Genomic DNA, 56570 nt, shown 5'->3' on the forward strand with positions numbered 1-56570 from the left:
TTCATCTTCCAGACCAGCCCGACTACCCCGGCCACCGCCAGCATGACGTAGCAGGACTGCGCCAGCATCGCCGCCGGTACATGGATGTAGATGATCCGGAAACTATCGCCTTGCTGGTAATCCTGCGGCGCGAAGGCCAGGCCCCAGACCACGCCCGTGCCGATCAACAGCACTGCGGCGATGGCGAGCCAGGGCAGCATGCGACCGCTGATGCCGTAGAACCATTTGGGGGAACCGAGCTTGTGAAACCATGTCCAGCTTATTGCGCTGCTTTTCATCACGGTACATCCAGGGTCTTTGCTGGGCAGGGGCCCAGACCTCGTTATTCGCCGACGCTGATTTTCAGGCCGGCGGCTATTGCGAAAGGTGCAAGGGTGATTGCCAGGGCGGCCAGACTACCGAGCCAGAGCAGGTATCCGGTTGCAGGCATAGCTTGCACTGCTGCTTGTAAGGCGCCACTGCCCAGGATCAACACCGGGATATATAGCGGCAGAATCAGTAGCGCCAGAAGCAGCCCACCTCGTTTCAATCCGACCGTCAGGGCCGCACCCACGGCACCCAACAGGCTCAGCACCGGAGTGCCGAGCAAGAGTGATGCCAGCAAGACCGGCAGACATTCCACGGGCAATCCGAGCATTACCGCCAGAAGCGGCGACAACAATACCAGTGCCAGCCCGGAAAACATCCAGTGTGCCAGCACCTTGGCCAGTACCAGTAGGGGCAACGGGTGCGGCGAAAGGACCCACTGTTCCAGCGATCCGTCCTCGAAATCACTGCGAAACAGCCCGTCCAGCGAGAGCAGGACGGCTAAAAGCGCAGCCACCCAGACTAACCCTGGAGACAAGTTTTGCAACAATTGTGTCTCAGGTCCGACCGCAAGTGGAAACAATGCGATGACTATCGCGAAAAAAACCAGCGGGTTGGCCAACTCCGCCGGACGGCGGCAGAGCAGTCGGGCTTCGCGACGCAACAACAGGACAAATACACTCATGCGGCCCACTGCCCCAGGTTGATATCACGATAACCGGACGGCGTACGTTCCAGCGTGTGGTGGGTGGTCAACACGACCATGCCGCCGTTCTCGCAGTGCCGCGCCAAATGCGCTTCGAGCTGCGCGACGCCTTGTTTGTCGAGGGCGGTGAAGGGTTCGTCGAGGATCCACAGCGGCGGGCTGTCCAGGTACAGCCGGGCCAGCGCCACGCGGCGCTGCTGACCGGCGGACAAGGTGTGACAGGCGACGTCTTCGAAACCGCGCAGGCCCACCGCTTCCAGCGCCTGCCAGATGGCGTCGCGACTGGCGGGGCGATGCAGGGCACAGAGCCAGGTGAGGTTTTCTTCCGGGGTAAGCAGGTCCTTGATCCCGGCCGCGTGGCCGATCCACACCAGGGAACGGGCGAGTTCGGTGCCCTGCCCGGCCAGCGGCTTGCCGTTGAGCAGCACCTCACCGTGGGTCGGTTGCATCAGGCCGGCCAGCAGGCGCAGCAGGCTGGTCTTGCCGCTACCGTTGGGACCGCTGATCTGCAGCATGTCGCCGGCCGACACCTGCAATTCGAGGTGTTCGAAGAGCATCCGCCAGTCGCGCTCGCAGGCCAGGCCCACGGCTTGGAGTTGAGGAGTCACAGATTCGCCTTATGGTTTCGCAGACTGTCTCAAGTCGGTACAGGCCTGGCCGTTATAGTGACAACGAAAACCTGGCCGACCGGTCTGGTCGCGAGCGCCGCCGGATCCTGCGCTCGCGGAAGAAATCGGCCGGCATTATACATGCCATGTCCTACTGTAAAGAGGGCTATTTGAACAGGTCGCAACGCGAATGACAGGCGAAATAAACAGCCTTGGCCCACAGGTTCCCGCCAATGCGCAGGTGCGTGCTGCGGCAATGACCGGCGAGTTGGTAAAGCTGGTGCAAGCCCAGCCCGACCTGGTGCCCGCCGGCGAAACGACCAAGGGCGAAGTGCTGTCGCTGCGTCAGGTGGGCCAGGAGTTTCAGTTGCTCCTGCGCTTGTTGCAGGCCAACGGCCAGCAAGTGACGGTGCAGACCACCGCCAACCAGCCGCTGGCCCAGGGCACTCAGTTACTGATCAGCCAGCCGACGTCGAACCAGTTGAGCCTGACGCTGCAACAAGCCATCGCCAGCAATGTCGCCACCCTCACCCGCCTCGACAGCCGTGAATTCCCGGAAGGCACGCTGGTGCAGGGCAAGGTGCTGACCACCCAGTTGCAGCCGCAGGCAGGCAACCTGCCAGCGGTCTACCGTTCACTGGTCAGCCTGCTCAACACTGCCCAGGCGGGTGCGACCCTCGCCATCGACTCCCCTCGCCCGCTGCCGCTGGGCAGCCTGCTCAGCGCGCGGGTGCAGGGCGACCAGGCGCTGAGCTTCGTGCCCCTGAGCGGGCGACAAGATCAGATGGCCATCGCCCAGAACCTCAGCACCCAGCAAAACCGCCAGGCCTCGCTACAGGGCATGCTCGCGGCCATGCAGCGCATCGCCAGCGACGACGGCCAGCCGGAACAGGTGCGCGCAGCGGTGGACAAATTGCTCGCCAGCCTGCCGGATATCCGCCAGTTCAGCGACACCCGCCAGGTGGCTCAGGCACTCAGTAACAGCGGCTCGCTCCTGGAAGCGCGGCTGTTCAACGGCGCCACCGGGCAACTGGCACCCGACCTCAAGGCGCAGATGGTGCGACTGGTGGCACAACTGCTGCCCAACGTCCCGGGCGGCACCCTGTTCAGCCCGAGCACTGCGGCGATCGTGGCCCAGGCCCTGCCGGGCATGGTGCGCAGCGCCCTCGGCGCCCTCGGCCAGGTAGCGCCGAAACCGCACCCTGGCAGTTTCCCGCTGCCCACCCGGCTATTACAGAACCTCGAAGAAGAAGGCGACTTGCAACACTTGTTGCGCCTCGCCGCTGCGGCCATTTCGCGCGTGCAGAGCCACCAACTGGCAAGCCTGGAGCAAACCGGAACCACCCCCGACGGCAACCTGCAAACCACTTGGCAACTGGAAATCCCTCTGCGCACCGGGCCGGAATTCATGCCCATGCAGGTCAAGGTGCAGCGCGAAGAAACCAAGGAGCAACAAGCCGACCCCGAGCGCGAACGGCGTGATCCGCTGGAAATGCTCTGGCGTGTCGAACTGGCGTTCGACCTGCACCCACTGGGGCCTTTGCAAGTCCAGGCGCAGATCACCCAGGGCAACCTGTCCAGCCAGCTCTGGGCAGAACTGCCGGCCACCGCGCAACTGATCGAAAGCCAATTGGGCGACCTCCGGGCACGACTGGTGGCGCGTGGCGTCAACGTCAGCGAATTGCACTGCCACCAGGGCGTACCGCCGCTGGGGCCGCGCACGCATCTGGAACAACGCTGGGTGGATGAAAACGCATGAGCAAGAAGACACCCCGCCAGGCCATTGCCCTGAACTACGACGGCGCCCGCGCCCCGACCCTGACGGCCAAGGGCGACGACGAACTGGCGGAAGCGATCCTGGCGATCGCCCGCGAGCATGAAGTGCCGATCTACGAAAATGCCGAACTGGTGAGGTTGCTGGCGCGCATGGAACTGGGCGACAGCATTCCGGAAGCGCTGTACCTGACCATTGCCGAGATCATCGCCTTTGCCTGGCAGTTGAAAGGCAAGATGCCGGTGGGGTTCAACGATGAGGGGCCGGGGGAGCGGGATATCACACCGGATTTGAAGCGGTTGCCGGCTCCCGAATGATCATCGCTGCGGTTCGGCGCCCCGACAAGCCAGCTCCCACAGGTTTTGTGCCAGCCCCACGATCCCTGTGGGAGCCGGCTTGCCGGCGATGAGGCCGCAAAACGCGACAAAAAACCTTCAGCCCTTGTGCAGCTTGCTCATCAACTCCGCCTCGGCCTGGGTCAAACCGCAGGTCTGGGTCAGTTCGTCGACACTGGCGCCCATGCCCACCAGCCGCGCCGCCTGAGCAAACGACAGGCTGTTGGGGTCACGCTGCTCCAGTTGCAACATTTTCTCCGGCAGGGGCGCGACCGCCGCACGCAGTTCGTGCAACGCCTCGCCCATCGCCACCGAGCTGTTCTGGTAGTCGTCCAGGCGCTTGCCCAGGTCCTTGATGCGCTGGTCACGCAACGCATCGCCCTGAGCCTGCTGCGTGGCCATTTCACGCTGGCGCTTGCTGTAGCCGATGAACAGCCACACGCTCAACGCCCAGAGCATCGCCAGGAATACAACCGCAACCTCCAGGATCAACTCAGATGTTCTCCAGCTCGGACCACTCTTCCTCGGTCATCATCTTGTCCAGCTCGACCAGGATCAGCAGTTCGCCGTTTTTGTTGCAAACGCCCTGGATGAACTTGGCCGATTCTTCGTTACCGACGTTCGGCGCAGTTTCCACTTCGGACTGACGCAGGTAGACCACTTCGGCCACGCTATCGACGAGGATGCCGACCACTTGCTTGTCCGCCTCGATGATGACGATACGGGTGTTGTCAGTGACGTCGCTGGGCGCCAGGCCGAAACGCTGACGGGTGTCGATCACGGTGACCACGTTGCCGCGCAGGTTGATGATGCCCAGCACGTAGCTCGGCGCACCCGGAACCGGCGCGATCTCGGTGTAGCGCAGCACTTCCTGGACCTGCATCACGTTGATGCCGTAGGACTCGTTGTCCAGGCGGAAGGTTACCCACTGCAGGATCGGATCTTCGGAACCCTGTCCAGACGTCTTTTTCATTCCCCTAACCCTCAAAAACCGCCGTCGGCGGAGTGCTCAGTGCGATCGCGCCGGTGCGCGACCGATCATTTATGGTTTAACTGCATTTTCTTGACCGCACCGCTGGCGATCAGCTCGGCCAGCTCGGCGACGTCAAGCAATGCGCACATGTGTTCGATCACCGTGCCGGCCAGCCACGGCCGCTGGCCGCGCTGGGTACGCCACTTGATCTCGCTCGGATCCAGACGCAACGAGCGGCTGACCTGATGCACCGCCAACCCCCACTCATAGCCCTGCACCGAAATCACGTACTGCAGACCGTCGCGGAAATCGTCGCGATAGCGCTCCGGCATGACCCAGCGCGCGGTATCCAGCACCTTGAGGTTGCCCGCCTGGCTCGGCAGGATGCCCAGGAACCAGTCTGGCTGGCCGAACAGCGGCGTCAGCTCGTGACCGTGCAGCGAATAGATCGACCCGAGGCACACCAACGGCACCGCCAGGGTCAACCCGGCGACATCGAACAGCAGGCACTCGAACGGCTCGGCGGCCCAGGACGGACGACCATCCACTGTCTTCGGCGGCTGCGGCACATCCGGAGCCAGGTGGACGTCCACCAGCGGCTCGATCCGCGCAGGCGCTTCGACAACCGGCTCGATGACCGGCGCAACGATCTTTTCGACCACCGGCTCTACGACCGGTGCAACCTTCAGGACCGGCGGTGCGACCACGATCCTGACCGGTGCCGGCTCGGCGAAGGTGGTCGGTACGGCGGTGGTTTCGCGGCGCGCATCGCGGGCCTGCTCTTCCAGCACCGCCGCCTGGAACTCATCCAGCACCTCGGTGGAAACCGGTGGCACCGGCGGCTCGGCCACCACCGGGATTACCGGCGGCAGCGTTGGTACAACCACAGGTTCCGCGTAAGGCAGCTCTTCAGTGGCTTCATGCAGCAAGCCGTCGAGGTACGACTGCAAGGCCATTTGTGGCCGGGTGGCGAGGTTTTGCGGACGGTTCATCAAGCCACCTGCGCCACAGACTTCTGCGTCAGCAGGTGCTTGAGCAAGGCGCGGTAAGCCACCACGCCGCGGCTCTTGGCATCGTATTGCGACGGTGTCACCCCAGCCCGGCTGGCATCACGCAGGCGGGTATCAACCGGGATGTAACCTTGCCAAATGTCCTCCGGATAGCCATCACGCAGCACTTTGAGGGTGCCCATGGACGCCTGGGTGCGACGGTCGAACAGGGTTGGCACGATGTGGAATGGCAGCGCCTGGCGGCGCGAACGGTTGACCATCGCAAGGGTGCTGACCATCCGCTCGAGGCCTTTCACAGCCAGGTACTCGGTCTGCACAGGGATCACCAGCTGCTGGCTCGCCGCCAGCGCATTGACCATCAGCACGCCGAGCAGCGGTGGGCTGTCGATCAGGGCGTAATCGAAATCCTGCCAGAGTTGCGCCAGACTCTTGGCGATTACCAGGCCCAGGCCATTCTGCCCGGGCGACTGGCGCTCCAGCACCGCCAGCGCAGTACTGGACGGCAACAGCGAAATCTTTTCGTGGCTGGTGGGCAGCAGCAATTGCCCCGGCAAGCCGTCAGGCACCGTGCCCTTGTGCTGGAACAAGTCGAAGTTGCTGTGCTCCAGGGTGTCGGGGTTGTGCCCGAAATAGCTGGTCATCGACCCATGCGGGTCGAGGTCGACCACGACCACGCGCCGCCCGGCATCGGCCAGCAAACCTGCCAGGGCGATGGACGTGGTGGTCTTGCCGACGCCACCTTTTTGATTGGCTACTGCCCAGACTCTCATGCGCTGCTTCCTCCCGGTCCGACCGTAGCCAGCCGGGATCGATTAAAAGGTCGACGACGGAGAATTGACGGGATTGCTCCCGGCCGTCGGTGATATCACGGGCGGTGCAGTTTGTGTGCCAGCGCGCTTGAGCGCGGCATCCGGACTCGCATTGGCGGTGCCGGTTCCGGTCAGGCTGCGGCGCACTTCCAGATTGCGCGAGATCACCAGCACGACGCGGCGGTTCTTCGCCCGCCCTTGCTGGGTGGTGTTGCTGGCGATCGGCTGGAACTCGCCATAGCCGACGGACGCCATGCGCGCCGGATTGACTCCTTCCATGGCCAGCAGACGGACAATACTCGCCGCCCGCGCCGACGACAGCTCCCAGTTGGTCGGGTACTGCGCGGTACGGATCGGCTGGTCATCGGTGAAGCCTTCAACGTGCACCGGGTTGGCAAACGGCTTGAGGATGTTCGCCACCTTCTCGATGATATTGAACGCCACATCGCTGGGCATGGCGTCGCCGCTACCGAACAGCAGCGAGGAGTTCAGCTCGATTTCGATCCACAGTTCGTTACCGCGCACGGTCATCTGGTCGGACTTGACCAGGTCACCGAAGGCCTGCATCACCTCGTCGGTGATGGTCTTCAGCGGATCTGCGCTGGTCTGGCTGAGACCGGCATCGACCTGCTCGCTGTCCTTGATCAACGGCTGGGCCGGACGCACGCTCAGTGGCCGCTCCTCACCGATGGGAATCACCTTGGTGCTGCGCTCGGCATCGTTGAACACGCCGATAAGCGCCTGAGACATGATTTTGTACTTGCCCTCGTTGATCGAGGAAATCGAGTACATGACCACGAAAAACGCGAACAGCAAGGTGATGAAGTCCGCGTAGGACACCAGCCAGCGTTCGTGATTCTCGTGTTCCTCGACTTTGCGGCGACGGGCCATGGTTACTCCATGAAGCCCTGAAGCTTCAGTTCGATCGAGCGCGGGTTCTCGCCTTCGGCGATCGACAGCAGGCCCTCCAGGAGCATCTCCCGATAGCGCGATTGCCGCATGACTTGCGCCTTGAGCTTGTTGGCCACGGGCAGGAGAATCAGGTTGGCACTGGCCACGCCATAGATGGTGGCGACGAACGCCACGGCGATGCCGTTACCCAGTTGCGACGGGTCGGCCAGGTTGCCCATGACATGAATCAGGCCCATGACCGCACCGATGATGCCGATGGTCGGCGCGTAGCCGCCCATGCTTTCAAACACCTTGGCAGCCTGGATGTCGCGGCTTTCCTGGGTAAGGAAATCCACCTCGAGAATGCTGCGGATAGCTTCCGGCTCGGCGCCGTCCACCAGCAGTTGCAGGCCCTTGCGCGCATACGGATCGGGTTCGGCATCCGCCACGCCTTCCAGGCCGAGCAGGCCTTCCTTGCGCGCGGTGAGGCTCCAGTTGACGACACGGTCGATACCGCCAGCCAGGTCGACTCGCGGCGGGAACAGGATCCAGCCGAAAATCTGCAGGGCGCGCTTGAACGAACTCAACGGCGACTGCAACAGCGCCGCCGCCAGGGTGCCGCCCAGCACGATCAGCGCTGCAGGGCCGTTGAGTAGCGCACCGACATGACCGCCTTCGAGCAGGTTGCCGCCAACGATTGCGACGAAGGCGAGGATGATTCCGAGAAGGCTGAGAACATCCATCAGACGCAGGCCTCGACCAGGTGACGACCGATGTCGTCAAGACCGTAGACCGCGTCAGCCAGGTTGGCTTTGACGATCGCCATCGGCATGCCGTAGATCACGCAGCTCGCTTCATCCTGAGCCCAGACCTGGCTGCCGCCCTGCTTGAGCAGGCGCGCGCCTTCGCGGCCATCGGCGCCCATACCGGTCAACACCACCGCCAGCACCTTGTCACCATAGGACTTGGCAGCCGAACCGAAGGTGATATCTACGCACGGCTTGTAGTTCAGGCGCTCGTCGCCCGGAAGAATTTTCACCATGCCACGACCGTCGACCATCATCTGCTTGCCGCCAGGCGCCAACAGGGCGAGGCCAGGGCGCAGCATATCGCCGTCCTCGGCTTCCTTGACGTTGATCTTGCACAGCTTGTCCAGGCGCTCGGCGAACGCCTTGGTGAAGGCCGCCGGCATGTGCTGGATCAGCACGATCGGCGCCGGGAAATTGGCTGGCAGCTGAGTCAGCACCCGCTGCAGCGCGACCGGGCCACCGGTGGAGGTGCCGATAGCCAGCAGTTTGTAGGCTTTGCGCTTGGGCGCTGGCGAATTGCTTGCCGCCGGCGCCTGGGCCGGCTGACGGGTCGGCAGCGGCGCACTGGCGCGGGCGGCACCGAGGGACGACACCGGGCTGGATGAGGTGGTGGTCACCGCCGGCAGCGTGCTGGCGTAGCTGCTGAAACGACGGTTGCTGCGGGAGATGGTGTGAACCTTCTCGCACAGCATCTGCTTGACCTTGTCCGGGTTGCGCGAGATGTCTTCGAAGTTCTTCGGCAGGTAATCGACGGCGCCGGCATCCAGCGCATCGAGGGTTACCCGGGCGCCTTCGTGGGTCAGCGAGGAGAACATCAGCACCGGGGTCGGGCAGCGCTGCATGATGTGACGAACTGCGGTGATGCCATCCATGGTGGGCATCTCGTAGTCCATGGTGATGACATCGGGTTTGAGCGACAGTGCCTGGTCGATCGCTTCCTTGCCATTGGTGGCGGTGCCGACGACCTGGATGGTCGGGTCCGCCGAGAGAATTTCCGAGACACGGCGGCGGAAGAAACCGGAATCATCCACCACCAGGACCTTGACTGCCATAAACACTCCATTAGGCAGCGCGACCGCGAGGCCGCGCCACCGGGATCAAATTCGCCGTGCGGCGTAACGCTTGAGCATGCTCGGGACGTCGAGGATCAGCGCAATGCGCCCGTCACCGGTAATGGTCGCGCCCGACATGCCCGGGGTGCCCTGGAGCATCTTGCCCAGCGGCTTGATGACCACTTCTTCCTGGCCAACCAGTTGATCGACGACGAAGCCGATCCGCTGAGTGCCCACCGAAAGGATCACCACATGGCCTTCATGCTGCTCTTCATGAGCGGCGGAACTGACCAGCCAGCGTTTGAGGTAGAACAATGGCAACGCTTTGTCGCGGACGATCACCACTTCCTGGCCGTCGACCACGTTGGTGCGCGACAGGTCGAGGTGGAAGATCTCGTTGACGTTGACCAGCGGGAAGGCGAAGGCCTGGTTGCCCAGCATCACCATCAGGGTCGGCATGATCGCCAGGGTCAGCGGCACCTTGATGACGATCTTCGAACCCTGGCCCTTGGCCGAGTAGATGCTGATCGAGCCGTTGAGCTGGGCAATCTTGGTCTTCACCACGTCCATGCCAACGCCGCGGCCAGACACGTCGGAAATCTCGGTCTTGGTCGAGAAGCCCGGAGCGAAGATCAGGTTGTAGCAGTCCGACTCGCTCAGGCGGTCGGCCGCGTCCTTGTCCATCAGGCCTTTTTCCACGGCCTTGGCGCGCAGCACGCCAGGGTCCATGCCCTTGCCGTCGTCGGAGATCGAGAGAAGGATGTGGTCACCTTCCTGCTCAGCCGACAGCACCACCTTGCCACCGCGGGACTTGCCCGAGGCTTCGCGCTCTTCCGGCGTTTCGACACCATGGTCGACGGCGTTGCGCACCAAGTGGACCAGCGGGTCGGCCAGGGCCTCGACAAGGTTCTTGTCGAGGTCGGTCTCTTCGCCGACCAGCTCCAGGGTAATGTCTTTCTTCAACTGCCGCGCAAGGTCGCGAACCAGGCGCGGGAAGCGCCCGAAGACCTTCTTGATCGGCTGCATGCGGGTCTTCATGACCGCGGTCTGCAGGTCGGCGGTGACCACATCGAGGTTCGACACGGCCTTGGACATGGCCTCGTCGCCGCTATTCAGGCCCAGGCGGACCAAGCGGTTACGCACCAGTACCAGTTCGCCCACCATGTTCATGATTTCGTCCAGCCGCGCGGTATCGACCCGCACGGTGGTTTCCGTCTCGTTGGCCGGATGTTTGTCGGCGGCAGCAGCAGCGGCAGCCGGAGCGGCCTGACGTGCCGGCGCAGGCGCGGCAGGTTTGGCAGCAGCGGCAGGCGCGGCGGCGGCAGGTTTGGCTGCCGGCTTGGCGGCGACTGCAACGGCCGGCGCGGCGGCGCTGACGCTGTCAGGCACGAACTTGCCTTTGCCGTGCAACTCATCGAGCAGTGCTTCGAATTCGTGCTCGGTGATGTGATCGCCCGAGCCACCGGCAGCCACGGCGGGCTCGCTGACTTCTGGCGCGGCGGCCACGGCACCTGGCAATGCATCTACGGCGAAGGAGCCCTTGCCATGGAGTTGGTCGAGCAGCGCTTCGAATTCGGCATCGGTGATTTCGTCGCTGGCGGCACCCGCCACTTCGGCGACCGGCGCGGACGCGGCAGCGCTTGGCAGGCTGTCGGCAGCGAACTGGCCTTTGCCGTGCAATTGATCGAGCAGGGATTCGAACTCGGCGTCGGTGATTTCGTCGCTGGCAGCAGCAGCCGATTCGGCCTCCTCCTTGACCGCACCCAACGAGTCGAGCAGTTGCTCGAACTCACTGTCGGTGATGTCGCCGGAAACGGCGGCCACTTCAGGCACCGCTTCGGCCACAGGTTCAGCCTCTGCCGGAGCAGCGGCACCGCCCGGCTCGGCCAGACGCGCCAAGGCGCCCAGCAGCTCAGGCGTGGCCGGGGTGATGTCGGTACGCTCGCGAACCTGACCGAACATGCTGTTGACGGTATCCAGTGCCTCCAGGACCACGTCCATCAGTTCGGAATCGACCCGACGCTCTCCCTTGCGCAGGATGTCGAATACGTTTTCGGCGATGTGGCAGCACTCCACCAGCTCATGGAGCTGGAGGAAGCCGGCGCCCCCTTTTACAGTGTGAAAACCGCGAAAGATCGCATTGAGCAGGTCGGAATCATCCGGGCGGCTTTCCAGCTCGACCAGTTGCTCGGACAGTTGCTCAAGAATTTCGCCGGCCTCTACCAGGAAATCCTGAAGGATTTCTTCATCGGCGCCGAAGCTCATCAAACGTGCTCCCTAAAAACCCAGGCTGGACAGCAGATCATCGACATCGTCTTGACCGGACACGACATCTTCACGTTTATCGGCATGAATTTGCGGTCCTTCACCCCGGGTCGGATGTTTATCTTGGTCTTGCTCGGCACGAAGCTGCTGGTGGTCATGTTCGATACCGGCGAAGCGGTCGACCTGACTGGCCATCAGTACGAGCTTGAGCAGATTGCTTTCGACTTCGGTGACCAACGAGGTCACCCGTTTGATCACCTGGCCGGTCAGGTCCTGATAGTCCTGTGCCAGGAGAATATCGTTGAGGTACCCGGTTACGGTGTGGGTACCCTCGGCGCTGCGCGCCAGAAACCTGTCGACACGCTGGACCAGCTCACGGAACTCCGGCGCTGCGACTTCCCGGCGCATGAAGCGCTGCCAGTCGTCGTGCAGTTCACGGGCTTCGTTGGTGAGATCGTGGAGCACGGGTGTACCCTGCTCGACCAGGTCCATCGTGCGATTCGCCGCCGCCTCGGTCAGCTTGACCACATAGGACAAGCGCTCGGTGGCGTCGGTGATTTGCGAAACTTCCTCGGCCTGCGGCATGTGCGGATCGATCTGAAAACTGACGATCGCACTGTGCAGCTCTCGCGTGAGCTTGCCGACTTCCTGATACAGGCCGCGGTCACGGGTCTGGTTCAGCTGATGGATCAGTTGCACCGCGTCGCCGAAATTGCCTCGTTCGAGGCTTTTCACCAGCTCCTGGGCGTGTTTCTTCAGCGTCGACTCAAAGTCGTCCAAAGATGATTGTTTATGCTCCATAGCGCCCCCGTGCGTACATCAGCTATTGACGCGCTCGAAGATCTTCTCGATTTTTTCTTTCAGCACCTGGGCAGTGAAAGGCTTGACCACATAGCCGTTAACGCCGGCCTGGGCAGCTTCGATGATCTGTTCGCGCTTGGCTTCGGCGGTCACCATCAGCACAGGCAAGTGTTTCAGACGTTCGTCCGCGCGGACTTTGCGCAGCAGGTCAATACCGGACATGCCAGGCATGTTCCAGTCGGTCACCAGGAAGTCGAAGTTGTTGCTTTCGAGCATGGGCAGCGCGGTGTTGCCGTCGTCGGCCTCGTGCGTGTTGGTGAAGCCCAGGTCACGCAACAGGTTCTTGATGATCCGCCGCATCGTCGAAAAATCGTCAACGATGAGGATTTTCATATCTTTGTTCAATTAGACCTCCAAGCAGTCTTTAACGCGCTCAGCGCTGAACGCGCGTTCAATCAATTCCGGCACCACGGTATTACGACTGCATCGAAGCTGTGCTCAACGCGCCCGCCATTCCCCCAGCCGGCTGCGCAGACGCGCCGCACACTGGCTATGCAACTGGCTGACGCGTGACTCGCTGACCCCCAGGACCTCACCGATTTCCTTGAGGTTCAGCTCTTCGTCGTAGTACAGCGCCAACACCAGCCGTTCACGTTCAGGCAGGTTGGCGATTGCATCGGCCAAGGCTGCCTGAAAGCGCTCGTCTTCCAGATCGCGCGAAGGCTCGAGCTGGGCACTGGCACCGTCCTCGTGCAGGCCTTCATGTTCGCCGTCCTGCAACAGGTCGTCGAAACTGAACAGGCGGCTGCCCAAGGTATCGTTCAAAATCCCGTAGTAATCATCGAGACTCAATTGAAGTTCGGCAGCAACCTCGTGATCTTTAGCGTCACGACCGGTTTTTGCCTCAATTGCACGAATCGCGTCGCTTACCATGCGGGTATTGCGGTGCACCGAACGCGGCGCCCAGTCACCCTTGCGTACTTCATCGAGCATGGCGCCGCGGATGCGGATGCCAGCGTAGGTCTCGAAACTGGCGCCCTTGCTCGAGTCGTACTTGTTGGAGACTTCGAGCAGGCCGATCATCCCGGCCTGAATCAGGTCTTCCACCTGCACGCTGGCCGGCAACCGCGCCAGCAGGTGGTAGGCGATACGCTTGACCAACGGCGCATAACGCTCGATCAGCTCGTACTGGGCGTCACGCGAGGCCTTGCTGTACATCCGATAACCGCTCGCGCTCATAGCACAGGACCCGCGCTGGTAGGCTGCACCAGACGCTCAACGAAAAACTCCAGATGCCCGCGCGGATTGGCTGGCAGCGGCCAGCTATCGACCTTCTGGGCGATCGCCTTGAACGCCAGCGCGCACTTGGAACGCGGAAAGGCTTCATAGACCGCTCGCTGCTTCTGCACAGCCTTGCGCACGCACTCGTCGTAGGGAACTGCCCCGACGTATTGTAGGGCCACATCCAGGAAGCGATCCGTGACCTTGGTCAACTTGGCGAACAGATTGCGCCCTTCCTGCGGACTCTGCGCCATGTTTGCCAGGACGCGGAAACGGTTCATGCCGTAATCACGGTTGAGCAGCTTGATCAGGGCGTAGGCGTCAGTGATCGAAGTCGGCTCGTCACAGACCACCAGGAGTACTTCCTGGGCTGCGCGGACAAAACTCACGACCGACTCGCCAATCCCCGCGGCGGTGTCGATCACCAGCACGTCGAGGTTGTCACCGATCTCGCTGAATGCCTGGATCAGGCCCGCGTGCTGGGCAGGCCCCAGGTGCACCATGCTCTGGGTGCCGGAAGCGGCCGGCACGATGCGCACGCCGCCAGGCCCCTGCAGGAGCACATCGCGCAGCTCGCAACGACCTTCGATGACATCAGCCAGGGTGCGTTTGGGGGTGAGCCCGAGCAGTACGTCGACATTGGCCAGGCCAAGGTCGGCGTCCAACAGCATGACGCGACGGCCGAGTTCAGCCAGCGCCAGCGACAGATTCACTGACACGTTGGTCTTGCCGACGCCACCTTTGCCGCCGGTCACGGCGATCACCTGTACGGGATGCATGCTACCCATATTTGTTCTTTACCTTGTCTTGCTTAGACCGAGGCCACATGACTGGCTGCCCCTGGAACAACTGAAAAATGCCCGGCAGACCCTGTGATGTAGGTACTTTGCAACTGAAACATATCCACCTCAGCCGACGCGTTTGCCGTCACTGTGGTACAGGTCGGCGAACATATCGGCCATGGCCTCTTCGCTCGGCTCGTCCTGCATCTGCACACTGACCGCACGGCTCACCAACTGGTGACGGCGCGGCAGGTGCAAGTCGTCAGGAATGCGCGGGCCATCGGTGAGATAGGCCACTGGCAATTCGTGACTGATGGCCAGGCTCAGGACTTCGCCCAAGCTGGCGGTTTCATCGAGTTTGGTCAGGATGCAACCGGCCAGGCCGCAGCGTTTGTAGCTGTGGTAGGCGGCGGTCAGCACCTGCTTCTGGCTGGTCGTTGCCAGCACCAGATAGTTCCGGGCGTGGATACCGCGCCCGGCCAGTGTTTCAAGCTGCATGCGCAGGGCCGGATCGCTGGCCTGCAGGCCGGCGGTATCGATCAGCACCACGCGTTTGCGCAGCAACGGTTCCAGCGCCTGGGCCAGGGACTGGCCAGGATCGACGTGGGTCACCGAAACGTTGAGGATGCGCCCGAGCGTCTTGAGCTGCTCCTGGGCACCGATACGGAAACTGTCCATGCTGACCAGCGCCAGGTTCTGCGCGCCGTACTTGAGCACGTAACGCGCGGCCAGCTTGGCCAGGGTGGTGGTCTTGCCCATGCCGGCCGGGCCGACCATGGCAATTACTCCACCCTCTTCGATCGGCTCGACTTCCGGCACATGGATCATGCGCGCCAGGTGAGCGAGCAGCATCCGCCAGCCGTGGCGCGGGTCTTCGATATCGACGGTCAGGTTGAGCAGGTCGCGGGACAGCGGGCCGGACAGGCCGATCCGCTGCAGGCGGCGCCAGAGGTTGGCCTGGTGCGGCTTGCTGCCTTGCAACTGGGTCCAGGCCAGCGAGCCGAGCTGGACTTCCAGCAGTTCGCGCAGGCCGGACAGCTCGGAGCGCATGGTGTCGAACAGGCGCTGATCGATCGGCGCGGCTACCGGTGCGACAGGCGCCGGTGGCAGCTCTGCCGCGCGGGACTCGACCAGCGGCTCGGAGGCGGTCAGCGGCAGGCCGGCGAACAACTGGCGGTTGCCCGTGTCACTTTCGTTGCGGGTGGTCAGCTCGGCCTGGGCGGTAGCGATGCGCGACTGAGTCTTGCGCAGTTCGTCTTCCAGCTCGACGTTCGGCACCCGCGGCGACAGGGCAGACAGCTTGTAGTCCAGCGCAGCCGTCAGCTCGACACCGCCAGCAATCCGTCGGTTGCCGATGATGGCGGCATCAGCCCCCAGCTCATCACGAACCAGCTTCATGGCTTGACGCATATCGGCGGCGAAAAAACGCTTAACTTGCATAACCCACTACCTCAGCCGTTGGGGCCTACTGTGGCAACGATGGTGACTTGCTTGTTGTCAGGTATTTCCTGATACGCCAAAACATGCAAATTCGGTACAGCCAGGCGACCGAAGCGCGACAGCATGGCCCGGATCGGTCCTGCAACCAGCAGGATGGCCGGCTGACCCTGCATCTCCTGACGCTGGGCTGCCTCGATCAACGAGCGCTGAAGCTTTTCAGCCATGCTTGGCTCAAGAAGAACACCGTCTTCCTGACCTTGCCCGGCCCTTTGCAGACTATTGAGCAAAATCTGTTCCAACCTTGGTTCAAGGGTGATCACAGGAAGCTCGGACTCAGTCCCGACAATGCTTTGCACGATAGCGCGACACAATCCGACGCGGACCGCAGCGACCAACGCGGCGGTATCTTGACTCTTGCTGGCGTTGTTCGCGATTGCCTCGGCGATCGTACGGATATCCCTGACAGGAACCTGTTCCGAGAGCAACGCCTGCAGCACCTTGAGCAGCCCCGACAACGGCAGCACGCCGGGCACGATTTCTTCGGCCAGTTTCGGTGAACCCTTGGCCAGCACCTGCAGCAGTTGCTGGACTTCTTCGTGGCCGATCAGCTCATGGCAGTGCTTGTAGAGAATCTGGTTGAGGTGGGTGGCGACCACAGTGCTGGCGTCCACCACGGTGTAGCCCAGCGACTGCGCCTGACCGCGCTGACTGACGTCGATCCACACCGCCTCCAGGCCAAAGGCCGGATCCCGCGCGGCGATCCCGTTGAGGGTGCCGAACACCTGCCCCGGGTTGATCGCCATCTCCCGCTCTGGATAGATCTCCGCCTCGGCCAGGATCACCCCCATCAAGGTCAGGCGATAGGTACTGGGCGCCAGATCGAGGTTGTCGCGGATGTGCACGGTGGGCATGAGGAAGCCCAGGTCCTGGGACAGCTTCTTGCGCACCCCCTTGATCCGCGCCAGCAATTGCCCGCCCTGGTTGCGGTCCACCAGCGGAATCAGGCGGTAACCCACTTCCAGACCGATCATGTCGATCGGGGTCACGTCGTCCCAGCCCAACTCCTTGGTGTCAGCGGCGCGCTGTGGCGACGGCAGCAGGTCTTGCTGGCGCTGGACTTCCTGGGCGGCCTTGACCTTGACCTGATTCTGCTTCTTCCACAGCAGGTAGGCGCCACCCGCGGCCATCGCGCCGAGGCTGAGGAAGGCTATGTGCGGCATGCCCGGCACCAGGCCCATGACGATCATGATCGCGGCGGAAACCGCCAGCGCCTTCGGCGAGTCGAACATCTGCCGGTTGATCTGCTTGCCCATGTCTTCCGAACCGGAAGCACGGGTCACCATGATCGCGGCGGCGGTGGACAGCAGCAGCGATGGCAATTGCGCCACCAAACCGTCACCGATGGTCAGCAGCGCGTAGACCCTGCCGGCGTCGCCGAAGGTCATGCCGTGCTGGACCATACCGATGGCCATACCGCCGATCAGGTTGATGAACAGAATCAGCAGGCCGGCGATGGCGTCACCGCGAACAAACTTGCTCGCGCCGTCCATGGAACCGTAGAACTCGGCTTCCTGGGCCACTTCGGCACGGCGGGCCTTGGCCTGGTTCTGGTCGATCAGGCCGGCATTGAGGTCAGCGTCGATGGCCATTTGCTTGCCGGGCATCGCATCGAGGGTGAAGCGCGCGCTCACCTCGGAGATACGGCCGGCACCCTTGGTCACCACGACGAAGTTGATGATCATCAGGATCGCGAAGACCACGATACCAACCACGTAGTTACCGCCGATAACCACGTCACCGAAGGCCTGGATCACCTTACCGGCGGCGCCGTGACCGTCATGGCCGTGGAGCAGCACGACCCGGGTGGACGCCACGTTCAGCGCCAGGCGCAACAGGGTCGCCACCAGCAGGATGGTCGGGAACGCGGCGAAATCCAGGGGACGCAGGGCGTACACGCAGACCAGCAGGACAACGATGGACAATGCGATGTTGAAGGTGAAGAACACGTCGAGCAGGAACGGCGGGATTGGCAACATCATCATTGCCAGCATGATCAGCAGCAGCAACGGCACCCCGAGGTTGCCCTTGCCCAGGCCGCTGAGATTGCTCCGCGCGCTGTTGATTAACTGAGTGCGATCCACCGGTTGTCCTCATCAAGCAAAACTTTTGACGCCACGGAGGCGCTTGGCGCTGCTCTCTGCAAGAACCTTTCCAACTTTGCAGGGGGGTGCTGCTCTCCTGGACGCTATCGCTGGCAAGCCAGCTCCCACAACGCGTCTCACACAGGACCTTGTGGGAGCTGGCTTGCCAGCGATGAGGCCCGCGAAGGCAGCCGAAAAATCAGGAATCGCGGCGCAAATCCGGGGGAATCGGCAGATCCTTGAGCGGCTCCGGCGGCTTGCCCTTGCCTGCCTGGTGCTGGCGGATCTGATAGACGTAGGCCAGCACCTGGGCCACCGCCAGGTACAACCCCGCGGGAATCTCCTCTTCCAGCTCGGTGGAGTAGTAGATCGACCGCGCCAGCGCCGGCGACTCCAGCAACTGGATATTGTGCTGCACCGCAATCTCGCGGATTTTCAGGGCGATGAAGTCGGTGCCCTTGGCCAGCAACAGCGGCGCCGAGCCCTTGTCCGGGTCGTATTTGAGCGCCACGGCGTAGTGGGTCGGGTTGGTAATGATCACGTCGGCCTCGGGCACGGCGGCCATCATCCGGCGCTGCGACATCTCGCGCTGGACCTGACGAATACGCTGCTTGACCTCCGGTTTACCCTCGGTGTCCTTGTATTCGTCGCGCACTTCCTGCTTGGTCATCATCAGCTTCTGCTTCGCCTGCCAGAGCTGGATCGGCACATCCACCGCCGCGATCAGCAACAGCCCGCAGGCCATCCACAAGGCGCTCCAGCCCACCACCTGAACACTGTGGATGATCGCCTGATCCAGCGGCTCATTGGCGATCGCCAGCAGGTCATCGCGGTCCGAGGACAACACCGCCAACGCCACCAGCAGAATCACGAAGAACTTGGCCAGGGCCTTGAGCAACTCAGCCAGCGAGTGCATGGAGAACATGCGCTTGATCCCCGCGAGCGGGTTCATCCGGCTGAATTTGGGCGCCATGGTGCCCGCTGCGAACAGCCAGCCGCCGAGGGCGATCGGCCCGAGCAAGGCGGCCAGCAGCAGCACCAACAGCACCGGCTGGGTCGCAAGGATCGCCAGCTTGCCCGATGACAGCAGGAAGATACCCATGTAACGCTCATCCATCAGCACTTCGCGAGACAGGCTGAAATTGCTGCGCATGATTTCCATCAACGCCTCGGCCAGGTAACCGCCGAACGACAGCAGCCCACCCGCCCCGGCGAGCATCACCGCCACGGTGTTCAGCTCTTTGGAACGGGCAATCTCGCCCTTCTCCCGCGAGTCGTTCTTGCGTTTCTCGGTGGGGTCTTCTGTTTTGTCCTGACCGCTTTCGCTCTCTGCCATGCTCAGCGCGCCCGTGCCAGTTCACGCAGCCATTGCAGCGCCTCGGACGCCATTGACTGGTAGTGGGAAAGGATATCGGCCAGGCCGATCCAGAAAATTGCCATGCCCAGCACCAGGGTCATGGGAAAACCGATGGAGAAGATGTTCAGTTGCGGCGCGGCGCGGGTCATCACACCAAACGCGATGTTGATCACCAGCAGCGCGGTGATCGCCGGCAGCACCAGCAGCAGCGCCGCCCCCAGCACCCAACCGAGGCGCCCGGCCATGTCCCAGAAGTGATTGACCACCAGGCCGCCACCCACGGGCAACGTGGTGAAACTTTCGGTGAGGATTTCCAGCACCACCAGGTGCCCGTTCATCGCCAGGAACAGCAAGGTCACCAGCATGGTCAGGAACTGGCTGATCACAGTGGTGTTGACGCCGTTGGCCGGGTCGACCATCGAGGCGAACGCCAGGCCCATCTGGATCGCGACGACTTGACCTGCGATCACGAACGCCTGGAAAAGCAGTTGCAGGGCCAGGCCGAACAGCGCGCCGATGATGATCTGCTCGGCGATCAGCAGCAGCGCGCTGAGGTCGAGCGCCTGCACCGGCGGCATCGGCGGCAGGGCCGGGGCAATGACCACGGTGATGGCCACTGCGAAATACAGGCGCACCCGCGTCGGCACCAACGTGGTACCGAACACCGGCATGGTCATCAGCACCGCCGCCACGCGAAACAGCGGCAGCATGAAGCTGGCCACCCATGTGGCGATCTGCGTGTCCGTCAGTTCGAGCACGGGCCGCTCAGCCGATCAACTGCGGGATGCTGCCGTACAACGACAGGATGTATTCCATGAACTTCTGCACCAGCCAAGGCCCGGCGACGATCAGGGTGGTCAGCATCACCAGCAGGCGCGGCAGGAAGCTCAGGGTCTGTTCGTTGATCTGGGTGGCGGCCTGGAACATGGCCACCAGCAGGCCCACCACCAGGCTCGGAATGACCAGCACGGCGACCATCATGGTGGTCAGCCACAGCGCATCGCGGAACAGGTCGACAGCGACTTCAGGGGTCATGTTCTTCTCCAGGGCTTGCGGCCGCTACACGCCGCCGAAGCTGCCCGCCAGGGTGCCGATGATCAGCGCCCAGCCGTCCACCAGCACGAACAGCATGAGCTTGAACGGCAGGGAAATGATCAGCGGCGACAGCATCATCATACCCATGGCCATCAGCACACTGGCCACTACCAGGTCGATGATCAGGAACGGGATGAAGATCATGAAGCCGATCTGGAACGCGGTCTTCAGCTCCGAGGTCACGAACGCGGGGACCATGATGGTCAGCGGCACTTGATCGGGGCTGGCGATATCGGTCCGTTTGGACAGGCGCATGAATAGATCAAGGTCGCTCTGCCGGGTCTGCGCGAGCATGAAGTCCTTGAGCGGCACCTGGGCCTTTTCGATGGCCTGCGGCGCGGTCAGGGTTTCAGCCAGGTACGGCTGCAAGGCGTCCTTGTTCACCCGGTCGAACACCGGGGCCATGATGAACATGGTCAGGAACAGCGTCAGGCCGATAAGGATCTGGTTCGATGGCGTCTGCTGCAGGCCCAGGGCCTGACGCAGGATCGAGAAGACGATGATGATCCGGGTGAAGCTGGTCATCAGGATGACGAACGCCGGGATGAAGCTCAGCGCCGTCATGATCAGCAGAATCTGCAGGCTGACCGAGTACTCCTGCTGGCCGTTGGCCCCGTTGGACAGGGTGATCGCCGAGATCGACAGCGGGTCGGCCGCCATCGCCAGCGGCGCTGCCAGCAGCAACAGCAGCGTCAACATCGTTCGCAATGCGGCCATTACGGCTTGTCCTTCTGATCCTTGCCCAACAACTCCATCAGGCGCTGGGCGAATTCTGGCGTGGTCGGGCGGGCGTTGGCCGGCGCCGCGACGGGCTCGTTCATCACGTGCAGGGTAGTCAGGCTGCCGGGGCTGTGACCGATGAGCACTTGCTCATTGCCCACCTGCACCAGCAGCAGGCGGTCACGCGGACCGACCTGACGGCTGCCAATCACCTGGATCACCTGATTGGCGGCCGGCGCGGCGTTCTGCATGCGACGCAACAGCCAGGCGAGGAAGAAAATCAGCCCCAGCACCAGCAGCAGGCCGAGCACCAGTTGCGTCAGTTGCCCCGCCACGCTACCGGTGGTGGCCGGCGCCACCACCGACGCCGCCGGCGTGGCACCCACTTGCGCGGCGCTGACCAGCGGCAACCAGAGCAGGCCGGCCGCAGCAATCCCCAGGGAGAAGAGCCGTTTCACTCAGCGCAGCTTCTTGATGCGTTCGCTCGGGCTGATCACGTCAGTCAGGCGGATACCGAACTTCTCGTTGACCACCACCACCTCGCCATGGGCGATCAGCGTGCCGTTGACCAGCACGTCCAGCGGCTCACCGGCCAGGCGGTCGAGTTCGATCACCGAGCCCTGGTTGAGCTGCAGCAGGTTGCGGATGTTGATCTCAGTGCTGCCCACTTCCATGGAAATGTTCACCGGAATATCCAGGATCACGTCCAGGTTCGGGCCTTCCAGGCTGACCGCCTCGTTGGAACGCGGCGAGCTGCCGAACTCTTCCATCGGCAGACGGCTCGCGCCGCCGGATGCTCCGCCGCCCGCCATCAGGGCGTCGATGTCGGACTGGCCATCACCGGTTTCACTCAGGGCTGCAGCCCACTCATCGGCCAGAGCCTGCTCTTCCAGGGAAGTAATATCGTTTTCGTCAGCCATCTTGTCCTCGACGGGCAATCAAATCGGTTAATGAAGGGTCGGCGCTCAGCGCCGGCCGATCGGCTCGCGGATCTGCAGAGCCAGAGTACCTTTGTGCGAACCCAGCCGGGCCTTGAACGACGGCACGCCGTTGGCGCGCACGATCAGGTCTTCCGGCAGTTCCACGGGAATCACGTCGCCCGGTTGCATGTGCAGGATGTCGCGCAGTTTCAGTTGGCGACGAGCCACAGTGGCACTGAGCGGCACGCTGACGTCCAGCACGTCTTCGCGCAGGGCCTTGACCCAACGCTCGTCCTGGTCGTCCAGGTCGGACTGGAAGCCGGCATCGAGCATTTCCCGCACCGGCTCGATCATCGAATACGGCATGGTCACGTGCAGGTCACCGCCGCCACCGTCGAGTTCGATGTGGAAGGTCGACACCACCACCGCCTCGCTCGGGCCAACGATGTTGGCCATGGCCGGGTTGACCTCGGAGTTTATGTACTCGAAGTTGACCGGCATGATCGCCTGCCAGGCTTCCTTGAGATCGACGAAGGCTTGTTCCAGCACCATGCGCACGACCCGCAGCTCGGTCGGGGTGAATTCGCGGCCTTCGATCTTGGCGTGACGGCCGTCGCCGCCAAAGAAGTTGTCCACCAGCTTGAACACCAGCTTGGCGTCGAGGATGAACAGCGAGGTGCCGCGCAGCGGCTTGATCTTGACCAGGTTGAGGCTGGTGGGGACGTACAGCGAATGCACGTACTCGCCAAACTTCATCACCTGCACCCCACCCACCGCCACGTCGGCGGAGCGGCGCAGCAGGTTGAACATACTGACGCGGGTGTAACGGGCGAAACGCTCGTTGATCATTTCCAGGGTCGGCATCCGACCACGGACGATCCGGTCCTGGCTCGTCAGGTCGTAACTCTTGACGCTACCGGGTTCGGCACTGGCTTCGGTTTGCACCAATCCATCGTCGACCCCATGCAACAGGGCATCGATTTCATCCTGGGACAGCAGGTCCTGCACGGCCATCTTCGGCTCCTACTGCAATACGAAATTGGTGAACAGCAACTGGTCCACGACCAGCTTGCCGACTTCCTTCTGGGCCACTTCCTGAACGCTGGCGGTCGCCTTCTGGCGCAGCATCTCCTGGCCGACCGGGGTCGCCAGCGATTCGAACGCCTGACCGGAGAACAGCATCACCAGGTTGTTGCGGATCACCGGCATGTGCACTTTCAGGGCATCCAGCGCAGCCTGGTCGCGCGCCTGCATGGTGATGCTCACCTGCATGTAGCGCTGACGGCCGTTCTGGTTGAAGTTGACGACGAAGGCGGGCGCCATGCTTTCGTAGATGGCCGCCTGCTTGACGTTGGCCGCCGCAGCAGCGGCGGCCGGATCGACTTCCGGTTTGCTGTCGGACTTGTGCAGGAAGAACCAGGTCGCGCCCACCGACAGACCGATCGCCAGCACCAGGGCCAGCACCAACAACAGGATCAGCTTGAGTTTGCCTTTTGCGGCGGGGTCTTTTACTGCTTCGCTCTTCGCCATGCCAATAATCCGTCACTCACAGGAGGTTTGTTCCACTATGGCGAGTGGGCGAGCAAGTGTTATGCCAGATTCGGGGCCACGCTTCGCGGCAAGATCATCCGACGATCCCGACCGCGCCAACACGGCACTGACGGGACCGTCGCATGCCGGTCAGGCGAAGTAATCCACCGTACTGGAACCGACCACCACCTGCTGCTCCACGGCCGCGGTGGCACCGGCAACATCGGTGTCCGCGCCCTCGGCATTGCGGCGGGCTGCCACGCCACTCATCTTCGGCGTGTCATCCTCGCGGCCGTTCTGCTGCTCGCGGGATTGATCGGCAACGTTGACGTCCGGCTGGGCCAGGCCCTGCTGGTTGAACAGCTCGCGCAGACGGTGCACCTGGCCTTCGAGGGCATCGCGCACCCCGGCGTGGCCGCTGGTGAAGGTGATCTGCGCCGCCTGGTCCGACGCCAGGTTGACGCGGATGTCGAGACGACCGAGTTCGGCAGGTTCGAGCTGGATATCCGCCGACTTGAGGCTCTGACTGGAGAGGTACATGACCCGGTTGACCAGGCCCTCGGTCCAGCCGCCCTGGTTCATTGCCAGCGGCTGGTGCAGCGGCGCGGGCGCCACGGCATTGGCGGTCTTCGGTGTCGCAGCCTGGGTCAGGGAAGCCAGGCGGTTGGCGAAATCGTCAACACGGGTGTCGCTGTTCGCGCCCTTGAGGTCCTTCAGGCCATCGTCGATCAGCCCGGCAAAGGCTTTCTCGCCGCCTTCGGATTTCCCACCCTCGGCCTCGCTCGGGTCAAGCATCTGCGCCAGTGTATTGACGGCAGGCTGACCGGACGCTGTCTCCGGCTGAGCATTGGGTTTGGCGGCATGGGTGGAGGTCGTGCCTTGAGCCTGGGCATTCTGCTCCAGAGCCAGACGCAGCACCGGCAGGTCGGCCAGGGGATCGCTGTCGGGATCGAATGCTTCTTCGGCCGGCGTCGCCGGCAGTGCCGCGGCAGGCTGCTGAGCGGCAGCCTGGATCACCGGGGCCATGGTCTGGGCCTGCGCCTGCAACAACTGCGCGCCTTGCGGTGCGTCGGTGAGTTGCCCGGCCACCAGATTGGCGTCCAGCGACTGGCCATCGGCGCTCGCGGTGCCGGAGGCGTCGTCGACCTTGTCCGCGCTCTGCGCCTGGGCGTCCTTGTCGTCAGGCAAATCGTTGCCGCTATCGGCAACCTTGCCGTTGTCCTTGTCGTCAGCCTTGCCGGTGTTTGCCGCCGGCTTGTCGACGCCATCGCGGTCGCGAACCGGCGCATCGGCCTTGACGTCGACCTTGTCCCGCGAGTGCTGCGCATAGACCTTGGAAAAGTCCGGCCCCTTGTCGTTGAGGGCTTGCGAGGCCTTGTCCAGGTTGCTGGCCTGGGCGCGTGCGGTTTTGGCCGCGACACCGGTTTGCAGCAATGGGTTTGAAGCGACGGGCATGAAAAAGGTCTCCGCTACAGAAGCTCGTCATCACGAATAGCGAAGCCTACGCAAAAGTCGCGCCAGGTTAGCCAGCCTGGCGCGACTTCATTGGGTCAGCCAACCAGGACACGCTCCCGTTCGGCGCGATAGAGTTGACGAACCGCGGTGAATTCGCGGTCGATGCGATTGATCAGGTCCTCGATGCCAAACAGCGATTGCTTCCTGACGCGCTCCTCGAGCTGCCGGCACAGTTCGGCCAGTTCGACCGCCCCCATGTTACTGCTACTGCCCTTGAGGCTGTGCGCGGCCTGACCCAGTTGCTCGGCGTTACGGGCTTTGTAGAGCTGGCGCAAACGCTCCTCGGAGTCGGCGAGAAAGGTTTCGAGCAGGTTGAGGTAGCCACCTTCCATGACCTCCTGAAGGTCGCTCAACACCTTGCGGTCAATATGAATATCGGACACTTGTTCACTCCTTGATCAAGTTGGATTATGCCAGAGCGCCCCACGCGAACTCCACGCGTGCGCGGCGTCCGCCATCGGCCCACTCGGCCTGCCGGCCAAGGCGGCGTACCAGGTTCAGGCCCCGGCCACACAGACGCTGCTCCACTTCGGGCGGCCCGCGTACTTTACTCACATCGAAGCCATTGCCGCTGTCCTCGACTTCAAGAATGAGACGCCCGCCTCCTTCCCAGGGTTCCACCTTCAAATGAAGGCGGATATGACCGCTGTCGAGGGCCTGCAAACGCCGGTTGCGCTCGTGGTAGTACGCGGCGAAGCCATCGGCGTCGCGCTTGAGCGCCGAGTCCAGTCCCAGCACGCCATGCTCGAGCGCGTTGGAATACAGTTCGCTGAGCACACTGTGCAACGCACCGCTTTGCCCGCGCAGACCATGGATCTCCTGCAGCACCTGCATCAGGTAAGGCAAGGGATTGAAACGCTTGAGGGTCTGGGCACGAAATTCGAATGACAGCGACCAATCCAGCGGACTGGACTGGCCGCTGTCGGAATACACCACGGGCGGCGGGGCCAACTGGCCCGGAGCGACCACGGTGATTTCCAGCATGCTGACGTCATCCCGCGAGCGTCCGCGAAAGCGCTCCAGCGCTTGCAGCACGTCCTCGAACAGGTGCTCGGGCTCTCGGTTGTCGGCGAACACCTGCTGCAAACGCTCGACGCCGAACAACTGGTCGCTCTCGTCGCAGGTGTCCACCACACCATCGGACAGCAGGAACAAGCGGTCACCGAGCGTCAACGGCAAGACATCGGTGTGTTCGTCGAACTGCTCGGAGGGCAAGATGCCCAGCGGCAAATGCCGGGACACCAGCGGCATGGCCTGGCCGCCGGCAGCAGGCAGCAAGTAGGCGTCGGGCATGCCGCCGTTCCACACCTCCACCATGCGCCGCTCGAAACTCAGGTTGAGCAACAACGCGCAGCAGAACATGTCCACCGGCAGGATGCGCTTGAGCTTGGCGTTCATCTCCCGCAGGGTCTCGGCCAGGCCATAGCCCTTGGCGGTCATGCCGTAGAACACCTCGGCCAGCGGCATGGCACCGACTGCCGCCGGCAAACCGTGGCCGGTGAAATCACCGAGCAGCACGTGCATCTCGCCGGTCGGGGTGAACGCCGCCAGCAGCAGGTCGCCGTTGAACAGCGCATAGGGTGATTGCAGGTAGCGGATATTCGGCGCGCTCAGGCAGCCGGCGTGGGCCACCTGGTCGAACACCGCCTTGGCTACCCGTTGTTCGTTGAGCAGGTGATTATGGTGCCGGGAAATCTGGTCGCGCTGCTCCAGCACCGTGGCCTGCAGGCGGCGCAGGCGATCCATGGCCTTGATCTTGGCGGCCAGCACCACCGGACTGTAGGGCTTGGCCAGAAAGTCGTCGCCGCCCGCCTCCAGGCAGCGCACCAACGCTTCATCCTCGGTCAGCGACGTGAGGAAGATGATCGGCACCAGCTCCTCGCCGGCCAGCGCCTTGATCCGCCGCGCCGCCTCGAAACCGTCCATCACCGGCATGACCGCATCGAGCAACACCAGTTGCGGGCGCTGCTCGACGAACAGCGCCACGGCGCGCTCACCGTTCTCGGCGGTGAGCACCCTATGCCCCTGCTTGCGGACGATGGTCGCCAGCAGGAGACGGTCAGTTGCACCGTCTTCAGCAATCAGGACGGTGAGCGCGGGGGAACTGCTCATGGTCGCACTCAACTGATATTGAACAGTTTTTCAAAATTGGAAATGGCGAGGATCTTGCGCACGTCCGAGCTGGCGTTGACCACGCTGACGTTCGGCTCCTCGCCGCCAACGTGATCCCTCAACAACAGCAACATGCCCAGCGCCGAGCTGTCCAGGTAGGTGGCATCCCTCAGGTCCACCTCCACGCTCTCAGGCTTGACCGCCTGGCGCTCGTAGGCGTCACGAAAGGTCTGGTGGGTGCCGAAATCGAAACGACCCTTGACCTTGATCGTCAGCTTGTTCTCATCCCTTGAGTACACGGATTCAACGGCCATATGCGCGTTCCTTCGATGATGGCGAGTGCAGACTGTATTTAGGTTTAGCAGTCCGCCAGCGGCCCGGCAACCCGCGCCGACCAATGCCTTCAGCCTCAGAAACGGTCGTGTCGGGGGAGGCGCTGGGACAACTCGTCGAGCAGTTTCTGCTCGCGCTTGTCTTCGATCAGACGGGCTTCTTCGATATAGCGCTGGACCAGCTTGCGCAGGCCTTCGACGCGCGCGTAGGCCTCCTGCCAGGTCGCGCGGGCGCTATTGAGATTGTTCTGGTGCCAGATCAGGCTCTGGTTCTGCTGGGCCACCGCAGTGTCGAGCTGGCCGAGGAAGCGCTGGAAACCCACCAGCCAGTTACTGCTCACACCCTGCCCGCCCCGCTGCATCCACTGCTGCTGGTAATCGGAACGGAACTGGTCGAGTTCGGCGAGCTTGGCCATGGCCATATTGACCTGCTGCTGGAATTGCCCGAGGCGCTGGGCGGCCTTGCGCTCGGCGTCCTCGGCCATTTCCACCACCGGAACCAGGCGGGCGGCTCGACTGGGCTGGGCCATACGCTATCAGCCCGCAGCCAGCGGCGTGAAGACGCTCGCCAGGTGCTCGCGACTCTGGGCCAGGCCAACGTTGTCGTTGAGCCCCTGACGCAAGAAGTGCACGAGCCGAGGCTGCAGGGAAATCGCCAGGTCGGTTTCCTTGTCGCCACCGGCGACATAGGCGCCGACGCTGATAAGGTCGCGGCTTTGTGACAACCGCGACCAGAGCTGCTTGAACTGCTGGGCCTGGGTCATCTGCTCAGGCGTGACCACCTGCGGCATGACCCGGCTGATGGACGCCTCGATATCGATGGCCGGGTAATGCCCTTCCTCGGCCAGGCGGCGTGACAGCACGATGTGGCCATCGAGCACGCCCCGCGCCGAGTCGGCGATCGGGTCCTGCTGGTCGTCACCTTCGGACAACACGGTGTAGAACGCGGTGATCGAACCACCGCCCGCCTCACCGTTACCCGCGCGCTCCACCAGCTTGGGCAGCTTGGCGAACACCGATGGCGGATAACCCTTGGTCGCTGGCGGCTCGCCGATGGCCAGGGCGATTTCCCGCTGGGCCTGGGCGAAACGGGTCAACGAGTCCATCAGCAGCAGGACGTTCTTGCCCTTGTCGCGGAAATACTCGGCGATCCGCGTGCAGTACATCGCCGCACGCAGACGCATCAGCGGCGCGTCGTCCGCAGGTGACGCCACCACCACCGAGCGCTTGAGACCCTCGGTACCCAGGATGTGCTCGATGAACTCCTTCACCTCGCGGCCCCGCTCGCCGATCAGGCCGACGACGATGATGTCGGCCTCGGTGAAGCGGGTCATCATGCCCAGCAGCACACTCTTACCCACGCCGGTACCGGCGAACAAACCGAGACGTTGTCCACGGCCGACCGTGAGCAGGCCATTGATACTGCGGATACCCACGTCCAGCGGCTGGCTGATGGGATCGCGGTTGAGCGGGTTGATGGTTGGACCATCCATCGGCACCCAGTCCTCGGCCTTCATCCCGCCTTTGCCGTCGAGTGCCCGGCCAGCGCCATCCAGCACCCGCCCGAGCATGCTCATGCCCATGGGCAGACGACCGCTGTCATCCAGCGGCACCACCCGCGCGCCAGGCGCGATACCGGCAACACTGCCCACCGGCATCAGGAATATCTTGCCGCCGGCAAAGCCCATGACCTCGGCCTCGACCTCCACCGGGTGATAACTGTCGTCGTTGATCACCAGGCAGCGACTGCCGACCGCGGCGCGCAGACCTTCGGCTTCGAGGGTCAGGCCGACCATACGCAGCAGGCGACCTTCGACCACCGGCTGGCTCGGCAGGCGGATGGCATCGACATAGGTTTCAAGGCGCTTGCCGAAACTGGTTCGCTCAAGGCGCATCGCTGGTTTCCGTTTCTTCGACCGGCGCCTCGGTTGGCGCCTCCAGCTCGACGTGCAAGTCCGGCGCGGCCGGGTGCAGGCCCTGGTCGTGCAATTGGTCGAACAGCTGCTTCATGGCTTTTTCGATACGGGTTTCCACCGTGGCATCGATGCGGCTATGGGCCGTTTCGATCCAGCAACCGCCCGCTTGCAGACTGTCGTCTTCGAGCAGGCGCCAGTTTTCCTCATGACGCTCGCGCAGGGCCTTGGCCAGGGCGAAGTCTTGCGGATTGACGTGGATGCGGATGTTCTCGGCGCCCATGGGCAGCAACTTGAGGGCTTCACGCAGGACATGGGTGATCTGGCTGGAGTCGGTTTGCAGCTCGCGGCCGATCACCTCGCGGGCGATATGGCTGACCAGTTGCACCAACTGTTTTTCGATCTGCGCATCCTGCTCGGCAATCGGTTCCAGCAGGTTGCCCATCAGTTGCTCGAGGCTGACCAGCTTGGCAGTCAGCGCCACTTCGGCTTCCTGGCGGACCTTGAGCTGGGTACTGTGGAAACCTTCACGTTCGCCGGTGGCGAAGCCTTCGTTGTAGGCCTCCTGGCGGATACTCTCGAGTTCTTCGAGGGTCAGCGGCTGGACTTCTTCCAGCGGCACTTCCTCGACTTCTTCGACCAGTTCCGGCTCAGGCTCGGGTTCGGCCTGGGGCTCCGGTTCGGGGTCGAAACTGGGCAGCGCCCAGCGGTCGAAATCCTCTACGTCGCGGGCGCGGATCAGTTCACTCAAATGCTCGTTGGTCGACATGATTCCATGCGCTCAAAAGTCGGGTTACGGATGATCAGGCAGCGTCGGCGGCTTGTGCCGCCTGACGAAGCCCCATCGGGGCCGGTGCAGCTTCGCGGGCGCGAACTGCACCGGGGCCGACGGGTCAGATCATCTCTTCGGCACCTTTGCCGCCCAGCACGATTTCGCCGGCTTCGGCCATGCGGCGGGCGATGGTGAGGATTTCCTTCTGCGCGGTCTCGACGTCGCTGACGCGGACCGGACCCTTGGCCTCGAGGTCGTCGCGCAGCAGTTCCGAGGCACGCTTGGACATGTTCTTGAAGACCTTGTCCTTGACCTTCTCGTCCGCGCCCTTGAGCGAGACGACCAGGACGTCGGAGGAGACTTCTCGCAACAGCGCCTGGATACCGCGGTCATCGACATCGGCCAGGTTGTTGAAGACGAACATGAGGTCTTCGATCTGCTCGGAGAGATCGCCGTCGATCTCGCGGATCGAATCCATGAGCTGGCCTTCGACCGAACTGTCGAGGAAGTTCATGATGTCCGCAGCACGCTTGATACCACCCAGGGTGGTACGCGCGGCGTTAGAGTTGCCGGAGAACTGCTTCTCGAGGATCTGGTTGAGTTCCTTGAGCGCGGCCGGTTGCACGGTGTTCAGCGACGAGACGCGCAGGATGATGTCCAGACGCACCTTGTGGTCGAAATTGCCGAGGACTTCGCCTGCCTGGTCCGGATCAAGATACGCCACGACGATCGCTTGAATCTGCGGGTGTTCGTAGCGGATGACGTCGGCCACCGCACGCGGTTCCATCCATTTGAGGCTGTCCAGACCGCTGGTGTTGCCACCCAGCAGGATCCGGTCGATCAGGCCGTTGGCCTTGTCCTCGCCCAGGGCCTGGGTGAGCATCTTGCGGATGTAGCCGTCGGAGCCGACGCCAAGGCTGGTCTGGTCGCCGACGATCTCGACGAACTCGCTCATGACCTGCTCGACCTGCTCGCGGTGGATATTGCCCACCTGCGCCATGGCCACGCCTACACGCTGGACCTCTTTCGGGCCCATGTGCCGCAGCACTTGCGCGGCATCGGTCTCGCCCAGCGACAGCAGCAGGATCGCGGCCTTGTCGACACGGGTCAGTTTCGCAGTCAGGGCTCGATTGTCACTCATCGGCGTTGATCCACTCTTTCACGACCTGGGCCACACGACCCGGATCTTCTGCTACCAGACTCTTGATAGCGTTGAGCTGGGCGTCATAGCCCTCGCTCGGACTAGGCAAGAGGATGCTTTGCGGACCACCCAGGCTCACGCGGTCGTTGGCCAGTTCACCGTCCAACCCCAGCATGCCGCCCAGTTCCATGTCTCCGTCGCTTGTCGACTGTTTGCCATTGCCGGTGATGTTGTTGAGCACCGGACGCAAGACACCGAACACCAACACCAGGATGAACAGGACGCCGAGCACTTGCTTGACGATGTCCCAGAACCAGGGTTGTGAATAGAACGGAATCTCGGCGATGGTCTCGCCACGGTCGGCGGCGAACGGCACGTTGATCACGCTGACGCTGTCGCCACGGCTGGCATCGAAGCCCACCGCGTCCTGGACCAGCCGCGTGAAGCGGGCCAGGTCCTCGGCACTCCACGGCACGCTGGCAGCGTTGCCATTGGCCGGGTCGAGCTTCACCTGATCGTCGACCACCACGGCCACCGACAGACGCGTCACACGACCCTGCTGCTGACGGGTATGGCTGATGGAGCGGTCCAGTTCGAAGTTCTTGGTGGACTGCAGGCGTTTGTCCGCAGGATAAGGCGCGAGCATCGGCTGGCCGGTGGCCGGATCCATGATCTGCTGGCCGTTGGCGTCGAGCAGCGGCTGGCCGGGCTGGATCGCAGCGGCCGCACCTTGCGCGGCACCACCGGTGGTCTGCGGCGCCGAAGCCGGACTTGGCGGCTGGTTGCTCAGCGCGCCGGGAACGCCCTGCGGGCCCATGCTGCTGGAGCGTTGTTCGTTGACCGACTGCTCGCTGCGCAGCGCCGGTTGATCAGGGTTGAACTGTTCGGAAGTGGACTCGACCGCGCTGAAATCGACGTCGGCGGACACTTCGGCCTTGTAGCGATCGTTACCCAGCACCGGTTGCAGGATGTTGTGCACACGCTGGGTGAGCAAGCCTTCCATGCGGCGACTGTAATCGAACTGCTTGCCGGCGACGGTCAGCTCACTGTTTTGCAGTTGGTCGGAGAGCAGGTTGCCCTTCTGGTCGACCACGGTGACCTGGGACTTGTCCAGCTCAGGAACGCTGGTCGCCACCAGATTGACGATGGCCATGACCTGACCGGGCTCGAGGTTGCGACCGGGGTACAGCTCGACCAGCACCGAGGCACTTGGTTTGCGCTCATCGCGGACGAAAACCGAGCTTTTCGGGATGGCCAGGTGCACACGGGCACCCTTGACGTTGTTCAGGCTGGAGACGGTGCGGGCCAGTTCGCCTTCGAGGCCGCGACGATAACGGGTGGCCTCCATGAACTGACTGGTGCCCAGGCCCTGCTCCTTGTCGAGGATTTCGAAACCGACGTTGCCATCGCTCGGTGCAACCCCGGCGGCGGCGAGCTTCAGACGGGCACGGGAAATGTCCTCGGCCTTGACCAGCAAGGCACCGGAATTGGGCTCGACGTTGTAGGGAATGTCCGCGGCGGCCAGGGTTTCCATGACCTGCTTGGTGTCCATGCCACTGAGGCTGCCGTAGAGAGGACGGTAGTCCGGCTGTTGCGACCAGAGCACCACGGCGAAGCCGATGGCCACGCTGGCAGCCAGGCCGACCAGCAGGCCGACCTGACGCAACATGGGCATCTGTGAAATATTTTCCAGGAACGAAAGGCCGAACAGCGGCGGTTTTGGCGCTGGCGGACCGCCCTTGGCGGGCACGTTATCGACGACTGCATCGGCCATGAATCAAATCCCGCCCTTAAACCGGCATCTGCATGATGTCTTGATACGACTGAACCAGCTTGTTGCGCACCTGGGTCAGCGCCTGGAACGAGACGCTGGCTTTCTGCGACGCGATCATCACGTCGGTCAGGTCGACGCCGCTCTTGCCGATTTCAAATGCGGTGGCCAGTTGGTTGGAGGCCTGCTGGGTGTCGTTGACCTTGTTGATTGCCTGCCCGAGCATGTCGGCAAAATTGCTCGACCCCAGCTCAGGAGCCTGGACAGCCTTCGGCGCCGACATCGCGTCCATTTGCATGGCCCGCATGTCCAACATCAATCGATTAAATTCAACACCTTGGCTCATGGTCTTCTCTCTCCGACGGCCCGCATTTTTTTGACACTCACGCAGCGGGTGAACAGGACTTAGCAACAAGAGTGCCAGCTACGCCCGACAATTTGACAAAACGCTGATCCTGCACCTCAAAGCCCCGTAGCATAAAGGCTGGCCTCGACATCCATCCCGGCATCCCGCATCTGCGCCAATTTGTAGCGCAGGGTCCGCGGGCTGATACCAAGTCGCTCGGCGGCTTCCTTGCGACGTCCGCGTTCGGCACGAAGGGTGTCGATGATCATCTGGAACTCGTGCCGACGCAAGTCATCTCCAAGGCCACCCGCCTCCTGCGTGTCGCACGCCACCGGCGGCGTTGCAACCCGCACAGGCTGTGGCGTCAGGGCTGGCAGCACGCCGGCGAGACAAAAGTCAGCAGCAGCAATGACCCCACCCTGTTGCAAAATCAGCGCCCGCTGGATGGCGTTGTCCAATTCCCGCACGTTGCCCGGCCACGGATAACTTTGCAGGCAGGCCCTGGCCTCCTCCGACAGTCTGACGGGTGCGTGCTTCATTTTATTGACGTGGCGCAATAGCAAACGCTCGGCCAGTGGCAGAATATCGGCGCTCCGTTCTCTCAACGGACGCCATGCCAACGGAAAGACCGACAGGCGATAGAACAGATCCTCGCGGAAACGTCCCGCCGCCACTTCGCCCGCCAGATCACGGTTGGTAGTGGCCACCACGCGGATATCCAGGGCAATCGGCTTGCGCCCACCAACCCGCTCCACTTCCCGCTCCTGCAACACGCGCAGCAGCTTGGCCTGAAGGCCCAGCGGCATTTCGGAAATCTCATCAAGCAGCAGCGTGCCGCCATCGGCCTGCTCGAATTTGCCCGCCTGCGCGGCGATGGCGCCAGTGAACGAGCCTTTTTCGTGGCCAAACAGCGTGGCTTCGAGCATGTTGTCCGGAATCGCGGCACAGTTGATCGCCACGAAAGGCTGGCTGGCACGCAACGATTGCTGATGGATATAGCGCGCCAGCACTTCCTTGCCGGTCCCGGATTCGCCGGAAATCAGCACGGTAGATTCGCTGCGAGCGACCCGCGCCGCCAATTCCAGCAACTGCGCACTGGCCGGTTCGCAGGCGACAGGCCCCTCGGCATCCGCGCCACTGGCGGCACCCAGCGCATGGCGGGCAACCAGTTCCAGCAAGGCACGCGGCTCGAACGGCTTGACCAGATAGTCCGCAGCGCCCTGGCGCATGGCATCCACCGCGCGCTCCACCGCCGCGTGAGCGGTCATCAGCAAGACCGGCAACTGCGGCTGAGTGGCGCGCAGGCAGGCGAGCAACTGGTGACCGTCCATGCCTGGCATGTTGACGTCACTGACCACCAGGCTGAAGGTTTCTTTCGAGGCCGCATCAAGGGCCTCCTCCGCCGAACCCACCGCGCAATAGGTGAAACCACCAAGCTCCAGGGTGTCACCGAGGGCCTGACGCAGTGAACGGTCATCCTCGACCAGTAGCACCTTGATCCCGCTCATGCCAAAACCTCCGTCGACGCACCCATCAACGGCAAGGTAATCATGGCGCAGGTGCCGCGCCCCCGACGTGAACTCAGGTACAACTCACCGCGATGGGCTCGTGCAACCGCCTTGACCACCGCCAGGCCGAGGCCGGTGCCGGTGGATTTGGTGGTCAGGAAGGGTTCGCCCAAACGCTGGAGCAACGCGCTGTCGATCCCCGGACCCGCATCACTGACACACAAACGCAGGCTGTCATCACGACGATAGAGATGCACCTTGATCCGCGCCGGACCTTCGCTGGCCTGCAAGGCGTTTTCCACCAGATTGAGCACAGCGCCCACCAGAGTGTCGCGATTGCACAGCAGCTCACCCAGATGGCTGTCGCACTGCCAGCGCACGTTGTGTCCCTGCACTTGAACCTGCGCGGCCTGCTGCAACGCCTGGAACAGTGCCTTGGGCGTCAGGCGATCGGTCAGCGGCAGTTCGCCGCGCGCGAACACCAGCATGTCGCGCACCTGGCGCTCCAGTTCGTGCAGGCGCTCCTTGAGATTGCCGGCAAAACGCTGCTGGGTTTCCAGCGGCAAAGCCTGCTCGGCAAGGTGGCTGGCATACAGCAGCGCCGCCGACAGCGGCGTGCGGATCTGATGGGCCAGCGAAGCGACCATCCGGCCGAGGGTCGACAGCCGCTCATGGCGGGCCAGTTGATCCTGCAGGCGGCGGGTTTCGGTAAGGTCGTTGAGCAACACCAACTGGCCGGGTTCGGCATCGAGGGAACGGGTAGCGATGGACAGCCGCCGGCCGTCACGCAGCGACACTTCGTGACCATCGTCCTCGCGCGGCGCGAAGCTGCGAGCGATCACCTGCCGCCACAACTCGCCCACCAGCGGTTCGCCCAGCAGTTCGCCAGCAGCCGGGTTGGCCTCGCGGACCTTGCCTTGACCATCGATAACGATGACCCCGCCAGGCAACAGAGCGAGCAGATTCTGCAAACGATTGGCCAGCCGCTCTTTCTCCGCCAGCTCGGCCATGCGCTGCGCGCTGACCACAGCCAGCTCCCCTTTCAGCTCGGTAACCCTCGCTTCAAGCAGGCTGTAGGACTGGGTGAGCTGGCTGGACATCTGATCGAACAGGGCAAACGCCTGCTCCAGACCTTCGCGACCCTGCTGTTCGGCAACATCGGGGCGTGGCGGCTCAAGGGAGGTAGTGGCTGCGTGGGGCATCGTGCTCTCTCGCGTGGCTCACCGTCATAAAACGGTATGTTGAAAGCGGTATAGCAATAGCCATGCCGGAAACTTTTCCGTCATGAAGGGAGTGAGCGAGGGGGTGCCGACAAAGCCCGCAATGACGGGCATTTACCTCACAAAAAGAAAGGTTGCTTGAAGCAGAGCGCCCAGACGGAAGCCGGGCGGTGGGTGAGCAGGCGTCAATCCTCCGCCTGCTCGTCCCCTTCGCGACGGCTCATGCCGTACTTGCGCATTTTTTCCACCAGGGTGGTCCGACGAATCCGCAAACGCTCGGCGGCGCGTGCCACGATACCGTTTGCGTCGTCCAGCGCCTGTTGAATCAGGCCCTGCTCGAGACTGCCCAGGTAATCCTTCAGGTCCAGGCCTTCCGGCGGCAGCATGGCATTGGTCGGGAAGCTCGGCGCGTGGCCATTGATCGCTACGCGCTCTTCGAGGTCGGAGCGCAGGCTGTCCACCAGTTGCTCGTCTTCGTCGTCCACATAACGGAACTTCTTTGGCAACTCGGCCACACCGATCACCCCATACGGATGCATGATCGCCATGCGCTCCACCAGGTTGGCCAGCTCGCGAACGTTGCCCGGCCAGCCATGCCGGCACAGCGACATGATCGCCGCCGAATTGAAACGGATCGAACCACGCTTTTCGTGTTCCATCCGAGAGATCAATTCGTTCATCAGCAGCGGAATGTCTTCGACCCGCTCACGCAGCGGCGCCATCTCGATCGGGAAGACGTTGAGGCGGTAGTACAGGTCTTCGCGGAACGAGCCCACCTCGATCATGCTCTCGAGGTTCTTGTGGGTCGCGGCAATGATCCGCACGTCGATGCTCTGGGTCTTGTTGCTGCCCACGCGCTCGAAGGTGCGTTCCTGCAGTACGCGCAGCAGCTTGACCTGCATCGGCAGCGGCATGTCGCCGATTTCGTCAAGGAACAGGGTGCCGCCATTGGCCAGTTCGAAACGACCGGCACGGCTGGTGATAGCGCCGGTGAAGGCACCCTTCTCATGGCCGAACAGTTCGCTTTCCAGCAGCTCGGCCGGGATCGCACCGCAATTGACCGGCACGAACGGCGCTTCGCGGCGCTTGGAGTGGTAATGCAGGTTACGCGCAACCACTTCCTTGCCCGTGCCGGACTCGCCAAGAATCAGCACGCTGGCGTCGGTATCGGCCACCTGCTGCATCATCTGGCGGACATGCTGGATCGCCCGGCTGGTGCCGACCAGACTGCGGAACAGGTTGGGCTCGCGCTGCCGGCCACGCTCGCGCGCCTGGTCGTACATCTCGCGATAGACCTGGGCACGGTGGAGCGAATCCAGCAATTTGCTGTAGCTCGGCGGCATTTCGAGGTTGGAGAGCACCCGGCGACGCAAGTCTTCGGGAAGCTCGGGCAAAGAATTTTCGCCCAAAAGCAGAACCGGAAGGAACTCATCCCAGGCAGCCACTGTCTTAAGCAAGCCCAACAAGCCTGCCGGAGCATTTACTGTCCCGAGAAGAACGCACAGTACTTCACGGCTCGACGACAACGATTCGACAGCCTGCTGCCAGTCTTCACTGGAGCACGCCAGATTTTCTTCCCCAAGAAAATTCAGCACCACCGCCAGGTCACGGCGGCGAGCACTATCGTCATCGATCAAGAGAATTTTGGTTTCACGCCACATGCAATAGCAACTTCCCTAGTCAACTCGAGGCCCAGCGAGGGCATGCTCGACATCATTCCGACTGAACGGTCAGTGTTCCGACGTCTGAAATTAGAAAACAGCCACTAGTTAAGTCAAAAAACACTTCACAGTCAAATTTATGGCGCGCAACTGATTTTCGATCAACCGTCAGCGGTACAGATGGTATACCTTCGACGCCTGCTGCGCTTGCTTGATCTTCGACATCTCGTCAGCGATCGCCTGGCGTTCTTCGGTCGCCACATCGATCAATTGCCGATACACCCCGAGCAGATCCTGAAGGTTATCCCGCAGCGCTTCTTCGTCGGACGGCTGCGCACTCAATACTTCATCCATGCAGGCTCGGCAAGCCTGATCCAGCTCACCGACCGCCTCCCAATCCCGATTGGCCAATGCACCGACCAATGCGTCACGGGTTTCCTCGATTCGCTTGAGCACAGCACTCATCACGACATCCTCATTGCAACTGGTTATTGTGCGACAACCGCGTCCCACCCTTCCTTGACCGTAATCAACAGATCGGTCACCTCATCGAGCGCGGCGATGTCGTTCTTGAGGTTGGCATCGATCAGGCGGCGATTCATGTACAGGTAGAGCCCATCGAGGCGCTCCAGTTCCGGCGTCATGTTGTCGCGATCCAGACCTTCCCGAAGACCGCCGATGATGCCGATGGCCTTGCCGATGGCGATGCCCTTGCCTGCGATGTCATTGCGCTCGAGCGAGCCTTTTGCCTGGGCAACACGATCCAGGCCACCCTCCATCAGCATCTGCACCAGGCGGTGCGGGCTGGCTTCAGAGGTCTGGGCCTGTGCACTGATTTTCTGATACTGCCGAAGGGCCAACATCGGATTCATGCGTGTACCTCACCACAATTGCTGTATGACCGGGCTATCGACCCCGCGTCAAAAAACTTTAAGGAAGATGCAAAAAGCCCGACATGCTGCTATGGCACTGCCGGGCTTTTGGCGTCAGTCAGTAGATCAGGACGACTTGGACTGAGCGGCCATCGCCTCGAAGATCGAAGTGATGTTGTCGCGCTGGGCGTTGAGTTTGCCCACCAGGGTGTCCATGGTGTTGTACTTCTTGGTCAACGATGCGGTCATCGCAGTAACCCGGGCATCCAGCGACGATTGCTGCAAGGTCAGGCTCTTTTTCGCCTGTTCGAGAATCTTGGAGCGGTCGTCCAGCAGGCCGCCGGATTTCGAATAGGGGTCCAACGCCGAGGTCATGCGGGTCAAAAGACCGTCATCTCCGCCGAACAGCGCCTGAATACCACCACCCAGCTTCTGCACTTCTACAGCCTTGGTGAACTTGGTGGAGTCCAGTTCAAGCAGGCCGGTTTCCTGAACAGTGTTGATGCCCAACTGCGACAGCACCTGCAAGTTACCGCCACCTGCTGCCGGCACTACCAACTGGTCACGCAGGGTCTTGAGCATGTTGCGAGCCGCCGAGTCACCCGACAGCGCAGGCGCGGTGCCCATCGTGCCATCGGCGTTCTTGGTCGCCTGGCTGAGGCTGGTGACCGTCTTGACCAGCGTGTTGTAGGCATCCACGAACGACTGCACCGACTTCTTCAGGCCTTCGGTGTTGGTGCCCACGGTGACGGTGGTTTCACCCTTGGCAACCAGGTCAATCGTCAAGCCGCTTACCGCATTTTCGACCTTGTTCGACTTGCTGGTGAGCTTCATGCCATCAACTTCGAAAATCGCATCCTTGGCCAAAGCAGTGATGAAGCCCGCGCCGGTGCCGGACATTTGCTGGGTGCCGTCGATTTTCAGCTCGGGAATGCCGTCAACGGAAATATCGGAATCCAGGCCGGTATTGGTCGAAGTCAAAACCAGGCGAGAGCCAGTGCCATCATTGATGATGTTGGCCATGATGCCTTTGTTGTTGACCTGGCCATTGATGGTGTCGCGCACCGATTGCAGCGTGGCATTCGGGCCGATCTCGACCGTGTAGTCCTGGTCGCCCTGCGAAATGGTCAATACACCTTCGCTGATCGCGTCGGCACTGGAACCAAAACGCTGGCTGGCAACTTTCGAAGCCGTTGCCAGCTCGGTCACCTTGACGTTGTACATGCCGCCGACAGCGCCGTTACCGGCGGTTGCCTTGACGGTCTTTTCATCCGCGCTGGTGGCGTTGTAGGCAAGGAACTGTGGCGAAGTGGTGCTGTTCAGCTTCTCAAGGGCGGTCTTGTAGGCAGCCAATGCGCTTTTCAGGCTGCCGATCGCCGAGATCGTCGCTGTGTTGGACTTGGTTTGCCGGTCGATCTGGCTTTGTTTGGGCGTTTTTTCGGCGTCAACCAAGGCCTTTACAATCGCACTGGTATCCAGGCCACTACCCAGACCCAGGGCCGGCAGAATTGGACTTGCCATGTTTCTCTCCTTTTTTGGTTCACGCCAAACGCTTGACCATTACCGCACGAGCCGCAAACCCTTCAATTTTCGTACCGCCTTCAGACCTTTTCGTCGAATAGAAGGCTGTTTACGTCATGCAGGCTTTTCGCCAATTCCAGCGCCGTTTGCGATGGAATCTGTCGAATGACCTCACCGCTGTCGCGAGCAACTACCTTCACGACGACGGTTCCGGTGGAGTCATCCACCGAGAATTCCAGGTTGCGTTGCAACGACTGGACAAAATCCTGGATTTCCTTGACCGCTGACTGCAACTCAGTGGCATCGGATTCTTTTTCTGTCGCTACGGCTGACAGGGACGGCTTGTTGTAGACCTTGTCGGACGCACCTTGTTCAGCAGTCTTGTCGTGCTGAGCCGCGGTCGTCGAGGCCGGATAAGACGCATTCAATCTGACGCTTATGTCCATCGCCCATCACCTCCAAAGTAAAAGGCGAGGAAATGCTCACGCACCCCCTCGCCGAACTTCATCGCGCTATTACTGAAGCAGTTTCAGTACGGCGGATGGCAGTTGGTTGGCCTGGGCCAGAACTGCGGTGGACGCTTGCTGCAGAGTTTGCTGCTTGGTCAGCTGAGCAGTTTCTGCGGCGAAGTCGGTGTCCTGAACGCGGCCTTGAGCGGCGGTGGCGTTCTCAGCCATGCTTTGCAGGTTGTTGATGGTGCTCTGGAAACGGTTCTGAACAGCACCGAGTTCCGATTTCTTGTCGTCGATCTTCTGCAGAGCAGCGTCGATGGCGGTGATAGCAGCATCAACCGAGGTGTGTACAGCGGAGTCGGAAGTACCCGAGATCGCCAGAGTACCGGTACCGACCGCCAGGGTCGAAGCGGCGAAGCTGGTGCTCATTACAACGCTGATGACCTGGTCAGTACCGGTCATTGCACCGACCTGGAACTGCATGGTGCCAGCACTGGCGTCCAGCAGGTGTTTGCTGGTGCCGTAGGTGGTGGACGAAGCGATACGAGTGATCTCGTCGGACTTGGCCGCGAACTCTTTGTTCAGAGCAGCGCGTTCAGTGGTGCCGTTGGAGTCGTTACGCGATTGCAGAGCCAGTTCACGCATACGCTGCAGGATGTTGGTCATTTCAGACAGAGCGCCTTCAGCGGTCTGAGTGATCGAAACACCGTCGTTGGCGTTTTTGATGGCTACGGCCGAACCGGTAACCATGGTTTGCAGCTTGTTGGCGATCTGCTGACCAGCGGCGTCGTCTTTAGCGCTGTTGATGCGCAGGCCGGACGACAGACGAGTCATGGAGGTGCTCAGGCTGTCGGAAGCGCGGTTCAGGTTCTTCTGGACGGCCAGGGAGGTAGTGTTGGTGTTTACGGTTAATGCCATGACGAATTCCTCGTTGGATGGATACTGCGGCTTCCGGCCCTGGCATCCGCCGGGTGTGGCCTAGAGAACCTTCGTAATGTTTATCGTCGGGTTTTCAGGTTGCTTGAGGGTTTTTTCAAAAAAAAGTGCCATCACCCAGCCACCCCTTGCAAATCAGGCACTTGCCGGAAGCCATCAACGCCGCGGGCAGCGAACGCAATGTGATGGCCATCACACTTTCAGGTAGAAGCTGTCCGTTCGATCAATTCCAGCAACTCGTATTCCAGGTTATCGGCTACACAAAGCCAGTCCTGGCGCTGCTGCGCGGCAAGGATCTGCGCCAGCAACGTCGCGGATTGCGCTTGCAGCGCATGCGGCGCCCGCTCGAACTCCGGCATCACCGCCTCGAACAGGCTGACCATTTCCACCGCCGCCTCCACATCCCGCCCTAGACGGAACAGCCCTGCGCACTGACGCGCTGCTTGTTGATGGGCGGTCATGGGCAGAACTCCGGGTCGAAGCGCGTGCCGGCGATCAAGGCCCCGGCACGGCTGGTATTGAAGAACGCCACCTCAGGGTGACGGGCAATGAAGCGCTCCAGCTCGATCAGGTAGCCGCGGAAATTCAGTTGCGTGCGCACCCGCTGGCCGTGCCCGTCCAGCACCCAGTGGCGTGCCACGGCCAGTTGCGGGCCGAGATCGCCGTCATTCCAGCCGGTATGAGTGCGGTTCATCGGGAAGGCGAAGTCGGCGCCAAACAGGGTGATGCGGCTCACGCCCATCTTCACCGCCAGGTCCACCGCCGGATGAATGACGCTGCCGCCGACGAACAGGTGCCCACGGGGGATATCACCGCGCACCCGGTCGTACAGCGCGCTGTCGGAATAGGCGGCATAACGAGGCCCCTGCCACGCCGCCAACGTGTCGACGTCGAGCATCGGCATGTACACCAGCGCAGTGCGCGCCGAGGCCTCCGGCGGCAGGTGATGAAGACGGATCTTGTGATCGACACTGACCACCACGTCCGGCTCGATGCCGGCCGCCAGCAACGGTTTGTAGGCGGTGTCGACGCAGATGAACAGTGGCCGTCCTGGCTGCTCGCGAAGATGCCGCAGTGCCGGCAGGTGGCCCTGCAGGGTCGGCCCGGTGGCGATCACCAGGACGTCCTCCCCCGCCCGGCTATCGAACAGCTCGGCAACGTCGTGGTCGGCCCGCAGCAGCGGCAGGCTCTGATCGAGCAACGCCACCAGCGCCGGGTCGGCCACATCGAAATTGCGGTTGTTGTAGGTCAGGTGAACCTCGCCGATCAGGCGGTCACGGACCTTGGCATTGAAATCGTCGGCCAGCACCAGCTCGGCCGGCAACGCGAAGAATGGCAGGGCGATTTCTGCGGCATCACCGGCATACACCAGTTCGACACGCGGATCGGCAAGCCACGCGCACTGGTCTAGCAGTTGCAGGACCAGCTTGAACACGGCGCCATTGAGAATATGAACATGCAGATGGCGTAGCGAAGGACGCCGCAGCAGCTCGGCCTGGAGATCGCCAAGGCCGGTTCCGTAGAGGTGCAGCGCAGGGCTGTCGTCGGGCAGGCTGGCAGCCTGGAAACGCGCCTCGGCGAGGCGGTCATGGCGACTGGTGAGCTGGACGCCGTCAACCGTCAGGGTCGAGCCCAGCCCTTCAGTCAGTACGGCGTCGACCTGATCGCTGTCCTCACGCACAAGGCGTTCGAACAGCGACGGCCAGCGGGACTGGATAATGTCGGCGTTGCGCTGGAAAAATTCGCTCATTGGTTGAGCATCCCTTGCCTGCGAAACGCCTGAGATTACCCCAGCAAGCGGCTTTAAGCAGCCACCACCATCAAGGCCGGTGGAGAATCGCCGAGCCCCACGACAGGCCAACCCCGAAGCCGCTCAGCGCGACCCGCTGCCAGGTGCTGTCCAGCGCATGCTTTTCCAGCAGCAGGGGAATGCTCGACGACACGGTGTTGCCGGTCTCGACCATGTCCTTGACGAATTTCTCCGGCTTGTCTTCGAAGCGACGGGCGACCGCGTCGACGATGGCCGCGCTGCCCTGGTGGATGCAGAACGCATCGATATCGTCCGCACTGAGGCCGGAGCGCTCAAGCAACTCGTGCAGGTGCGCCGGCACCTTGAGCAGGGCGAAGTTGAACACCTGGCGGCCATTCATGAAGAACACGCCATCGCTGACCTTCAGGTGCGGCGCGCCGGAACCGTCGGTGCCGAAGGCAGACTTGCCCAGCGCCCAGACCGGGTCTTCGCCCATCCAGGTGGCGGTGGCAGCATCGCCGAACAGCATGGTGGTGTTGCGGTCTTCCGGATCAACGATCTTGGAGTACGGGTCTGCGGTCACCAGCAAGCCGTTCTTCAGGCCGGTGGCTTCCATGAAACCCTTGAGCGCGTAGATGCCGTAGACGTAGCCGGAGCAGCCGAGGGAAATGTCGAACGCCGCGACATGGGTCGGCAGGCCGAGCTTGTCCTGGACGATTGCAGCGGTGTGAGGAAGACCTTCGGCGTCACCGTTCTGGGTGACAACGATCAGCGCATCGATGGAATCGCGCGACAACTCAGGGTTCGCGGCGAACAGTGCGTTGACCGCTTCGACGCACAGGTCGGAGGTCTCTTGTTCGTCGGATTTGCGCGGCAGGAAGGCCGAGCCGATCTTGCCAAGGATGAAGTCCTCATCCTTACCGAATTTGGCGCCTTGTGCGTAGTTGTCCAGGCCCGCAGCCGGAACGTAGCTCGCAATGCTTTTTATGCCAATCATCATGGCTTCCCAATAAATAACCGCTAGATATCACCGCTCGCACGATTCGAGGGGCGCCAGAAAACAGGGATTCCCGCTGCCCGATCACTTGGACAGCAGTGGAAATGGTGGTGACACGGCCCGCCACTCCCATTAACGATAGAGACACAGATGCCCGGTCTGACTGATAGGTCACGGATTTTCACAGACAATGGCATATTTTCCTAGGGCGTGCCGCCCCAGGCTGCGTGGCAGACGGGCGGCAGCCCTACTCCACCAGCGACCAGTCCAGCGCGGTTCCACGGGCAAGTGGCTGCCGGGCCTTGCGCCCGAGCAGGGATTCCAGGTGCTTGGGCGCAAGGCCGAGCCCCGGACGAATGGCGCGCACATTGCTCTGATCGAAGACCTCACCGGCCACCATGTCCCGCACCACATACAACGAACGTCGATAACGCCGCGAGGCCTCTTCAGCCTGGCTCGCGCCATAACGCACCTGACCCAGCGACTGCCAGGCCCGCTCAGTCTCCTGCACCAGGCAGGCCAGTTCCGCCGGTTCCAGCGAGAACGCCGCATCCACCCCGCCCTCGGCGCGGCTGAGGGTGAAGTGCTTTTCCACCACACTGGCCCCCAGCGCGACCGCCGCCACCGCCGCGCCCACACCCAGGGTGTGATCGGACAGCCCGACTTCGCAGCCGAACAGTTCGCGCAGGTGCGGAATGGTCCGCACATTGCTGTTTTCCGGGTTTGCCGGGTAGGTGCTGGTGCACTTGAGCAACACCAGATCACGACAACCGGCCTGGCGCGCCGTGCGCACGGTTTCATCCAGTTCGGCAAGGCTGGCCATGCCGGTGGAAATGATCATCGGCTTGCCGGTAGCGGCCACCTTGCGGATCAGCGGCAGGTCGGTGTTTTCGAAACTGGCGATCTTGTACGCCGGCACGTCGAGGCTTTCGAGAAAGTCCACGGCGCTTTCGTCGAACGGCGTGGAGAACGCCAGCATGCCTAGCTCGCGAGCCCGGCGGAAAATCGGCGCGTGCCACTCCCACGGGGTGTACGCCTGCTGGTACAGCGAATACAGCGAGGAGCCGGCCCAGAGGCTGTTCTTGTCTTCGATGAAGAACTCGCCGTGGCTCAAATCCAGGGTCATGGTGTCGGCGGTGTAGGTCTGCAGCTTCAATGCATGGGCACCGGCTTTGGCGGCAGCCTCGACGATCTGTAAGGCGCGCTCCAGCGACTGGTTGTGATTGCCGCTCATCTCGGCAATCACCAAGGGCGCAGCATCAACGCCGACACGACGCTGACCGATGTCAAAACTGCTCATGCTGAGAATCCTTCAATACCTGTTCGAAATGGCCCGCGGCCTGTGTATAACCCGCCGCCTGGAACAGCGCCAGCGCCACCCGCTGCGCACCCAGGCCATCGACCAGCGCCATGCCGCGTGCGGCAAAATGTTGACGCTGCGGCGGATTGCCCAGCAACCCGGCGATTGCCTGATGCAGCGCTGCCACCGTGACCTGCTCTGCCGGCCCCAGGTACAGGTGCATACCCGCCTGCGCCAGCGCCTCGGCGTTGGCGTACTGGTTTTGCGCGACACCGACACACAGGCTCGGCAGGCCGATGGCCGCACGCTCCCAGGTGGTCCCGCCGCCAGCACCGATGAACAACGTAGCCGCGGCCATGCGCTCAGGCAGGTCGCTGACGAAATTCAACAACGCCCAGCCAGGATGGCGGGCGACCAGTGATTGCAATGCCGCGAGATCCGGGCTGGAGTGCCCGGCAATGCACTGCACCTCGACGCCTTCGAGCCCGTCCAGCGCCTGCAACGTGCGCAAGGTCATGCCGGCCTGATCGAAGCCACCAAAGCTCACCAGCACCCGGCTCGGGCCTGTTTGCGCAGCCGGACGAAGCTGGCGGAACGCCGGGCGCAGCAACGCATGTCGCGGCCCCGCCAGTATCTGGCAGGCCGGTGGCACCCACCCGTGGTACAGCGCCGCGCTGGCAGTGAAATTCTGATCCAGCAGCAGGTCGCAGTCGTGCGGACGGTCGGCCAGGTCGTCGATGGCCATGACCCGCCGCCCCCAGCAACGCGCCGCGGACTCCCAGCGGGCATCGAGTTGGTAATGATCGACAAGAATCCAGTCGAAACAGGCCTCGGCCCGCAGCAGCGCCTGCAACGCTGAAATCTCGTCCGGCGTGTCGACGGGCAGGCTGAACACCTCATGCCCGGCCGCGGCGATCCTCTCCATCTGATGCCCCGGCAACGCGCGGCAGGCGAAGCTGATCTGTGCGCCCCCGGACGCCAGCACCTGCGCCAGCGTCAGGCATCGGGCAACATGTCCGATACCCAGGTGGCTGCCAGCATCGGCGCGAAACAGTACCTTCAACCCTGCAGTTCCCCCGCCGCCAACAACGCGGCGTACAGGTACTCGACACGTCGCCAGTCGTCTTCGGTATCGATGTCCTGGACCAGATGTCGCGGCAAGATCACCGGCAGGCTCTGCTCGGAAAACGGCCCGTTTCCACGCAGCCAGGCGTCGGTTCTTCCCCAGTAGAACTGGCCGGCATCCTGATAGGCGTGGGGCAAGTCCTGGGAACGGGTGTCACGGTACTGCGGATAAAGGGGCGTCAACGCGCCCTCTTCGGTCAAGGTCAACGCCCGCTGAACCGGAAAACCCGCACTGCACACGGAAAATGCGAAGGAGCCCTCGGGCTGATCCAGCAGCGCCTCGTACCCGGCTCTCAGGTAACGCTGCTGCAACAAGGGTGCGGTGGCGTAGATACAACACGCCAGGTCCACTTTTTGCCCTTGCTCAGCCAGTGTCTGCACGGCATGGACGATGACCGATGCGGTCGTGGCATGATCATCTGCCAGCGCTTTGGGACGGGTAAACGGCACCTCGGCGCCGTAGCTCAGCGCGACGTCAGCGATGCGTGGATCGTCGGTGCTGACCACCACACGCTCGAACAGACCACTGCCCAGAGCAGCCCGGATCGAGTAAGCGATGATGGGCTCGCCCCTGAACAGCTTGAGGTTCTTGTACGGAATGCGCTTGCTGTCACCACGGGCGGGAATGATCGCTACTGCAACGTCACTCATGCCCGGTCTGCCTCTGCGAGCAGCAATGCGCGCAAGGTGTCCACCACGCGGTCCTGCTGCGCTTCGCTCAATTGCGGGAAGAGCGGCAAGGTAATGGCCTGACGGTAATAGCGTTCCGCTTCGGGGAAATCACCGGGCGCAAAGCCCAAAGCCTGGTAATAGGGCTGCAGGTGAATCGGAATGTAATGCAGATTGACCTGGATACCGGCCGCACGCATGCCATCGAACACGGCGCGATGGCTCCCTTCCAGTCGGCCATCCAGGCGCACGACATACAGGTGCCAGGCCGACTCGGCCTTCGCCTGGGCCACCGGCAACTGCAGCGGTAAATCGGCAAGCAGTCGTTGGTAACGGGCAGCCAGAAAACGCCGCCGCTCCAGGAATTCATCCAGCCGGCGCAATTGCGACAGCCCGAGGGCAGCCTGCACATCGCACATCCGGTAATTGAAACCCAGGTCGACCTGCTGGTAGTACCAGTTGCCATGCGCGGGCTCGGTCATCTCCTCAGGGTTGCGAGTGATGCCGTGGCTACGCAAGGAGCGCAGTTGCCGCGCCAGCTCCGGGTCGTTGCACAAGACCATGCCACCCTCACCGCTGGTGATGATCTTGACCGGATGGAAACTGAAAACCGTCATGTCGGCATAACGACCACTCCCCACGGGTTCACCGCCATAGCTGGCACCGAAGGCATGCGCGGCATCCTCGATCACACGGAAGCCATATTTGCGGGCCAACCGGGCAATTTCAGCCATGTCGCAGCTCTGCCCGGAAAAGGCGACTGCCACCAGCACCTTGGGCAGCCGACCGGCAGCCTCGGCCTGTTCCAGCTTGGTCGCCAGTGCGCGGACATCGATATTCCAAGTCAGCACGTCGATGTCGACGAAATCCACCTCGGCACCGCAATACCGTGCGCAATTGGCCGAGGCGACGAAACTGTTCGGGCTGGTCCACAGCCAGTCACCCGCGCCAAGCCCCGCCGCCAGGCAGGCCAAATGCAGCCCGGCAGTGGCATTGCTCACCGCTACCGCGAAGGTAGCCTGACAACGCTCGGCGACTGCCTGCTCGAAGCGCTCGAGCACCGGCCCCTGGGTCAGCCAGTCGGAACGCAAGACCTCAACGACTGCGTCGATATCTGCCTGATCAACATTCTGCCGCCCGTAGGGAATCACCTCTGTACCCGCAAGCGCTGCCAGCCCACCTGGATTGGCGACCGCGGCGGCTTTCGGATTTTTCCCGGTCCGTCCTTTGAGCCGGTCGTGGAGGTCCGCGCCGAGGTCCACATCAACCTCGGCAGCACTGGGCGTCGTCTCGTGAACAAGGCGCTCGGTGAACTCCAGGGACATTCGGGTGTTGACCAAAGGAATCATTGTGTTCTCGGAGCAGAGGTTCGGATTGTCATGAAGCACGGGGGAGACCAGGCTGTCCGTCAGTTCGGCGGGCACAGTGATGAGCGTGCGATTGAAAGCACCAGCACTGCTGGAACTGAGGGGTGACTTGTCGTCGAACATGCCTGGATCCTTGCTGGGTCGTCGCCGGCATGCGCTGGCGACGACCTGGACTTGCTGTGGTCAGGGACCGGGATCAACGTTTTTCTGACCCCTGCCCTGTTTATGCAAGCCCGAAGCAAGATACAGGCCATTCGCTGGCCACGACGCGGGCTCAGCCGACCAGGCTTTTCCAGTCGAAGGCGGCGCTGGCCGGCTTCAGGCTGCGGCCATGGGCAGCGCTCTGCCACAGGCCGGCCCACTTCTGTCGCAACGCGGCAAGCGCGGCGGCATCGTCCGGCAAGTGGCCCGGATGGAGCACCTGAACCTGCGGCGTCCACACGGTCAGCAAGCCGGCGTCGGCGACTTTCAGGCACAGGTCGACATCGGCATAGCTGTCGGCGAACGCACCTTCGTCCAGCCCGCCCAGCGCCCGGAAGACCTCGGTCCGCACCATCAGGCACGCGGCCGACACCGCCGGGTAGTTCTGCTCGACACCCGCCTGGCCGAGGTAACCGGTTTCATCCTTGGCCAGCCCGACATGGGCCGCCACGACCTGACCTCCTGCGGCGAGCAGCAGGCCGCCCTGGGTGACCTTGCCTTCGCCATCCACCAGCTTGGCGCCGACCACACCGACCTCCTGGCGCTGGGCCTGGTTGAGCAGTGCTTCCAGCCAGTTGGCATTGACCACCTCGGCGTCGGCCGACAGCAGCACCAGGTATTCACCGCTGGCTTCGGCGCTGGCGGCGTTGACCAGCGCCGCGGCGCTGAGACGCTGCGGGCTTTGCAGCACGCGCACGCGGCCGCCGGCCTGCTGCAATTGCTCCAGCCATTGCAGGTGCTGCGGCGACTGGCTGGCGTTGTCGGCGATCAGCACTTCGTAGCGCAGGTAGCGGGTGCGTTGCAGCACGCTGTCCAGGCAACGTTGCAGCGCCGCCTGGTTGTCTTCGCTGTGCAGGATGATCGACACCTGCGGCCGCTCCATGTGGCGGTAGTCGATGCGCAAGGCGCCCGGGAAGGCCGAGCTGACCTGGGCCTTGTAGCCGCGGGTGGCGAGGTGCCGGGCCAGTGTCTGGCGCGCGTGTTCATTGTGCTTGAGCTGCGGAGCGTTGCTGACCAGCACCGGTTCGTCCAGGTGCGCCAGACCGTTCAGGCCACCCTGTTCGATCAGACGCAGCAACAGGTCGTACTCCAGTGCGTCGCTGTACTCGCGGGCAAAGCCACCGGCCTCGACCAGTACTTCGCGGCGCACCAGCCAGTGCCGGGCCATCATCAGCGGCAGGCTTTGCAGCAGGTCGAGGTTGATGCCCGGACGAAGCAATTCGCGCCACGCACCACCGACCAACTGCTGGATTTCATCCACTGCCACGGCGCGGCACTCCGGCGCGTCGAGCAGTTCCAGGCCTGCCCGCAGCAGGCCAGTGGAGGTGAACTCGTCACCGGCCTCGGCCAGCATCAGCCACTCGCAAGAGGTCTGCCGGGCGATCTGGTTGATCTTGTCGACGTAGTCGTCCTGACTGACCCGGACGAAGTGCACGGTGTTGTGCAGCGACGTCACCGCCGGCAGCGCCGCGGTGGTGAACACCACCACGCGGAACGACCGGCTCAGGCCGCTGAGCAGGCTGTCGAAGGTCGCCTGCAACTTGCTCTCGTCGTGGTTCAGGTCCAGCAGCAGGATGCCGAACTGCGGCCCGCCCTGATGCTGCGCCAGGTGGGCGCTGATCGCCTCCTGGCTGGCGTCGTCGGGGCGCCGTGCTTCCAGCCAGTCGAGCATCTGCCCGGACGGCTGGGCGCTGAGCAGCGCGCGACCAGCATCACTGGTAACCGACTCCAGGCGGCGGGCCCAGGCGGACAGGCGCTGCACCTCGTCGGCCTCACCGTTGTCCTGCAGCAGTTCGATCAGGCGCTTGACCACCTTGAGGTTGTAGGCGCCGCAATCCAGCGCTTTGCGTGCACGGTCGATGACCACATCGATGTGCTCGCCAGCGTTCACCCGCAACAGGCGCTCCTGCGTCAGCCAGATCGGCTCCAGTTCTTCGAGCTGCAAGCGGCCGGCCGGCATGGCATGGAGGAGGAATTCGATTTCGCTCAGGTGATCGAAGAACGGCTTGTTGTAGAACGGCAGGTCGACGTACTGGGTCGGCAGGAAGTGCCGCTTCGAGGGTTCACCCATGCCCATCAGGATCGACGACAGGATCGGCTCGATGATCAGCGAACGACCGGCAGCCAGTCCCTCGTACATGTGCGCGAAGGTCTGCAGGGCGAAGGCACGAATATCCTCGCGCTCACCTTTGAGCGGCGTATCCAGCCCGGCCAGGACATCGGCGAACTCCTCGCGGCTGGCAACCGAGGCCGGGTCCGGCAAGGCCAGGGCGTAGGTCACTTCGGTGTTGTGCTCGGAGGTGCCGTAGTTGGCCTCGCGCACCGCGTAGGGAATCGGCAACATCCGCGCCTTGGCGCTGGCCAGCAGGAAGTACACGTGGCTGACTTCCAGCCATTCGAAGCGCAACGCGTCGGGAATCTGCGCGGCCCAATCCTGCAACAGCGAGGTGCGGGTCACGGCGTAGAACGGCGGGATAAAGGCGTACAGGTAATCGAGCACGCGCTGGCGCGGGTCTTCGCTGTCGAAGTCTTCGCGGGCGATCTTCTTGTCGCGGCGGTAGTAGTTGGTGTGCCCGGACTCGGCCAGGTACATCATGCTGTAGCCCTGGCACATGCCGTAGTCAGGGTGGGCTTCGAGGAAGTCCAGGGACTCGGCGATGGCCTCGGTCAGGATGAAGTCGTCGTCGGCCACCAGCGCCACGTAAGGCGTTTTCACCAGGCTCAGGCCGTGCTTGATCTTGGCCTGGAAGCCGCGGTAGTTGAACTGCGGCAGGTGCTGGTAATCAACCCGCGGGAAGCGGCTGGCGATGCCCGCGACAGGCTCGGGGGACGAGTCCAGCACCAGCAGGGTGCCGGGGAAATCCTTGTAGTACTGCAAGGCACGGCGCAGGAAGGCCGGGCGTTTGTGGGTCAGCAGAACGAGGGTGAAGTGCTCGCGCAGGGCGGTGCTTTGCATATCTGTACCTACAGGGATTCTGTGGTGATCTTTTGGGCCTTATCGCTGGCGAGCCAGCTCCCACAGGTGCGGTGTATGCCGCTGTACTGTGGGAGCTGGCTTGTCGGGGCGCCGAACCGCAGCGATGAGGCCGAGAGTTCAGTAAAAAATCAGCGAACCCGGCGCAGATACCCGTCCGGCGCCACGCTCAGTAGCAGTTTGTCCTGCATCTGCTGGTCGATTTCGAAGTCGGTGTTTTCCTTCAGGTACTCCCAGACTGCGGTCTTCGGGTTGTCACCCGGCCCCCACGGACGGTCCGGGAAGAATTCCGCCGGCATGTCCTCGACCACGGTGTCCATCACCACGCAGTAGCTGTCCACCGCCACCAGCGGCGCGTAGGCGCGCAGTTCGGCGAGGACGTGGTCGTGGGTGTGGTTGGAGTCCAGTACCAGGATGACTTTCTTGCCTTCGGCAATCGCGCGTACCTGGGCGATGGTCGCCTCGTCGATGCTCGAACCTTCGATCATGGAAATGCGCTTGCTCATCGGGTGCGACTCGATGGCCTCGCGGTTGTGCGGGCGAATGTCGCGGTCGATGCCCAGCACTTCGCCGTGGCCCTGCAATTCCAGCAGCGAGGCGTAGTAAATGATCGAGCCACCATGGGCGATGCCGCATTCGACGATCAGGTCCGGCTTGACCCGCCAGATGATCTCCTGCATCGCCAGCATGTCCTGCGGCAACTGGATGATCGGGCGACCCATCCACGAGAAGTGGTAGCTGTACTTGTGCTTTGCCGACTCGTTGAAGAAGTCCCGGGCCAGGCCCTTGAGGTTTTCATCCTGGCCCTGGGCGGCGATTTCGGCCTGGCACTCGGCTTCGAAGGCTTTGTTAACGTCGGTCATGGTGCTGTCTCTTCGGATAGTCATTGAAATGCGGCGCTGTCGACGGCGTGATAGACAAAACGGCCATCGGTCATGCGGCGGATTTCTTCGAGGTAGTTGGAATTCATCACGAACAGGTGGGCGCCGTCGGGCAAGGCGGCCATGGCCTCTTGCGGCGAGGACACCCGCGCGCCGCTGAGCGGCAGGTAGCGGCCCTGCTTGGCCGGGTTGATATCGACCACTTGATCGACCGCAACCCCGGCACGCTGAAGGAACAGCGAATAAATAACGCCCTTGGACGACGCGCCCCAGATCGCCGAGCCGCGCTCGCCGTCACGGCGCACGATGTCCACCGCGCGGGCCAGGCTGGCGCTGAAATCGTCCGGCAGGCGCAGCGGCTCGACGCTGCTGGCGTCCAGTTCGCGCAGGCTGGCGAGGTCGGCGACGATGTACAGGTACTGCCCGCCGAACAGCCGCCCAGCCTCCAGCACACGGCCGAAGGCACGCTTCAGGTCGGCAAGACGGAAGTAATTGACGTGCTCGTAGAACAGGTCGAACCAGGCCTTGTGCTCGATGATCCAGTCCAGGCACGGCACTTCGATGTAGATCAGGCCGCTGCCACCGTTGGCCTTGGCGATCTCGCCGAGGAAGCTCATCGGATCCTCGATGTGCTCCAACACATGGCGCAGCACGATGGCCTCGGCGCGCAGGTCCAGTTCAGCGGTGAACGGGGCCTTGATCACATCCTGGTTGGCGCCTTCGTAGGCCGGGTCGATGCCGGTCACCGCGTAGCCGCGCTCGCGCAGCAATTCGAGGAACCAGCCCTTGCCGCAACCCACTTCGATCAGGCTGCACCCGCTGAAGTGACGGGCGACCACCGCCTCGACGTCATCGAGATGGCGCTGGAACTGCCCGGAATGGGCCTGTTCGTTCTGGTAGTCGCTGTCGTAGCTGAGCTTGTCGGCATCGAAGGCGTCATTGAAGACCAGACCGGTGCGGCTGTCCTGCACCAGGCGCATGTCGGCGCCGGCACTGGCGCGGGCGCTGGCGGCATCGGCGAAGGTGCGGTTCTGCAACACCGGCAGGTCGGTGGCGCGGTACAACTCATGCTTCATGTTCTGCTCCCAACAGGTCGCGCAGGCGTCGGGCATCACCCCAGAACGCCATCGGCTCGTGCGCCGGATAAGGGTAGTGACCGAGGTTCAGGGCGATGCGCGACCCGCGTGCGGCGCAGTGGCGTTCCACCAGGTTGCGCACAGAGACGGGCTGGCCGCTGCACACATTGACCACGCCGCTGAAGTCGCGCCGTTGCAACAGTGCCGCCAGATGGTCTGCGGTGGTTTCGATGGGCAGGAAATCGCGCAATTGCTCGCCGCCAGACATGTCGAAACGCTCGGCACCGCTGTCGATGGCGCGGTCGAGCGCCGCCAGCAGGCTGTTGGGGTTCTGCCCCGGCCCGTACAGGTAGAACAGCCGCGCCCACTGCAAGCTGAACGGCACCTGCTGGCGCAAGGTGTCGAGGAACAACCGCAGACTGTGCTTGGCCAGGCCGTAGGCATTGGCCGGCCGGCATTCCACGGTTTCGTCCAGCGGCCCGCTTTGCAGGCCGTATTCGAAGCAGGTGCCGGTGACCTGCACCTGCCCTACTCCGCTCTCAACCGCGCGCTTGATGAAGGCGTAGTCGGCCATCAGGTTGTGTTCGAGATGGAACAACCCCTGGTAGTTGGGCAACCCCGGCCAGGCCAGGTGGACCAGCGCCTCGACGCCGTCGCACAGCGCGGCGACATCCAGCAGCGGATCATGGATATCGGCGGCGACGAATTCGACCCGATCGAACCACGCCAGGCGCTTCGCCGGTGCCTCATGTCGCGCCACCGCCCGCACCTGGAAACCCCGCGCCAGCAGCGCCGCGACCAGGTGCTGGCCGACGAAGCCACTGGCACCGGTCACCAGTACCGTCGGCGCACTCACAGAACGGTCAACTCCGGCACGGCAATGACGAAGCGGCCGCCCCACTCGCGCACCAGCGCTTGTTGCTCGCTGACTTCGCTGAGCAGGTTCCACGGCAGCACCAGCACGTAGTCCGGTTGCTCGATGGCCAGGCGCTCCGGCGCGACCACCGGAATGCGGCTGCCTGGCAGGAATTTTCCCTGCTTGTGCGGGTTGGCGTCGGCCACCCAGGCCAGCAGATCAGCGCGCACCCCGGCGTAGTTGAGCAACGTGTTGCCCTTGGCAGCAGCACCGTAACCCACCACCCGCTTGCCCTCGGCGCGGGCCTGCAGCAGGAAGCGCAGCAACTGGTGCTTGATGCGCTCAGCGGCCGGGGCGAGGGTCGCGTAGAAGTCCGCAGTGGTCACGCCGACCTTGTCTTCGATGTCCAGCAAGCGCTGCACCGCTGGCAGGGTCGCCTGGGGTCCGCCGGCACGCTGGACGAAGACCCGCAGCGAGCCGCCATGGGTCGGCAATTCCTGCACGTCGAAGATCGCCAGGCCGTTGCGTGCGCAAAGCGTCTGCACGGCGGTCAGCGACAGGTAGGAATAGTGCTCGTGATAGAGCGTGTCGAACTGGTGCTCGGCCATCAGGCTGAGCAGGTGCGGGAATTCGAAGGTGGCGACGCCGCCCGGCTTGAGCAAGGTGGCGAAGCCGCGCAGGAAATCATTGATGTCCGGGACATGCGCCAGCACGTTGTTGGCCGCCATCAGATCGGCGCCCCAACCCTCCTCCAGCAGTTGGCGGGCGCTCTGCTCACCGAAGAACAGCTCGCGGATTTCCAGCCCCTTTTCCCGCGCCGCCAGGGCGGTGCTGCGGGTCGGTTCGACACCGAGGCAGGCAATGCCGCGGGCAGCGACGTACTGCAACAGGTAGCCGTCGTTGGCGGCAATCTCCACCACCCGGCTGTCCGCGCCGAGGGCGAAGCGTGCGGCCATGTCTTCCACATACTGGCGGGCATGGGCCAGCCAGGAGCTGGAGTAGGAACTGAAATAGGCGTAGTCGGCATCGAACAGGGTGTCGGCGCGGGTGTAATCCTCGGTCTGTACCAGCCAGCAGTGCTGGCACACGCCGACTTTCAGCGGCACCCAGGCCTCGGCCTGTGCCAGTTGCTCGGCGCGCAGGTAGGCGTTGGACGGCGGCGCGGTGCCCAGGTCGATCAGCGGCAGGCTCAGCGCTGTGCCACAGCCACGGCAGTTCATGCATGCACTCCGGTGAAATGGTGATCCAGCCAGGGATGGGCGGCATCCCGGGCCGACAGATTCTTGACAGGTAGCGGCCAGCCGATTGCCAGCCGCGGGTCATGCACCGACAGCCCGCCTTCGCGGCCCGGCGCGTAGTCGGCGCTGTGCAGGTAAAGCAACTCCGCTTCCTCACTCAGCACCTGGAAGCCGTGGGCGAAACCCGCCGGGATCAGCAGGCTGCGGCCATCGCCGGCGCTCAGGCGCTCGGCATGCCACTGCAGGAAGGTCGGCGAGCCGCTGCGCAGGTCTACCGCCACGTCCCACACCTCGCCGCGCAGGCAGGTGATCAGCTTGGCTTCCGGGGTGTCGCCCTGCTGGTAATGCAGGCCGCGCACGGAGCCGGCGCCGAGGGTCTGCGAATGGTTGATCTGGCGCACGTGAAACGGCGTGCCCAATTCGCTCAGGCCGCCTTCGCAGAACAGCCGGGCGAACTGG

General features: G+C 62.9%; 58 protein-coding genes (2 of these 58 cut by a window edge). 2 read left to right on the top strand and 56 right to left on the bottom strand.

Going from position 1 to position 56570, the window contains the following annotated elements; genetic code table 11:
• The 3 genes in view from DM374_RS08195 to ccmA are tightly spaced (at most 44 nt apart) and all read right to left on the bottom strand, a layout consistent with a single transcriptional unit that may run on beyond the window.
• Positions 1 to 278 carry the beginning of a heme ABC transporter permease gene (locus DM374_RS08195; RefSeq protein WP_110969415.1) on the bottom strand. It extends 493 nt beyond the left edge of the window, so only the first 278 of its 771 coding nucleotides appear in the window; its start codon is at positions 276 to 278; its stop codon lies beyond the left edge, outside the window.
• A gap of 44 nt (positions 279 to 322) precedes the next feature.
• The gene (ccmB, locus tag DM374_RS08200; protein WP_110969416.1) at positions 323 to 991 is read right to left on the bottom strand and encodes a heme exporter protein CcmB; all 669 of its coding nucleotides are present in this window, start codon (positions 989 to 991) and stop codon (positions 323 to 325) included.
• Entirely contained in the window at positions 988 to 1620 is a 633-nt protein-coding gene (gene ccmA, locus DM374_RS08205) for a cytochrome c biogenesis heme-transporting ATPase CcmA (RefSeq protein WP_110969417.1), read from the bottom strand. Before ccmA ends, ccmB begins: the two co-directional genes overlap by 4 nt.
• A 190-nt stretch (positions 1621 to 1810) precedes the next feature.
• Here ccmA and fliK point away from each other — a divergent pair, with 190 nt between their 5' ends.
• Both fliK and DM374_RS08215 read left to right on the top strand, forming a co-directional pair.
• Positions 1811 to 3379: a flagellar hook-length control protein FliK gene (gene fliK, locus DM374_RS08210; protein ID WP_110969418.1), complete on the top strand. Its 1569-nt coding sequence runs from the start codon at positions 1811 to 1813 to the stop codon at positions 3377 to 3379.
• On the top strand, positions 3376 to 3711 hold the full coding sequence (locus DM374_RS08215; RefSeq protein WP_110969419.1) for an EscU/YscU/HrcU family type III secretion system export apparatus switch protein: 336 nt from the start codon (positions 3376 to 3378) through the stop codon (positions 3709 to 3711). Before fliK ends, DM374_RS08215 begins: the two co-directional genes overlap by 4 nt.
• 117 nt (positions 3712 to 3828) lie before the next feature.
• Here DM374_RS08215 and DM374_RS08220 read toward each other — a convergent pair whose 3' ends face one another.
• From DM374_RS08220 to DM374_RS08480, 53 genes are all read right to left on the bottom strand, one after another.
• Positions 3829 to 4221: a DUF2802 domain-containing protein gene (locus tag DM374_RS08220; RefSeq protein ID WP_110969420.1), complete on the bottom strand. Its 393-nt coding sequence runs from the start codon at positions 4219 to 4221 to the stop codon at positions 3829 to 3831.
• A 1-nt stretch (position 4222) separates the two neighbouring features.
• On the bottom strand, positions 4223 to 4702 hold the full coding sequence (locus tag DM374_RS08225) for a chemotaxis protein CheW (protein WP_095156987.1): 480 nt from the start codon (positions 4700 to 4702) through the stop codon (positions 4223 to 4225).
• 65 nt (positions 4703 to 4767) lie between these two features.
• The gene (locus DM374_RS08230) at positions 4768 to 5694 is read right to left on the bottom strand and encodes a CheW domain-containing protein (protein ID WP_110969421.1); all 927 of its coding nucleotides are present in this window, start codon (positions 5692 to 5694) and stop codon (positions 4768 to 4770) included.
• Positions 5694 to 6482 carry a ParA family protein gene (locus DM374_RS08235; protein WP_110969422.1) on the bottom strand — a complete coding sequence of 263 codons (789 nt, stop codon included), beginning with the start codon at positions 6480 to 6482 and terminating at the stop codon, positions 5694 to 5696. The genes DM374_RS08230 and DM374_RS08235 overlap by 1 nt, the downstream gene beginning before the upstream one ends.
• Before the next feature lie 42 nt (positions 6483 to 6524).
• Positions 6525 to 7412: a flagellar motor protein MotD gene (gene motD, locus DM374_RS08240; protein WP_110969423.1), complete on the bottom strand. Its 888-nt coding sequence runs from the start codon at positions 7410 to 7412 to the stop codon at positions 6525 to 6527.
• A gap of 2 nt (positions 7413 to 7414) precedes the next feature.
• Entirely contained in the window at positions 7415 to 8155 is a 741-nt protein-coding gene (locus DM374_RS08245) for a flagellar motor protein (protein WP_095156983.1), read from the bottom strand.
• Complete coding sequence (locus DM374_RS08250) at positions 8155 to 9273, bottom strand: protein-glutamate methylesterase/protein-glutamine glutaminase (RefSeq protein ID WP_110969424.1); 1119 nt, start codon at positions 9271 to 9273, stop codon at positions 8155 to 8157. The genes DM374_RS08245 and DM374_RS08250 overlap by 1 nt, the downstream gene beginning before the upstream one ends.
• Positions 9274 to 9318: 45 nt before the next feature.
• Complete coding sequence (locus DM374_RS08255) at positions 9319 to 11538, bottom strand: chemotaxis protein CheA (RefSeq protein ID WP_110969425.1); 2220 nt, start codon at positions 11536 to 11538, stop codon at positions 9319 to 9321.
• Positions 11539 to 11550: 12 nt separating this feature from the next.
• Positions 11551 to 12339, bottom strand: coding sequence for a protein phosphatase CheZ (locus tag DM374_RS08260; RefSeq protein WP_110969426.1), 789 nt, complete (start codon positions 12337 to 12339; stop codon positions 11551 to 11553).
• 18 nt (positions 12340 to 12357) lie between these two features.
• Positions 12358 to 12732 (bottom strand): chemotaxis response regulator CheY, encoded by a 375-nt coding sequence (locus DM374_RS08265; protein WP_177431531.1) that lies wholly within the window; start codon positions 12730 to 12732, stop codon positions 12358 to 12360.
• A 105-nt stretch (positions 12733 to 12837) separates the two neighbouring features.
• Entirely contained in the window at positions 12838 to 13578 is a 741-nt protein-coding gene (gene fliA / locus DM374_RS08270) for an RNA polymerase sigma factor FliA (protein WP_095156978.1), read from the bottom strand.
• Entirely contained in the window at positions 13575 to 14408 is an 834-nt protein-coding gene (gene fleN, locus DM374_RS08275; protein WP_095156977.1) for a flagellar synthesis regulator FleN, read from the bottom strand. The genes fliA and fleN overlap by 4 nt, the downstream gene beginning before the upstream one ends.
• 120 nt (positions 14409 to 14528) lie before the next feature.
• Positions 14529 to 15842, bottom strand: coding sequence for a flagellar biosynthesis protein FlhF (gene flhF, locus DM374_RS08280; protein ID WP_095156976.1), 1314 nt, complete (start codon positions 15840 to 15842; stop codon positions 14529 to 14531).
• A gap of 11 nt (positions 15843 to 15853) precedes the next feature.
• Positions 15854 to 17983: a flagellar biosynthesis protein FlhA gene (gene flhA, locus DM374_RS08285; protein WP_110969428.1), complete on the bottom strand. Its 2130-nt coding sequence runs from the start codon at positions 17981 to 17983 to the stop codon at positions 15854 to 15856.
• A 199-nt stretch (positions 17984 to 18182) separates the two neighbouring features.
• The gene (flhB, locus tag DM374_RS08290) at positions 18183 to 19319 is read right to left on the bottom strand and encodes a flagellar biosynthesis protein FlhB (RefSeq protein ID WP_110969429.1); all 1137 of its coding nucleotides are present in this window, start codon (positions 19317 to 19319) and stop codon (positions 18183 to 18185) included.
• A gap of 2 nt (positions 19320 to 19321) precedes the next feature.
• A complete protein-coding gene (fliR, locus tag DM374_RS08295; protein WP_256587797.1) occupies positions 19322 to 20050 on the bottom strand; it encodes a flagellar biosynthetic protein FliR in 729 nt (242 codons plus the stop codon).
• Positions 20051 to 20105: 55 nt separating this feature from the next.
• A complete protein-coding gene (fliQ, locus tag DM374_RS08300; protein ID WP_095156972.1) occupies positions 20106 to 20375 on the bottom strand; it encodes a flagellar biosynthesis protein FliQ in 270 nt (89 codons plus the stop codon).
• Positions 20376 to 20399: 24 nt separating this feature from the next.
• A complete protein-coding gene (gene fliP, locus DM374_RS08305; RefSeq protein WP_110969430.1) occupies positions 20400 to 21152 on the bottom strand; it encodes a flagellar type III secretion system pore protein FliP in 753 nt (250 codons plus the stop codon).
• The gene (gene fliO, locus DM374_RS08310) at positions 21152 to 21613 is read right to left on the bottom strand and encodes a flagellar biosynthetic protein FliO (protein WP_110969431.1); all 462 of its coding nucleotides are present in this window, start codon (positions 21611 to 21613) and stop codon (positions 21152 to 21154) included. The genes fliP and fliO overlap by 1 nt, the downstream gene beginning before the upstream one ends.
• Complete coding sequence (gene fliN, locus DM374_RS08315) at positions 21614 to 22075, bottom strand: flagellar motor switch protein FliN (RefSeq protein WP_095156969.1); 462 nt, start codon at positions 22073 to 22075, stop codon at positions 21614 to 21616.
• 45 nt (positions 22076 to 22120) lie between these two features.
• Entirely contained in the window at positions 22121 to 23089 is a 969-nt protein-coding gene (fliM, locus tag DM374_RS08320; RefSeq protein WP_095156968.1) for a flagellar motor switch protein FliM, read from the bottom strand.
• A 9-nt stretch (positions 23090 to 23098) separates the two neighbouring features.
• Entirely contained in the window at positions 23099 to 23605 is a 507-nt protein-coding gene (fliL, locus tag DM374_RS08325) for a flagellar basal body-associated protein FliL (protein ID WP_110969432.1), read from the bottom strand.
• Positions 23606 to 23755: 150 nt separating this feature from the next.
• A complete protein-coding gene (locus DM374_RS08330; protein WP_110969433.1) occupies positions 23756 to 25060 on the bottom strand; it encodes a flagellar hook-length control protein FliK in 1305 nt (434 codons plus the stop codon).
• 95 nt (positions 25061 to 25155) lie between these two features.
• Positions 25156 to 25503 (bottom strand): Hpt domain-containing protein, encoded by a 348-nt coding sequence (locus DM374_RS08335; RefSeq protein WP_110969434.1) that lies wholly within the window; start codon positions 25501 to 25503, stop codon positions 25156 to 25158.
• 25 nt (positions 25504 to 25528) lie between these two features.
• Positions 25529 to 27232 carry an ATP-binding SpoIIE family protein phosphatase gene (locus DM374_RS08340; RefSeq protein WP_110969435.1) on the bottom strand — a complete coding sequence of 568 codons (1704 nt, stop codon included), beginning with the start codon at positions 27230 to 27232 and terminating at the stop codon, positions 25529 to 25531.
• An 8-nt stretch (positions 27233 to 27240) separates the two neighbouring features.
• The gene (locus DM374_RS08345; protein ID WP_110969436.1) at positions 27241 to 27546 is read right to left on the bottom strand and encodes an STAS domain-containing protein; all 306 of its coding nucleotides are present in this window, start codon (positions 27544 to 27546) and stop codon (positions 27241 to 27243) included.
• Between the two features lie 95 nt (positions 27547 to 27641).
• Complete coding sequence (fliJ, locus tag DM374_RS08350) at positions 27642 to 28094, bottom strand: flagellar export protein FliJ (protein WP_110969437.1); 453 nt, start codon at positions 28092 to 28094, stop codon at positions 27642 to 27644.
• Between the two features lie 6 nt (positions 28095 to 28100).
• Complete coding sequence (fliI, locus tag DM374_RS08355; RefSeq protein ID WP_110969438.1) at positions 28101 to 29459, bottom strand: flagellar protein export ATPase FliI; 1359 nt, start codon at positions 29457 to 29459, stop codon at positions 28101 to 28103.
• Positions 29449 to 30246, bottom strand: a complete 798-nt coding sequence (fliH, locus tag DM374_RS08360) for a flagellar assembly protein FliH (protein WP_110969439.1) — start codon at positions 30244 to 30246, stop codon at positions 29449 to 29451. Before fliH ends, fliI begins: the two co-directional genes overlap by 11 nt.
• A gap of 124 nt (positions 30247 to 30370) precedes the next feature.
• Positions 30371 to 31390: a flagellar motor switch protein FliG gene (gene fliG / locus DM374_RS08365; RefSeq protein WP_095156959.1), complete on the bottom strand. Its 1020-nt coding sequence runs from the start codon at positions 31388 to 31390 to the stop codon at positions 30371 to 30373.
• A complete protein-coding gene (fliF, locus tag DM374_RS08370; protein ID WP_110969440.1) occupies positions 31383 to 33164 on the bottom strand; it encodes a flagellar basal-body MS-ring/collar protein FliF in 1782 nt (593 codons plus the stop codon). The genes fliG and fliF overlap by 8 nt, the downstream gene beginning before the upstream one ends.
• Positions 33165 to 33180: 16 nt before the next feature.
• On the bottom strand, positions 33181 to 33507 hold the full coding sequence (gene fliE, locus DM374_RS08375; protein ID WP_095156957.1) for a flagellar hook-basal body complex protein FliE: 327 nt from the start codon (positions 33505 to 33507) through the stop codon (positions 33181 to 33183).
• Between the two features lie 116 nt (positions 33508 to 33623).
• Entirely contained in the window at positions 33624 to 35015 is a 1392-nt protein-coding gene (locus DM374_RS08380) for a sigma-54-dependent transcriptional regulator (protein ID WP_110969441.1), read from the bottom strand.
• A complete protein-coding gene (locus DM374_RS08385; protein WP_110969442.1) occupies positions 35012 to 36217 on the bottom strand; it encodes a sensor histidine kinase in 1206 nt (401 codons plus the stop codon). Before DM374_RS08385 ends, DM374_RS08380 begins: the two co-directional genes overlap by 4 nt.
• A 203-nt stretch (positions 36218 to 36420) precedes the next feature.
• Positions 36421 to 37896: a transcriptional regulator FleQ gene (gene fleQ, locus DM374_RS08390; protein WP_110969443.1), complete on the bottom strand. Its 1476-nt coding sequence runs from the start codon at positions 37894 to 37896 to the stop codon at positions 36421 to 36423.
• Positions 37897 to 38064: 168 nt separating this feature from the next.
• On the bottom strand, positions 38065 to 38361 hold the full coding sequence (fliT, locus tag DM374_RS08395; protein WP_095156953.1) for a flagellar protein FliT: 297 nt from the start codon (positions 38359 to 38361) through the stop codon (positions 38065 to 38067).
• A 23-nt stretch (positions 38362 to 38384) separates the two neighbouring features.
• The gene (gene fliS, locus DM374_RS08400) at positions 38385 to 38768 is read right to left on the bottom strand and encodes a flagellar export chaperone FliS (protein ID WP_095156952.1); all 384 of its coding nucleotides are present in this window, start codon (positions 38766 to 38768) and stop codon (positions 38385 to 38387) included.
• A gap of 126 nt (positions 38769 to 38894) precedes the next feature.
• Positions 38895 to 40289, bottom strand: coding sequence for a flagellar filament capping protein FliD (gene fliD, locus DM374_RS08405; protein WP_110969444.1), 1395 nt, complete (start codon positions 40287 to 40289; stop codon positions 38895 to 38897).
• Positions 40290 to 40369: 80 nt separating this feature from the next.
• Complete coding sequence (locus tag DM374_RS08410) at positions 40370 to 40735, bottom strand: flagellar protein FlaG (RefSeq protein WP_095156950.1); 366 nt, start codon at positions 40733 to 40735, stop codon at positions 40370 to 40372.
• Between the two features lie 69 nt (positions 40736 to 40804).
• On the bottom strand, positions 40805 to 41659 hold the full coding sequence (locus DM374_RS08415) for a flagellin domain-containing protein (protein ID WP_095156949.1): 855 nt from the start codon (positions 41657 to 41659) through the stop codon (positions 40805 to 40807).
• 218 nt (positions 41660 to 41877) lie between these two features.
• Complete coding sequence (locus DM374_RS08420; protein ID WP_110969445.1) at positions 41878 to 42138, bottom strand: hypothetical protein; 261 nt, start codon at positions 42136 to 42138, stop codon at positions 41878 to 41880.
• Positions 42135 to 43427 (bottom strand): motility associated factor glycosyltransferase family protein, encoded by a 1293-nt coding sequence (locus tag DM374_RS08425; protein ID WP_110969446.1) that lies wholly within the window; start codon positions 43425 to 43427, stop codon positions 42135 to 42137. The genes DM374_RS08420 and DM374_RS08425 overlap by 4 nt, the downstream gene beginning before the upstream one ends.
• A gap of 70 nt (positions 43428 to 43497) precedes the next feature.
• Positions 43498 to 44424 carry a ketoacyl-ACP synthase III gene (locus DM374_RS08430; protein ID WP_110969447.1) on the bottom strand — a complete coding sequence of 309 codons (927 nt, stop codon included), beginning with the start codon at positions 44422 to 44424 and terminating at the stop codon, positions 43498 to 43500.
• Between the two features lie 247 nt (positions 44425 to 44671).
• Positions 44672 to 45724, bottom strand: coding sequence for a pseudaminic acid synthase (gene pseI / locus DM374_RS08435; RefSeq protein ID WP_110969448.1), 1053 nt, complete (start codon positions 45722 to 45724; stop codon positions 44672 to 44674).
• Entirely contained in the window at positions 45711 to 46787 is a 1077-nt protein-coding gene (pseG, locus tag DM374_RS08440; RefSeq protein ID WP_110969449.1) for a UDP-2,4-diacetamido-2,4,6-trideoxy-beta-L-altropyranose hydrolase, read from the bottom strand. The genes pseI and pseG overlap by 14 nt, the downstream gene beginning before the upstream one ends.
• Positions 46784 to 47500: a pseudaminic acid cytidylyltransferase gene (gene pseF, locus DM374_RS08445; protein WP_110969450.1), complete on the bottom strand. Its 717-nt coding sequence runs from the start codon at positions 47498 to 47500 to the stop codon at positions 46784 to 46786. Before pseF ends, pseG begins: the two co-directional genes overlap by 4 nt.
• Entirely contained in the window at positions 47497 to 48669 is a 1173-nt protein-coding gene (gene pseC / locus DM374_RS08450; RefSeq protein ID WP_110969564.1) for a UDP-4-amino-4,6-dideoxy-N-acetyl-beta-L-altrosamine transaminase, read from the bottom strand. The genes pseF and pseC overlap by 4 nt, the downstream gene beginning before the upstream one ends.
• A gap of 490 nt (positions 48670 to 49159) precedes the next feature.
• The gene (locus tag DM374_RS08455; RefSeq protein ID WP_110969451.1) at positions 49160 to 52042 is read right to left on the bottom strand and encodes a TIGR00180 family glycosyltransferase; all 2883 of its coding nucleotides are present in this window, start codon (positions 52040 to 52042) and stop codon (positions 49160 to 49162) included.
• 149 nt (positions 52043 to 52191) lie between these two features.
• Complete coding sequence (locus DM374_RS08460) at positions 52192 to 52923, bottom strand: cephalosporin hydroxylase family protein (RefSeq protein ID WP_095156941.1); 732 nt, start codon at positions 52921 to 52923, stop codon at positions 52192 to 52194.
• Between the two features lie 20 nt (positions 52924 to 52943).
• Positions 52944 to 54017 (bottom strand): class I SAM-dependent methyltransferase, encoded by a 1074-nt coding sequence (locus DM374_RS08465; RefSeq protein WP_110969452.1) that lies wholly within the window; start codon positions 54015 to 54017, stop codon positions 52944 to 52946.
• Positions 54007 to 54873: an NAD-dependent epimerase/dehydratase family protein gene (locus DM374_RS08470; RefSeq protein WP_110969453.1), complete on the bottom strand. Its 867-nt coding sequence runs from the start codon at positions 54871 to 54873 to the stop codon at positions 54007 to 54009. The genes DM374_RS08465 and DM374_RS08470 overlap by 11 nt, the downstream gene beginning before the upstream one ends.
• On the bottom strand, positions 54870 to 56093 hold the full coding sequence (locus DM374_RS08475; protein WP_110969454.1) for a class I SAM-dependent methyltransferase: 1224 nt from the start codon (positions 56091 to 56093) through the stop codon (positions 54870 to 54872). Before DM374_RS08475 ends, DM374_RS08470 begins: the two co-directional genes overlap by 4 nt.
• Positions 56090 to 56570: the 3' portion of a dTDP-4-dehydrorhamnose 3,5-epimerase family protein gene (locus tag DM374_RS08480; RefSeq protein WP_110969455.1), read on the bottom strand. 80 nt of this gene lie beyond the right edge of the window; the window shows 481 of its 561 coding nt (coding positions 81-561); its start codon lies beyond the right edge, outside the window; it ends in the stop codon at positions 56090 to 56092. The genes DM374_RS08475 and DM374_RS08480 overlap by 4 nt, the downstream gene beginning before the upstream one ends.

The organism is Pseudomonas huaxiensis (assembly GCF_003231275.1).
Classification (GTDB): Bacteria; Pseudomonadota; Gammaproteobacteria; order Pseudomonadales; family Pseudomonadaceae; genus Aquipseudomonas; species Aquipseudomonas huaxiensis.

Coding starts and splice junctions, on each gene's coding strand:
- ccmB (WP_110969416.1), bottom strand. CDS start 991: ATGAGTGTATTTGTCCTGTTGTTGCGTCGCGAAGCCCGACTGCTCTGC.
- fliK (WP_110969418.1), top strand. CDS start 1,811: ATGACAGGCGAAATAAACAGCCTTGGCCCACAGGTTCCCGCCAATGCG.
- DM374_RS08215 (WP_110969419.1), top strand. CDS start 3,376: ATGAGCAAGAAGACACCCCGCCAGGCCATTGCCCTGAACTACGACGGC.
- DM374_RS08225 (WP_095156987.1), bottom strand. CDS start 4,702: ATGAAAAAGACGTCTGGACAGGGTTCCGAAGATCCGATCCTGCAGTGG.
- DM374_RS08230 (WP_110969421.1), bottom strand. CDS start 5,694: ATGAACCGTCCGCAAAACCTCGCCACCCGGCCACAAATGGCCTTGCAG.
- DM374_RS08235 (WP_110969422.1), bottom strand. CDS start 6,482: ATGAGAGTCTGGGCAGTAGCCAATCAAAAAGGTGGCGTCGGCAAGACC.
- motD (WP_110969423.1), bottom strand. CDS start 7,412: ATGGCCCGTCGCCGCAAAGTCGAGGAACACGAGAATCACGAACGCTGG.
- DM374_RS08245 (WP_095156983.1), bottom strand. CDS start 8,155: ATGGATGTTCTCAGCCTTCTCGGAATCATCCTCGCCTTCGTCGCAATC.
- DM374_RS08250 (WP_110969424.1), bottom strand. CDS start 9,273: ATGGCAGTCAAGGTCCTGGTGGTGGATGATTCCGGTTTCTTCCGCCGC.
- DM374_RS08255 (WP_110969425.1), bottom strand. CDS start 11,538: ATGAGCTTCGGCGCCGATGAAGAAATCCTTCAGGATTTCCTGGTAGAG.
- DM374_RS08260 (WP_110969426.1), bottom strand. CDS start 12,339: ATGGAGCATAAACAATCATCTTTGGACGACTTTGAGTCGACGCTGAAG.
- DM374_RS08265 (WP_177431531.1), bottom strand. CDS start 12,732: ATGAAAATCCTCATCGTTGACGATTTTTCGACGATGCGGCGGATCATC.
- fliA (WP_095156978.1), bottom strand. CDS start 13,578: ATGAGCGCGAGCGGTTATCGGATGTACAGCAAGGCCTCGCGTGACGCC.
- fleN (WP_095156977.1), bottom strand. CDS start 14,408: ATGGGTAGCATGCATCCCGTACAGGTGATCGCCGTGACCGGCGGCAAA.
- flhF (WP_095156976.1), bottom strand. CDS start 15,842: ATGCAAGTTAAGCGTTTTTTCGCCGCCGATATGCGTCAAGCCATGAAG.
- flhB (WP_110969429.1), bottom strand. CDS start 19,319: ATGGCAGAGAGCGAAAGCGGTCAGGACAAAACAGAAGACCCCACCGAG.
- fliR (WP_256587797.1), bottom strand. CDS start 20,050: ATGCTGCCGCTGTTTCGCGTGGCGGCGGTGCTGATGACCATGCCGGTG.
- fliQ (WP_095156972.1), bottom strand. CDS start 20,375: ATGACCCCTGAAGTCGCTGTCGACCTGTTCCGCGATGCGCTGTGGCTG.
- fliP (WP_110969430.1), bottom strand. CDS start 21,152: ATGGCCGCATTGCGAACGATGTTGACGCTGCTGTTGCTGCTGGCAGCG.
- fliN (WP_095156969.1), bottom strand. CDS start 22,075: ATGGCTGACGAAAACGATATTACTTCCCTGGAAGAGCAGGCTCTGGCC.
- fliM (WP_095156968.1), bottom strand. CDS start 23,089: ATGGCCGTGCAGGACCTGCTGTCCCAGGATGAAATCGATGCCCTGTTG.
- fliL (WP_110969432.1), bottom strand. CDS start 23,605: ATGGCGAAGAGCGAAGCAGTAAAAGACCCCGCCGCAAAAGGCAAACTC.
- DM374_RS08330 (WP_110969433.1), bottom strand. CDS start 25,060: ATGCCCGTCGCTTCAAACCCATTGCTGCAAACCGGTGTCGCGGCCAAA.
- DM374_RS08340 (WP_110969435.1), bottom strand. CDS start 27,232: ATGAGCAGTTCCCCCGCGCTCACCGTCCTGATTGCTGAAGACGGTGCA.
- DM374_RS08345 (WP_110969436.1), bottom strand. CDS start 27,546: ATGGCCGTTGAATCCGTGTACTCAAGGGATGAGAACAAGCTGACGATC.
- fliJ (WP_110969437.1), bottom strand. CDS start 28,094: ATGGCCCAGCCCAGTCGAGCCGCCCGCCTGGTTCCGGTGGTGGAAATG.
- fliI (WP_110969438.1), bottom strand. CDS start 29,459: ATGCGCCTTGAGCGAACCAGTTTCGGCAAGCGCCTTGAAACCTATGTC.
- fliH (WP_110969439.1), bottom strand. CDS start 30,246: ATGTCGACCAACGAGCATTTGAGTGAACTGATCCGCGCCCGCGACGTA.
- fliG (WP_095156959.1), bottom strand. CDS start 31,390: ATGAGTGACAATCGAGCCCTGACTGCGAAACTGACCCGTGTCGACAAG.
- fliF (WP_110969440.1), bottom strand. CDS start 33,164: ATGGCCGATGCAGTCGTCGATAACGTGCCCGCCAAGGGCGGTCCGCCA.
- fliE (WP_095156957.1), bottom strand. CDS start 33,507: ATGAGCCAAGGTGTTGAATTTAATCGATTGATGTTGGACATGCGGGCC.
- DM374_RS08380 (WP_110969441.1), bottom strand. CDS start 35,015: ATGAGCGGGATCAAGGTGCTACTGGTCGAGGATGACCGTTCACTGCGT.
- DM374_RS08385 (WP_110969442.1), bottom strand. CDS start 36,217: ATGCCCCACGCAGCCACTACCTCCCTTGAGCCGCCACGCCCCGATGTT.
- fleQ (WP_110969443.1), bottom strand. CDS start 37,896: ATGTGGCGTGAAACCAAAATTCTCTTGATCGATGACGATAGTGCTCGC.
- fliT (WP_095156953.1), bottom strand. CDS start 38,361: ATGAGTGCTGTGCTCAAGCGAATCGAGGAAACCCGTGACGCATTGGTC.
- fliS (WP_095156952.1), bottom strand. CDS start 38,768: ATGAATCCGATGTTGGCCCTTCGGCAGTATCAGAAAATCAGTGCACAG.
- fliD (WP_110969444.1), bottom strand. CDS start 40,289: ATGGCAAGTCCAATTCTGCCGGCCCTGGGTCTGGGTAGTGGCCTGGAT.
- DM374_RS08410 (WP_095156950.1), bottom strand. CDS start 40,735: ATGGACATAAGCGTCAGATTGAATGCGTCTTATCCGGCCTCGACGACC.
- DM374_RS08415 (WP_095156949.1), bottom strand. CDS start 41,659: ATGGCATTAACCGTAAACACCAACACTACCTCCCTGGCCGTCCAGAAG.
- DM374_RS08420 (WP_110969445.1), bottom strand. CDS start 42,138: ATGACCGCCCATCAACAAGCAGCGCGTCAGTGCGCAGGGCTGTTCCGT.
- DM374_RS08425 (WP_110969446.1), bottom strand. CDS start 43,427: ATGAGCGAATTTTTCCAGCGCAACGCCGACATTATCCAGTCCCGCTGG.
- DM374_RS08430 (WP_110969447.1), bottom strand. CDS start 44,424: ATGATTGGCATAAAAAGCATTGCGAGCTACGTTCCGGCTGCGGGCCTG.
- pseI (WP_110969448.1), bottom strand. CDS start 45,724: ATGAGCAGTTTTGACATCGGTCAGCGTCGTGTCGGCGTTGATGCTGCG.
- pseF (WP_110969450.1), bottom strand. CDS start 47,500: ATGAGTGACGTTGCAGTAGCGATCATTCCCGCCCGTGGTGACAGCAAG.
- DM374_RS08455 (WP_110969451.1), bottom strand. CDS start 52,042: ATGCAAAGCACCGCCCTGCGCGAGCACTTCACCCTCGTTCTGCTGACC.
- DM374_RS08460 (WP_095156941.1), bottom strand. CDS start 52,923: ATGACCGACGTTAACAAAGCCTTCGAAGCCGAGTGCCAGGCCGAAATC.
- DM374_RS08465 (WP_110969452.1), bottom strand. CDS start 54,017: ATGAAGCATGAGTTGTACCGCGCCACCGACCTGCCGGTGTTGCAGAAC.
- DM374_RS08475 (WP_110969454.1), bottom strand. CDS start 56,093: ATGAACTGCCGTGGCTGTGGCACAGCGCTGAGCCTGCCGCTGATCGAC.